The organism is Nocardia seriolae NBRC 15557 (assembly GCF_007990715.1).
Taxonomy (GTDB): Bacteria; Actinomycetota; Actinomycetes; order Mycobacteriales; family Mycobacteriaceae; genus Nocardia; species Nocardia seriolae.
Genome location: NZ_BJWY01000048.1, coordinates 1 through 46,759, shown reverse-complemented (window position 1 = coordinate 46,759; position 46,759 = coordinate 1). Strand labels below are relative to the sequence as shown.

General features: G+C 68.6%; 46 protein-coding genes and 1 pseudogene. 25 read left to right on the top strand and 22 right to left on the bottom strand.

Features of this window, described 5'->3' with window-relative positions:
* Positions 1–99: 99 nt before the first annotated feature.
* The 3 genes from NS2_RS16780 (at position 100) to NS2_RS16770 (ending at position 1,992) form a co-directional block, all read left to right on the top strand.
* On the top strand, positions 100–303 hold the full coding sequence (locus tag NS2_RS16780) for a hypothetical protein (protein ID WP_033088299.1): 204 nt from the start codon (positions 100–102) through the stop codon (positions 301–303).
* Positions 304–658: 355 nt separating this feature from the next.
* A complete protein-coding gene (locus tag NS2_RS36070) occupies positions 659–1,129 on the top strand; it encodes a GNAT family N-acetyltransferase (RefSeq protein ID WP_045437901.1) in 471 nt (156 codons plus the stop codon).
* A gap of 44 nt (positions 1,130–1,173) precedes the next feature.
* Entirely contained in the window at positions 1,174–1,992 is an 819-nt protein-coding gene (locus NS2_RS16770; RefSeq protein WP_033088300.1) for a hypothetical protein, read from the top strand.
* 12 nt (positions 1,993–2,004) lie between these two features.
* On the opposite strand, the gene NS2_RS16765 is transcribed toward NS2_RS16770, so the two are convergent.
* The 4 genes from NS2_RS16765 to NS2_RS16750 are packed head-to-tail and all read right to left on the bottom strand — an operon-like array spanning position 2,005 to position 6,855.
* Entirely contained in the window at positions 2,005–2,988 is a 984-nt protein-coding gene (locus NS2_RS16765; RefSeq protein WP_033088301.1) for an SCO2521 family protein, read from the bottom strand.
* Between the two features lie 11 nt (positions 2,989–2,999).
* The gene (locus NS2_RS16760; protein WP_033088302.1) at positions 3,000–4,049 is read right to left on the bottom strand and encodes an SCO2522 family protein; all 1,050 of its coding nucleotides are present in this window, start codon (positions 4,047–4,049) and stop codon (positions 3,000–3,002) included.
* Positions 4,046–4,978, bottom strand: coding sequence for an SCO2523 family variant P-loop protein (locus NS2_RS16755; protein ID WP_228102560.1), 933 nt, complete (start codon positions 4,976–4,978; stop codon positions 4,046–4,048). Before NS2_RS16755 ends, NS2_RS16760 begins: the two co-directional genes overlap by 4 nt.
* Positions 4,975–6,855 (bottom strand): SCO2524 family protein, encoded by a 1,881-nt coding sequence (locus NS2_RS16750; protein WP_033088303.1) that lies wholly within the window; start codon positions 6,853–6,855, stop codon positions 4,975–4,977. Before NS2_RS16750 ends, NS2_RS16755 begins: the two co-directional genes overlap by 4 nt.
* A gap of 193 nt (positions 6,856–7,048) precedes the next feature.
* Between NS2_RS16750 and NS2_RS16745 the strand changes: the two genes are divergently transcribed.
* The 3 genes from NS2_RS16745 to NS2_RS16735 are packed head-to-tail and all read left to right on the top strand — an operon-like array spanning position 7,049 to position 10,042.
* Positions 7,049–7,939, top strand: coding sequence for a carbohydrate ABC transporter permease (locus NS2_RS16745; RefSeq protein ID WP_052086537.1), 891 nt, complete (start codon positions 7,049–7,051; stop codon positions 7,937–7,939).
* Positions 7,929–8,759 (top strand): carbohydrate ABC transporter permease, encoded by an 831-nt coding sequence (locus NS2_RS16740; protein WP_045437894.1) that lies wholly within the window; start codon positions 7,929–7,931, stop codon positions 8,757–8,759. Before NS2_RS16745 ends, NS2_RS16740 begins: the two co-directional genes overlap by 11 nt.
* 8 nt (positions 8,760–8,767) lie before the next feature.
* On the top strand, positions 8,768–10,042 hold the full coding sequence (locus NS2_RS16735; RefSeq protein ID WP_096490913.1) for an ABC transporter substrate-binding protein: 1,275 nt from the start codon (positions 8,768–8,770) through the stop codon (positions 10,040–10,042).
* Between the two features lie 7 nt (positions 10,043–10,049).
* On the opposite strand, the gene NS2_RS16730 is transcribed toward NS2_RS16735, so the two are convergent.
* Together NS2_RS16730 and NS2_RS16725 are read right to left on the bottom strand one after the other, a co-directional pair.
* Positions 10,050–10,991, bottom strand: a complete 942-nt coding sequence (locus tag NS2_RS16730) for a DNA-3-methyladenine glycosylase family protein (RefSeq protein WP_033088305.1) — start codon at positions 10,989–10,991, stop codon at positions 10,050–10,052.
* Between the two features lie 113 nt (positions 10,992–11,104).
* Positions 11,105–13,879 (bottom strand): FAD-binding and (Fe-S)-binding domain-containing protein, encoded by a 2,775-nt coding sequence (locus NS2_RS16725; RefSeq protein ID WP_033088306.1) that lies wholly within the window; start codon positions 13,877–13,879, stop codon positions 11,105–11,107.
* Positions 13,880–14,125: 246 nt separating this feature from the next.
* On the opposite strand from NS2_RS16725, the gene NS2_RS16720 reads away from it, so the two are divergent.
* Positions 14,126–16,006 carry an ABC transporter ATP-binding protein gene (locus NS2_RS16720; RefSeq protein WP_033088307.1) on the top strand — a complete coding sequence of 627 codons (1,881 nt, stop codon included), beginning with the start codon at positions 14,126–14,128 and terminating at the stop codon, positions 16,004–16,006.
* 27 nt (positions 16,007–16,033) lie between these two features.
* Here the strand turns inward: NS2_RS16720 and NS2_RS16715 are convergent, their stop codons facing one another.
* The gene (locus NS2_RS16715) at positions 16,034–16,864 is read right to left on the bottom strand and encodes a G1 family glutamic endopeptidase (protein ID WP_161789506.1); all 831 of its coding nucleotides are present in this window, start codon (positions 16,862–16,864) and stop codon (positions 16,034–16,036) included.
* A gap of 88 nt (positions 16,865–16,952) precedes the next feature.
* On the opposite strand from NS2_RS16715, the gene NS2_RS16710 reads away from it, so the two are divergent.
* The 5 genes from NS2_RS16710 (at position 16,953) to NS2_RS16690 (ending at position 21,564) form a co-directional block, all read left to right on the top strand.
* Entirely contained in the window at positions 16,953–17,918 is a 966-nt protein-coding gene (locus NS2_RS16710; protein ID WP_096490757.1) for a class I SAM-dependent methyltransferase, read from the top strand.
* Between the two features lie 167 nt (positions 17,919–18,085).
* Positions 18,086–18,562 (top strand): hypothetical protein, encoded by a 477-nt coding sequence (locus NS2_RS16705; RefSeq protein WP_052086538.1) that lies wholly within the window; start codon positions 18,086–18,088, stop codon positions 18,560–18,562.
* Between the two features lie 51 nt (positions 18,563–18,613).
* A complete protein-coding gene (locus NS2_RS16700) occupies positions 18,614–19,684 on the top strand; it encodes a DNA polymerase IV (protein ID WP_186817601.1) in 1,071 nt (356 codons plus the stop codon).
* A gap of 32 nt (positions 19,685–19,716) precedes the next feature.
* The gene (locus NS2_RS16695) at positions 19,717–20,499 is read left to right on the top strand and encodes an enoyl-CoA hydratase/isomerase family protein (RefSeq protein WP_033088310.1); all 783 of its coding nucleotides are present in this window, start codon (positions 19,717–19,719) and stop codon (positions 20,497–20,499) included.
* A gap of 72 nt (positions 20,500–20,571) precedes the next feature.
* Positions 20,572–21,564 carry an oxidoreductase gene (locus NS2_RS16690; protein ID WP_045437906.1) on the top strand — a complete coding sequence of 331 codons (993 nt, stop codon included), beginning with the start codon at positions 20,572–20,574 and terminating at the stop codon, positions 21,562–21,564.
* On the opposite strand, the gene NS2_RS16685 is transcribed toward NS2_RS16690, so the two are convergent.
* From NS2_RS16685 to lon, 4 genes are all read right to left on the bottom strand, one after another.
* Positions 21,561–22,262, bottom strand: a complete 702-nt coding sequence (locus tag NS2_RS16685) for an endonuclease/exonuclease/phosphatase family protein (RefSeq protein WP_033088335.1) — start codon at positions 22,260–22,262, stop codon at positions 21,561–21,563. The two genes, NS2_RS16690 and NS2_RS16685, sit on opposite strands and share 4 nt — an antisense overlap.
* A gap of 100 nt (positions 22,263–22,362) precedes the next feature.
* Complete coding sequence (locus tag NS2_RS16680; protein WP_033088312.1) at positions 22,363–22,734, bottom strand: DUF5073 family protein; 372 nt, start codon at positions 22,732–22,734, stop codon at positions 22,363–22,365.
* Positions 22,731–23,537 (bottom strand): heavy metal-binding domain-containing protein, encoded by an 807-nt coding sequence (locus NS2_RS16675; protein ID WP_033088336.1) that lies wholly within the window; start codon positions 23,535–23,537, stop codon positions 22,731–22,733. Before NS2_RS16675 ends, NS2_RS16680 begins: the two co-directional genes overlap by 4 nt.
* Positions 23,538–23,656: 119 nt before the next feature.
* Positions 23,657–26,041 (bottom strand): endopeptidase La, encoded by a 2,385-nt coding sequence (gene lon, locus NS2_RS16670; protein WP_230463996.1) that lies wholly within the window; start codon positions 26,039–26,041, stop codon positions 23,657–23,659.
* Positions 26,042–26,284: 243 nt separating this feature from the next.
* On the opposite strand from lon, the gene NS2_RS16665 reads away from it, so the two are divergent.
* The 7 genes and pseudogenes from NS2_RS16665 to NS2_RS37540 all read left to right on the top strand — a co-directional run bounded on the left by NS2_RS16665 (position 26,285) and on the right by NS2_RS37540 (position 30,450).
* The gene (locus NS2_RS16665) at positions 26,285–26,680 is read left to right on the top strand and encodes a carboxymuconolactone decarboxylase family protein (protein ID WP_033088313.1); all 396 of its coding nucleotides are present in this window, start codon (positions 26,285–26,287) and stop codon (positions 26,678–26,680) included.
* A 14-nt stretch (positions 26,681–26,694) separates the two neighbouring features.
* Entirely contained in the window at positions 26,695–26,856 is a 162-nt protein-coding gene (locus tag NS2_RS38755) for a DUF8730 family Cys-rich protein (protein WP_096490756.1), read from the top strand.
* A 96-nt stretch (positions 26,857–26,952) separates the two neighbouring features.
* Complete coding sequence (locus NS2_RS16660; RefSeq protein WP_033088314.1) at positions 26,953–27,804, top strand: alpha/beta fold hydrolase; 852 nt, start codon at positions 26,953–26,955, stop codon at positions 27,802–27,804.
* Positions 27,797–28,369, top strand: a complete 573-nt coding sequence (locus tag NS2_RS16655) for a TetR/AcrR family transcriptional regulator (protein WP_036547380.1) — start codon at positions 27,797–27,799, stop codon at positions 28,367–28,369. The genes NS2_RS16660 and NS2_RS16655 overlap by 8 nt, the downstream gene beginning before the upstream one ends.
* A 74-nt stretch (positions 28,370–28,443) precedes the next feature.
* Positions 28,444–28,953 (top strand): annotated as a pseudogene (locus NS2_RS38455) (alpha/beta fold hydrolase); the annotation flags it as partial.
* Positions 28,913–29,284, top strand: a complete 372-nt coding sequence (locus tag NS2_RS37545) for an alpha/beta fold hydrolase (protein WP_052086539.1) — start codon at positions 28,913–28,915, stop codon at positions 29,282–29,284. The pseudogene NS2_RS38455 and the gene NS2_RS37545, both read left to right, overlap by 41 nt.
* Before the next feature lie 137 nt (positions 29,285–29,421).
* Positions 29,422–30,450 (top strand): zinc-binding dehydrogenase, encoded by a 1,029-nt coding sequence (locus NS2_RS37540; protein ID WP_036547384.1) that lies wholly within the window; start codon positions 29,422–29,424, stop codon positions 30,448–30,450.
* A 5-nt stretch (positions 30,451–30,455) separates the two neighbouring features.
* Here the strand turns inward: NS2_RS37540 and NS2_RS16645 are convergent, their stop codons facing one another.
* Both NS2_RS16645 and NS2_RS16640 read right to left on the bottom strand, forming a co-directional pair.
* Positions 30,456–30,782 carry a hypothetical protein gene (locus NS2_RS16645; RefSeq protein WP_033088316.1) on the bottom strand — a complete coding sequence of 109 codons (327 nt, stop codon included), beginning with the start codon at positions 30,780–30,782 and terminating at the stop codon, positions 30,456–30,458.
* Positions 30,779–31,231 (bottom strand): hypothetical protein, encoded by a 453-nt coding sequence (locus NS2_RS16640; protein WP_143161489.1) that lies wholly within the window; start codon positions 31,229–31,231, stop codon positions 30,779–30,781. The genes NS2_RS16645 and NS2_RS16640 overlap by 4 nt, the downstream gene beginning before the upstream one ends.
* A gap of 14 nt (positions 31,232–31,245) precedes the next feature.
* Between NS2_RS16640 and NS2_RS16635 the strand changes: the two genes are divergently transcribed.
* The 6 genes from NS2_RS16635 to NS2_RS16610 all read left to right on the top strand — a co-directional run bounded on the left by NS2_RS16635 (position 31,246) and on the right by NS2_RS16610 (position 36,969).
* Entirely contained in the window at positions 31,246–32,601 is a 1,356-nt protein-coding gene (locus NS2_RS16635; protein ID WP_033088317.1) for a DUF445 domain-containing protein, read from the top strand.
* 87 nt (positions 32,602–32,688) lie between these two features.
* Complete coding sequence (locus NS2_RS16630) at positions 32,689–33,480, top strand: TIGR03084 family metal-binding protein (protein WP_033088318.1); 792 nt, start codon at positions 32,689–32,691, stop codon at positions 33,478–33,480.
* Positions 33,481–33,844: 364 nt separating this feature from the next.
* Entirely contained in the window at positions 33,845–34,537 is a 693-nt protein-coding gene (locus NS2_RS16625) for a hypothetical protein (protein WP_033088319.1), read from the top strand.
* Positions 34,534–35,742 carry an L-2-hydroxyglutarate dehydrogenase gene (lhgD, locus tag NS2_RS16620; protein ID WP_228102559.1) on the top strand — a complete coding sequence of 403 codons (1,209 nt, stop codon included), beginning with the start codon at positions 34,534–34,536 and terminating at the stop codon, positions 35,740–35,742. The genes NS2_RS16625 and lhgD overlap by 4 nt, the downstream gene beginning before the upstream one ends.
* 50 nt (positions 35,743–35,792) lie before the next feature.
* On the top strand, positions 35,793–36,293 hold the full coding sequence (locus NS2_RS16615; protein WP_033088321.1) for an SRPBCC family protein: 501 nt from the start codon (positions 35,793–35,795) through the stop codon (positions 36,291–36,293).
* Between the two features lie 10 nt (positions 36,294–36,303).
* Positions 36,304–36,969, top strand: a complete 666-nt coding sequence (locus NS2_RS16610) for a ribonuclease H family protein (RefSeq protein ID WP_033088322.1) — start codon at positions 36,304–36,306, stop codon at positions 36,967–36,969.
* A gap of 87 nt (positions 36,970–37,056) precedes the next feature.
* Here the strand turns inward: NS2_RS16610 and NS2_RS16605 are convergent, their stop codons facing one another.
* From NS2_RS16605 to NS2_RS16565, 9 genes are all read right to left on the bottom strand, one after another.
* A complete protein-coding gene (locus NS2_RS16605; RefSeq protein ID WP_033088323.1) occupies positions 37,057–37,911 on the bottom strand; it encodes a hypothetical protein in 855 nt (284 codons plus the stop codon).
* 90 nt (positions 37,912–38,001) lie between these two features.
* Entirely contained in the window at positions 38,002–39,174 is a 1,173-nt protein-coding gene (locus NS2_RS16600; protein WP_033088324.1) for an MlaD family protein, read from the bottom strand.
* On the bottom strand, positions 39,171–40,286 hold the full coding sequence (locus NS2_RS16595) for an MCE family protein (protein ID WP_045437887.1): 1,116 nt from the start codon (positions 40,284–40,286) through the stop codon (positions 39,171–39,173). The genes NS2_RS16600 and NS2_RS16595 overlap by 4 nt, the downstream gene beginning before the upstream one ends.
* Complete coding sequence (locus NS2_RS16590) at positions 40,283–41,413, bottom strand: MCE family protein (protein WP_033088325.1); 1,131 nt, start codon at positions 41,411–41,413, stop codon at positions 40,283–40,285. The genes NS2_RS16595 and NS2_RS16590 overlap by 4 nt, the downstream gene beginning before the upstream one ends.
* Positions 41,410–42,405, bottom strand: coding sequence for an MCE family protein (locus NS2_RS16585; RefSeq protein WP_033088341.1), 996 nt, complete (start codon positions 42,403–42,405; stop codon positions 41,410–41,412). Before NS2_RS16585 ends, NS2_RS16590 begins: the two co-directional genes overlap by 4 nt.
* On the bottom strand, positions 42,405–43,448 hold the full coding sequence (locus tag NS2_RS16580; protein WP_036547375.1) for an MCE family protein: 1,044 nt from the start codon (positions 43,446–43,448) through the stop codon (positions 42,405–42,407). Before NS2_RS16580 ends, NS2_RS16585 begins: the two co-directional genes overlap by 1 nt.
* A complete protein-coding gene (locus NS2_RS16575; protein ID WP_228102558.1) occupies positions 43,445–44,905 on the bottom strand; it encodes an MlaD family protein in 1,461 nt (486 codons plus the stop codon). Before NS2_RS16575 ends, NS2_RS16580 begins: the two co-directional genes overlap by 4 nt.
* Before the next feature lie 45 nt (positions 44,906–44,950).
* Positions 44,951–45,814 carry an ABC transporter permease gene (locus NS2_RS16570; RefSeq protein WP_033088328.1) on the bottom strand — a complete coding sequence of 288 codons (864 nt, stop codon included), beginning with the start codon at positions 45,812–45,814 and terminating at the stop codon, positions 44,951–44,953.
* A gap of 3 nt (positions 45,815–45,817) precedes the next feature.
* A complete protein-coding gene (locus NS2_RS16565; protein WP_096490755.1) occupies positions 45,818–46,636 on the bottom strand; it encodes an MlaE family ABC transporter permease in 819 nt (272 codons plus the stop codon).
* Positions 46,637–46,759: the final 123 nt, after the last annotated feature.

The following is a 46,759-nucleotide window of genomic DNA, read 5'->3' as shown; positions in this document are numbered from 1 at the left end:
GGACACTAGATGTGTGCCCGGAGTGGTGTAGCTAGGCCCCTTTCCTTTCCTGAATCTCCGGGCACTTCAGGAACGAGTGGGAACTGGAGTGGTCTGCGCATGCAACTGACGTCCCTCAACATGCACATTGCCGGTCTGTCGCGCTGCCGCCGCGATCCGGGTGTGATGTCCGTCGAACAAGCCCATGCCGCAATGCAATTGCACCTCGATTGCACCGTGCAGACCTGCAAGGTGCGCCGGCGCGCCCGGGCCACCCTGGTGGAGGGCGGACGGGTCGTGCTCGACGAGCGCGCGCTGCCATGACCGGGCACGTGAGGTCGTCCGTGCAGATGAAACCGACCAGTTACGAACGTTTGGTGCACCGCCTGCTCTGGCTGGCACTCGACGCCCACCGTACGAAGGCTTCGCGGCCGGGGGTGTACCGGGGAAGGCCCCCCGCCGCGATAAACGCTGCCGCACAGCGCTTTCGAACGCCCCGCGCCTAACCTCCGGGTTGCGGTGGCGCAGTCCCCATCGCGTGCAGCAGCGCGGTTCGGCCCGTCCGTTCCACAGACGGCGGGCGGGCCGAACCGCACCCAAGTTCCGGTGTGACGCCTACCCTGGAATCCACCCCGCGTTCTTCCGAACGCGAGTGTGCCCGGGGTGGAGGGGAACACCGTTGTTGGCCTTCGAACAGTCGCCGGTTCCGGCGTGCCGGACCGCGACACTGGCGGATCTCGACGCGATCCGCACGCTCGAGGTGGTCGAGTTCGAGCATCTCGCGTATCCGTATTTCGTGCTGCGGCAGCTCTTCGAGTTGCACGGAGCAAACTGGACGGTTATTGAAGAGTCCGGGGAGGTGCGCGGCTACGTGCTCACCGCCATCGGCGACCGGGGCGCGGCCTGGTTCCTCGGGTTTGCCGTGGCCGCCGACTGCCAGGGCCGCGGCATCGGCCGGGCCCTGCTGGAAGCCGCCCTCGACCGCTGCCGCCGGGCCCGCGCCGAACAGGTCTACGTCACCGTGAAACCCGGCAATCGCGCCGCCTACCACCTCTACAAAGAGGTCGGATTCGTGTGGACCGACCACGAGGGCACCTACTTCGGCGCCGACGAGCCCCGAGATGTCCTGGTACGCCGGATTTATCATTGATCATGCTCGAGAAAAGCGCGCCCTCTTCGCCTTGCGTGGCGGACATGAGCATGCGCATCGAACGCCACGCCGACACCTATGCCGACAGCGTCACCGAATTCCTCGAGCAGCCGCACCGGCTGCGCCGGCGCGCGACCGAACAGCCGCTGCTCGACCTGTTCACCCGGCACACCGAAGCCGTGGTCGCCACCTACGATCCGCCCGGAATCCGCAGGGCCGGTGATAGTCTCGTCTTCGGCCACATCTACGCGCCGCTGCTGCGCCATACCGCCACCGCCACCCCCGACACCATGCCGGTCAACAAACTGCTGGCCGCGCTGATCGCCGCCGAGGTGGAGTTCCGGGGTCCATTGCGCCTGAGCCGCACCCAGAACCGGCTGCTGGCCGAGGCCTACGAACGCCTGGGTCCGCCGCTGGTGCAGGCGGGGCTGCCCGCCCACGCGGCGCTGGCCTACCGGCGCGCGGGCAGTCTGTACCGCATCGACGAGGACACCGACGCCGAGGACCGCTGCGGGCTGGCCCAGGCCCGGGCGCGGCGGCTGGCCCAGCCGGTGAGCTGGAAGCGCATCGGCGGCCTGTTCCCGGACCTGATCTGCGGCTACGGGTATCGGCCCTTCCGCATGCTGTGGTTCGTGGTCGTGCAACTGCTGGTGTTCCTGGTGGCGGTGCTGCTGCGGGCGGATCAATCGACCGCCGACACCGTCTTCCAGGTTCTGATGAACTACCTCAATCCCCTGGGGATCGGGGATACCCAGCACGTGAAGGTGGGCGGGCGCGCCATCTTCGTGATCGAGAGCTACCTGGGCGCGGTCACCATGTCGGTGTTCTTCGCCCTGCTGGTGCGCCGCTGGTGCCGGCTCTGAAGCACAACCGGCTCACCATTGAATGGTGCTGATCTTGGAGCTGCGCAAGGCATCCAGGGTCGCCACCGCCAGGCGGTCGCGCAGCTGGCCCACCTGGGCGGTCCACTGCCGGGTGAAGCCCGGGTCGGACTCCAGCCGGGTCCACAGCTCGCGCAGCCGGGGCGGGGTGTGCGCGCCCGGCATCCACAGCTGCACCAGCCGTTCGAGCAGCGGCGCCAGCTGGGTGGACGGACTGCGTTCCGGTGTCGGCCGATCGGCTTCGGCCAGCGCCGAGCCGACGGTGGACAGCAGCCAGTCGTGCACGGCCAGGTCCTCGCAGAACCGTTGCACCCCAGCCAGATCCCGGGCGGTCGGCACCATGATCCGCACCGACCGGGTGGCCTCGTCCTCCAGCCGGAAAGCGAACAGGGTGCGCCCGCGCACGCTGCCGCCCACCGGCGGCGCGACCCGCGCCGCCCAGCGCAGCCGGGTGGCCGCGGAACGCACCGGCGGATCCTGATCGAGTCGCGGGTCGGTGCGCACCCGGGTCAGCAGCCGATCGCTGATGGACCCCAGGTCCAGGGTGGAGGCGCTGGAGCCCTCCAGGAAGCCCTCGGTGAGATCGACTGCCGCCGAGGCGTCGTCGGCAATGCGGTGCCACGCCTCCAGAGTCCCGACCTGGGTCAGATAGTGCGACCAGGGCCGGCGGTTCTTGTCCTCCGCCCGGACCACGGTCGAGCAGGCCGAATTCTGCGCCACCCGACCGCCGACCAGAACCGCGTGCGCGGCCACCGTCCCGATGGCGCGGGTCTCGTTGCGCGACACCGTCGCCAGCGCGCAGTCCACGCCCACCGCGGAACTCGGCGAGATGGCCAGCGCCAGTGGGCGTTCCCGCATCAGCACGCGCTGCCCGGGCAGCAGCGACAGCAGCGCCGACGCCTCGCGCGCCGCCAATCCGCCCGAGTTCGGCAACAGCCCCGTGCGCACCTCCCCCAGCAGCACCAGCGGATCGTTCATGTGCCCGCCATTCAGACGTCCCCGAGGAAGATGTGGTTCAACCGGCGTGTGGCCTGCTGCGGCACTTCCACCGGAATACGTTCGGCCGCACCGCGTTCGGCCAGCTTGGCCTGCACGTCGTCATCGAGCTGGAGGTGGTCGAGGATGACCCGGACCGCGTGTTCGATGCCCAGGTAGCCGTAGGGCAGCACGGACAGCGCCCGGTAGGCCGCGAACGGTTTGGCGTCGGGATTCAGCTGCATGATCGACGGCAGTCGCGACCAGTCGGAGGGCCACTGGTCGGTCCACGGCACCGGCGCGGCGACGATCGCGCCCTCGTCGCGAATCATGCCCAGCCGCAGCAACTGCCAGATGGTGGCCAGGAACGGGCAGGACCAGAGAATCCGCTCCACCCGCTCGCCCGCGACCTCCTCGAGCTGGCGGCTCCACAGCTGCACGTCCAGGAAGATCGAGTGATTGCGCGCGCCGAACTCCTCCGGCGGCCGGTAGCGCGCGATCCGCATGGCCTGTCCCGCATCGAATTCCGAGGAGCGGCGGCCATTGCACAGCCAGCCGGACTCCACGGTCGGCGGGCGGCGGCCGGTGCCGTCGTGCTCGGGTTCGGGCACGATGCGCGCGGCCATCATGGCGGCCAGCCGGACCGGCTCGCCGATCGGCTCACCGTCCAGGAACGACGGGACCTCGGCGCATCCGGCCTCCCGGGCCAGGTAGTCGATGGGCACGCCGCAGTTCTGCGCCGCCTCCAGCAGTTTCGGAATCACTTCGCGCGGCCCCGCGCTGCGCCGCGCGTCCCGGCCCCGGGTTCCGGTCCTGGTCCAGAAGTAGTCGTCGACCAGGAAGCAGGTGCTCACCCGCGCGCCCGGACCGAATTCTTCCGCCGCCGCGGCCTTCTGGGCCTCGACGATGGGCGCCACCTTGCGCAGCTGCGCGTGGATGCGGTCGACGCCGTTGACGAGCTCGTCCATATAGAAGTGCCCGACCTCGATGGACAGATGCGAGAGCGGCTGCCCGGCCACCCGATTGCGCTCGCCGGCCTCGCTGTAGTCGGTCGCGGAGCTCATCTGCGCACCTCCACCTGTTCCCAGACGGCCTGGTTCATGAGCTTCTCGGTGAGCTCGCGGAACGCCGCCACGGTCTCGGCATTGGCCACGTTCGCGGCCACGTCCACATCCAGGATCACCTGTTCCCGGCACTGCAGCATGGGCTCCACCGGAATCTTTCCGAGTATCCCGCTCTCGCCCATGCCGTGCCGGTTCGCCGCGCGGGTCAGGGTGTTGTGCTGTTCCTGCAGCCAGGCGGCCTGGGCCGGGCGCAGTCCGGCGGCGGCGTTGAGTTCGGGGACGGCGGTGCGGATGTAGCGCATGGAGTTCAGCAGCGCGGTCCGATCGTGGCCCCAGGCCATGCCGGTGGCCAGCACCCCGTGCTCGTCGTGCACCAGGCCGCGGGCCGCCGCGATGTGCTGGCGGGTCCAGCGGTGGAAGATCAGCCACCGGCACACCGCCCGGGCCAGCTGCGGATGCTTGGTGGCGCTGAGCGCCAGCGCCAGCGCGATGGACCGGCCCGCGCTCAAATCCACGAAGGTGACGTCGAATTCCTGCTCGCACAGGGCGAACAGGGCGGCGCAGCGGTCGATCATGCGCTCGTCGAGGGTGGTGAACTCGGAGCCGCCGAGGTCGCCGGGGAACAGCACCAGCCGGCCCGAGGGATGCCGGGAGCGGCTCAGTTCCAGGCGGTCGGTCTCCGAGCGCACGCTCAGCCGGGCGGGCGTGCCGTTCTCGTCGAGCAGGTAGGCGTGCAGGCCCGAGCCGTCGCGCACGCCATTGTCGATCCGGCTGATCTCGAAAGTGCCGCCCGCGGTGGGCGATCCGAAGTCGAAGTCCAGATAGGCGACCTTGTAGCCCTTCATGCTCAGCCAGTAGGCCATATTGCAGCTGGTGACCGAGCGTCCGGTGCCGCCCTTGTCCGAGGCCGAGAACACGAGCACGGTCACACACTCCTGGTGGCGTCGAACCGGGAGTAGGCGAGCTCGTCCAGTTCCAGTAGGGCCTGCGAGACGAGACTGACGGCGGTGCCGGGACGCTCGTCGATGAGCGTGCGGGCGCGTTCCAGGCGCTGCTCGGCCAGGGCCAGGGCGGTGCGGCCCGCGGACATGTCGGTCTCGTTGAGCTCCAGCATCTCCCGGTTGAGCAGGTGCTCGGCCTCCATCAGCAGTTCCATGGCCCGGGTCACCGAGGTGGGCGAGCGCAGCGGCGGTTCCCGGTACATGCGCGCGGCGGTCACCATGCACTCGACCACCCGCTCGGTGAGATACCAGGAGGGCAGATGGGTTCCGGGTCCGCCGAAGATGCGGCTGGGATCGTCCCAGAGGCCGGTGGCCGGGCCCTCGCGGAAGGCGCGCAGATCCAGGTGGTCCATGGTGGCCTGGGCCAGCGCCATCAGCTGATCGCGGGTCTCGACGGTGCCCGAGAGCCGGGCCGCCTGCAGGGTGCGCTTCAAAAGCACGGTGGCGTAATCGGATACCGTCCACAGCAGCAGCGGGCCGTCGAGCTCCTCGCTGCCCAGCAGACGCAGACTCACGCCGGGGGTGTGCATGGTGCGGGCGCGATCGTCCTCGGTGAAGCGGCGGGTGATCCGGCCGCGCCGGGCCAGATCCTCGAAAATCGTCGCGGCGCGGTCCAGATCGTCGTCATTGGCCTCGCGGTTGAGCAGATCCTGCATGAGCACCGCGGACACGATGAGACTGAAGTAGTCGGATTCCTCGCCGTCGGAGGTGCGCCACGGAATGTCCTCCAGCGGCCAGCGCCCGGTGCCGAAGCGCGCCACCGCCGCCCAGTAGCGCTGGGCCAGATCCCAGCGCAACTGCAGCGCCTCGGCCAGGCGGCGCTGCTGGGCATTGAGCAGGTCGAGTTCGCGGGTGCGCACCGAGGTGAGGTCGTTGATGCCGTCCAGGGCCACCACGGTGAAGTGCAGGTAGGGGCGGGCGATGGCGTGACCGGTCTGGTCGGCGATGGCCATGTCCACGAAGTCGATGGCCGCGGCCTTGCGCACGATGGCCCAGCTCCAACCGAATTCGAACAGCATGTCCTCGCTGTCCAGATCGACGCCCTCGACCTGGCTCAGGGTGGCGTCGTTGCGTAGTCGGATGCGGACCCGGTCCAGGCGCTGCTGCACCGCGTGCACCACTGTCTCGGTGGAACCGCCGGTCTGGTTGAGCATGGACAGCATGGCCCGCCCGGCCTCGGAGCCGGGGGCCACCGTGTTCACCACGAAGCTGCGGATCAGGCCCACCATGGCGGCGGTGAGGCGGACATTCACGCGGGCGTCCAGCGCGTCGATGCGCGGGCCCAGCTCCAGGGCCACCCGGGTGCGCCGGCGCACCGCCAGTTCGGCGACCGGACCGCTGAGGCCGCGCAGGAATTTCAGCGCGGCCAGGCACAGGGTCAGCGACATGGAGTAGGAGTCGACGACGTCCAGCGCGCGCTGCGCGGCGGTCGGCTCGGTGCCGTCGGAGGCGGCCAGATAGCTGCCCGCCGCGAAGATCGGCAGCTCGGACGAGGTTCCCGGATCGCCCTCGGTGTAGCGGTCGATGTACTGCTCGAGCAGCCACACCACGCGCTCGCCGATGCGCAGGCCGCTGTCGGCCAGGGGTGAGAGCACCGCGCGGATGTCGTCGGCGATCTCGTCGGGGCGCTCCAGGCCGAAGCCCTCGATCTCGGTGGCCGGGTACAGCAGGCACAGCAGCTGTTCGGCATCGCTGATGGAGTTGGAGCCGTTGCGGCCGCCCCACACCCAGGCTTCGTCGTGGTAGCACGCGGTCAGCAGCGACCGCCAGACTCCGAGGATCTGTTCCCGTGGCTTGCTTCTCATCGACGCCGTCCCCTGCCCTGTCGTGGCCAGCCTCGCCGTACAGCTATGAACGAGCGCGGCTGAAACTATCATGCGCCAGGGCCGCGTACCCGGTGGCGGGCAGTCTCGAAATCGCGTCGGGCACAGGAGAATATCGGGCAGATCGGGCGTGGGAGAGCGGCGGTCGGCGACCGCGCCGGTAGCGTCGCCGAGCATGGACCGGACGGCTCGCCACCGGACGACGCCGGGGCGCGGGCCGGCCGCCGTCGGCCTCGCGCTGCTACTGCCCAGCCTGATCGGGGTGGGCGGGTTCCTGCTGCTGCCCATCGCGGTGGTGCTGTGGCTGAGCGTGCACAGCTGGAATCTGTTGGGGCCCATCGAGTTCACCGGATCGCGCAACTGGCGCTCGGTGCTGACCGACCGGCAGTTCGGGCATTCGATACTGGTGACGCTGGCGCTGACCGGGATCGTGGTCCCGGTGCAGACGGCGCTCGGGTTCGCGGTGGCGGCCATGCTGACGCGGCGCGGGCGGGGCGGGAGCGTGCTGCGGGTGATGTACGCGCTGCCGTGGATGTGCGCGCCGGTGGCGGTGGGCGTGGTGTGGCAGTGGATCTTCGCGCCGACCGGCGGGGCATTGAACGCGGTGCTGGGGCGGCGGGTGGAGTGGCTGAGCTCGCCGGTGCTGGCGCTGCCCGCGGTGGCCTCGGTGATCGTGTGGATGAACGTCGGTTATGTGGCTCTGTTCTTCATTGCCGGGATCCGGGCCGTACCGGGGGAGATGCTGGACGCTGGAGCGCTGGACGGGGCCACCGGGTGGCGGCGGATCCGGTGGCTGATCCTGCCGCTGCTGCGGCCGACCATGTTCTTCGTGCTGGTGACCGGGGTGCTGAGCGTGTTCCAGACCTTCGACGCGGTGTACGCGCTCACCCGGGGCGGGCCCGACCATCACACGGATGTGGTTGCCATGCGGCTGTATTCGGAGGCGTTCGAGGCCGCGCATCCGGGGCGGGCGGCGGTCATGGCGGTGGTGGTGTTCGCGGTGCTGTTCGTGATCACGGTGGTCCAGCATCGGTATTTCCGGGATCGGACCGACTATGAGTACTGAGCGGTCGAAGGCGATACGGGCGGGTGCGGCGTACACGGTGCTGATCCTCGGGGCGCTGGTGACGGTCGCACCGCTGGTGCTCAGCGCGCTCACCGCGGTCAAGACGCCGAGGCAGTTCGCGAGTGAATCACCTTTGGCGGCACCACATCCCGCGACGCTCGACAATTTCGCGACAGTACTCGCGCAGGGACTGGGGCGCGCGGTGGCGGTCACCGCCCTGATGACGGTGTGCATCACCGGCGGGCAGCTGCTCGCCTCGATCATGGCCGCCCATGTCTTCGCGCGCATCGAATTCCCCGGACGCGACGCGCTGTTCTGGACCTACCTCGGGACCATGATGGTGCCCAGCGCGGTCACGCTGGTGCCGCTGTATCTGATGTTCGCGAAACTCGGCTGGCTCAATACCTTCTGGGCGCTGGTGCTGCCGTATCTGTTCGGCTCGCCGTACGCGATCTTCCTGCTGCGCCAGTACTTCCGGGCCATACCGGGCGAGATCATCGACGCGGCCCGGGTGGACGGGGCGGGCACCCTGGACATCCTGGTGAGCGTGGTGGTGCCGATGAGCCGCCCGATCCTGGCCACCCTCACGGTGATCACCGTGGTCTCGCAGTGGAACAACTTCATGTGGCCGCTGGTGGCGGCCTCCGGGCCGAAATGGCAGGTGCTGACCGTGGCCACCGCGAACATGCAGACGCAGTACGACGCGCGCTGGACGCTGATCATGGCGGCCACCACCCTCGCCATCGCGCCGCTGGTGGTGCTGTTCGTGGTGTTCCAACGGCAGGTGCTGCGGTCGGTCGCGGTGACGGGGCTGAAATGACCTGGCGGATGAAAGATTCCACGCGGGCCGTGCTCGGCATCGTGCTCGCCGCCGCGCTGCTGGTGGCCGCGGCGCTGTGGCTGGGGCGCGACGGCGAGAGCGGTGGGCGCACGGTGGTGCGGCTGCGGATCTGGGATCAGAGCTTCGTGGCCGCCTACCGGGCCTCCCTGGACGAGTTCCAGCGGTCGAATCCGGATGTCGAGGTGCGAATCACGCTGGTGCCGTGGGCTTCCTACGCACAGAAGCTGCGGCTGGACATGGCGGGCGGGATCGCCGACGACCTGTTCTGGACCAACCTGCACGAGGACTACGCCGACAGCGGGCACCTGATGGATATCGGTGCCGCGCTGGGACCCGACGCGGCGCGGGCCTGGGATCCCATGGCGGTCGCGCAATACACCCGCGCCGGAACACTCTGGGCAGTACCGCAATTCGTCGACGGCGGCAGTGCGATGTACATCAATCTGGATCTGCTGGCACGGGCCGGAGTCGAGCCCGGCGAGCTCGCCGCCGCGCGGTGGAGTCCCGATGCGGGCCAGGACACGTTCCGGCCGCTGTTGCGACGGCTGGCTCCGGTCTCGGCCTGGCCGTACAACGCCGCCAACGACTTTCAATCCATCACGTTGCCCTACCTCGGGTCGGCGGGCGGGCAGTTGCAACGGGACGGCCGGTTCGCCTTCGACTCACCGCAGGGGCGGGACGCCTTCGGATACCTCGTCGGACTGATCGCGGACGGGTTGTCGCCCTCGGCCGCCGACACCAACACCAGTGGCGACTTCGCCGAGAACGCTTTCGTCCAGGGACGCATGGCGCTGTTCCAGTCGGGCACCTTCAATCTGGCCACCATTGCGGGCAGTGCCGGATTCCGTTGGGGCACAGCCATGCTCCCGGCCGGACCCGCCGGGCGGGTGAGCGCCGACAATGCGATCGGCGTCGCGGGCAATGCGGCCACCGCGCACCCGGAGGCGGTGCGGCGGGTGCTGGCCTGGCTGGGCAGCGCCGCGGGCAATCGCTACCTCGGATCCGACGGGGCGACCATTCCCGCGGTCGTGTCCGAACAGCAGGTGTACCGCGACTACTGGACGCGGCGCGGGGTGGACGTATCGCCGTTCTTCGAAGTGCTGCGCGGCACCAGAATCACCGGCGGCAGTGGTCCCGGCTTCCCGGCGGCCGTGCGGGCGATCACACCGATATTCGATGAGATGTACCTCGGCCGGATCCCGGTGCCCGAGGCCCTGACCCGGGCCCAGCGGGCGGGCGACGCCGCGGCCTCGCCACAGTGAACGCCGCTCAGATCCGGCTGTGATCGGTGTAGGGCGTGCGCGGACCGAACTTCGGCTTGCGCGCGAATCCGGCCAGGCCGAGCAGCCGGACGGCGCGATATCGGTGCGGGCGCAACGGTTCCAGGTATTCGACCATTTCATCGTCGTCGATCGGGCGGTCCAGCAGGGTCCAGCCGACCGTGGCCGCGAGGTGGAAGTCGCCCACCGACAAGGCATCCGGGTCGCCGAACGCGCGCTGGGCGATCTCCGCGGCCGTCCACACCCCGATGCCGGGCACGGTGCGCAGCCGCTTTCCGGCCTCGGCGTGGCTGAGCGTGGCCGCCTCCTCCAGCTTGGGCGCGACGCGCGACGCCAGCACGATGGTCTTGGAACGCTGCGGCCCCACATTGGCGCGGTGGTACACCCACGACGGAATGTGCCGCCAGGTCTCGGCGTCCGGCATTACGCGCAAACCCTCCGGTGCCGGACCGGGAGCCGGAGTTCCGTAGCGCCACACCAGTTTCCGCCAGGAATCGTGCGCGGTCTTGGTGTGCACCTTCTGCTCCAGCACCGCCGGGACCAGCGCCTCCCACACCAGGCCGGTGCGCAGCATGCGCAGCCCCGGGTTGCGGCGGTGCGCCTCGGCGACCTTGGGGTGCTCGGGGTCGAAGTCGCCCAGGTCCTCGTCCAGGCACAGCATGGCGGGCAGTTGCTCCAGGAACTCCTCCGCGCCGGGACCCCACGCGCGCGCGTCGACCGTGTGCCCGTCGAGCTGCCGCAGCCGGTAGGTGACCTCGCCCGATGGCAGGCGGGAGGCGTGCCAGTGCGAACCGTCCGGGGTCTGCCGGTGACAGGGATCGCCGAAGCCGTGACGCAGCGGGGAGATGGTGGCGGCGAGGTCCAGCAATCGATCGGATCGGAGGCTGCGGGTGCGCTCGCGGGCGGTCGGTGCGGGCGGCGCTGAAGTCACCGCGACATTCTATTTGCTAACGTGAGGATCGAAGTCGGCGATGGTCAGTCCGATGGTCGGATGAGGGAAGGGCAGCCGTCGCGTCCATGGTTCACGGATGCGGCGGGTGCCCTTCATTTTTGCTGTTCATGGGGTTCCGACAGGAATTGGGCGAGGTGCCGGGACGGGCGGTCGGCCAGCTGTGACGCCTGGGTCCGGCAGGAGAATCCATCGGCGATCAAGATCGAATTTTGGGATGCGGAGCGCACCGCCGAGAGCAGCCCGCGCTCGGCGACCGCGACCGAGATGTCGTAGTGGCCGCGCTGCATTCCGAAGTTTCCGGCAAGTCCACAGCATCCGGTGATTTCGATCACCGCGGCACCGGTGCGGCGCAGAATTCGGCGGTCGGCCTCGAAACCGAGCACCGCGTGCTGATGACAGTGCGGCTGGACCAGGACGGTGGTCCCGGCACGGTCCGGGGGCCGCCAGCCCGGGTGGGTCTCGAGGAATTCGGACAGGGTGCGGACCGCGCCCGCCACGGCCGCGGCGCGTGGATCCTCGGGCAGGAGACGCGGGAGATCCTCCCGCAGGGCGGCCGTGCACGACGGTTCCAGGCCCACCACCACGCCGCCCGATCGGACGTGCGCGTCGAGGGCGTCGACGGTGGCGCGCAGCCGTTTTCGCGCGCCGTCCAGCTGGCCGGTGCTGATCCAGGTGAGACCGCAGCAGACGCGGCGGCCGGGGACGGTCACGCGATGACCGAGCGACTCGATCAATGCGAGGGCGGCGGTGGCGATCTCGGGATCGAAGGCATCGGTGAAGGTGTCGATCCACAGCATGACCTCCGCTGCGCCGTCCGTGTTCGGGCGTGCCGAGCGGCGAAAACTCCGGTCCGCCAGGACCGGGATCTCGCGTCGCGGGTCCATTCCGGCCAGCCGCAGCCCGAGGCGGCGCAGCGGACGCACGGCACCGGTCGCATTGATCAGGCGTGGCAGCCGGGTGGCCGCGCCCAGCCACAGCGGCAGTCGTCCCAGGGTGTAGTGGTCGATCGGGCGGGGCCTGCGCCGATAGCGGCGGTACAGGGTCTCGGACTTGTAGGTGGCCATCTCGACCCCGGCGGGGCAGTCGGAGTGACAGGCCCGGCAGGACAGGCAGAGATCCAGCGATTCGGCGACCGCCTCGGAACGCCAATCCAGTGCTCCCCGAACGACTTCCTGGAGTATCCGGGCGCGACCCCGGGTGCTGTCCTTCTCGTCCGCGGTGGCCAGATACGACGGGCACATGAAGCCGCCGGACGCGTGGGTGTCGGCGCGGCATTTGCCGACGCCCACGCAGCGGTGCACGGCCGTGGCCAGATCGCCATCGGCGGGGAAGGTAAAACCGCCGGTGGTGGGCAGCGGGCGCACCCCGGCCAGCCGGAGATCGGCGTCGAGGGGGCGCGGATGCACCAGCACGCCGGGATTCAGCACGTCGCCGGGATCGAAAAGAGTCTTGAAACCGGCGAAGGCATCCAGGGCGGCCCGGGAGTACATGTGCCGCAACAGTTCCGAACGGGCCCGGCCGTCGCCGTGCTCGCCCGAGAGCGAGCCGCCGAACTTCACCACCTGCCGGGCGGCGTCCTCGAGGAAGGCCCGGAAGCGTTGCGGCGCATCGGCGATCGGCAGATCCAGTCGCACGTGGATGCAGCCGTCACCGCAATGGCCGTACAGCAGGCCGTCGAGGCCGTGCTCACGGGTGAGGAGCTCGAAGTCGCGCAGGTAGTCGCCCAGGCGGTCCGGCGGCACCGCCGCGTCCTCCCAGCCCGGCCAGGCCGGATGGCCGTCCGGGGTGCGACCGGCCAGGCCCGCGCCGTCGGCGCGAATGGCCCACAGCGCCTTGGCCACCGCCGGATCCATGACCAGCCTGGAGTCCAGCGCGTGCGCGGTCGCGCGCAGCGTTTCGGCCTGCGCACGCGCAGCTTCGGCGGTGTCACCGGCGATTTCGACCAGCAGCCAGCCGCCGCCGCGTGGCAGTTCGGGCACCGTGCCGCGATGCGCCCGCACCACATCCACCAGCCGCGCGTCCATGCCCTCGACCGCGAGCGGGCGCGCCGCCATGACGGCGGCGATATCGTCTGCCGCCGTGGGCATGTCGGGGTAGCCGAGCACCACCAGCACGGTGGCGGCAGGTATCGGGACCAGGTCGACCGTCGCGTCCAACAGCAGCCCGCACGTGCCCTCGGTGCCGACGAAGGCCTTGGCGATCGACGAACCGTGTTCCGGCAGTAGATGTTCCAGCGCGTAGCCGGAAGCCTGCCGTTCGAATCGGCCCAGCTCGGTGCGAATCAGAGCCAGGTGCGCACGGGTGAAATCGGCCAGGCCCGCGACGGCGGAGAGCTCGTTGGCCAGGGTCCGTTCGACGCCCAGACCGTCGAGAATCCGCAACTCCCGCACCGTATCCGAGGTGCGGCCCCAGGCCACCGCGCGCGGCCCGCAGGCGTTGTTGCCGATCATACCGCCCAGCGTGCAGCGGTTCTGCGTGGACGGATCCGGGCCGAATCGCAGCCCGTGCGCCCCGGCCCGCCGCTGCAACCCGGCCAGCACCAGGCCCGGCTGCACCCGCGCGATCCGCCGCTCGGGATCGAGTTCGAGCACCGCGTTCATGTGGCGACTGAAGTCCAGCACCAGCCCCGGCCCGATGGCATTGCCCGCCACCGAGGTTCCCGCCCCGCGCGCGGTCACCGCCAGCCCCTCCGTCCGGGCGATGTCCAGGGCCGCGCTCACATCGGCCGCATCGCGCGGGAAGACCACCCCGCGCGGCAGCACCCGATAGTTCGAGGCGTCCGAGGAATACTCGGCCCGTCGCCGGTCATCGGTATCGACCTCGCCGGTGATCGCCCCGCGCAACGCTCGCTCCCACGCCTCGCTCACGCCCCCAACCCTAGGCCCGCGGCGACGGTGTTCCGTGGATCCGGCCCCCGGCGGCACCTCGGCTCCGCGCCGGGGGACAGTCCTCGGCACACCGCTGTGCTCGGGCGGGTCGGCGTGCGGTCGCCGACGGCGGATTTCGCTCAGCGCGAACCCCTGGGCTGGACGGAAGGGCTTGAACTCAACCTTTGTTCAGGTCTTAGTGTCGGTGGTGCAGGGTTCGATGGGACCCGGACGTGAGGAGCGGGGATGAGTATCGAATCCGTGGCGTGGAACCAGCTGTATCGGCAGATGAACGCGCCCACCGAGCAGCGGCCGCTGCGGCTGGCGACGGCCCGCCGGATTCTGGCGTTCGCGCGCCCGCATCATCGGCGGCTGGTGGCGTTCCTGGTGTTCAGCATTGTGTCGGCGCTGCTGGCGGTGGCCACCCCGGTACTGGCCGGGCGGGTGGTCGACGCGATCGTCGGGCACGGCGCACCGCGCACGGTGATCGTGCTGGCGGCCGTCATCGCGGCGGTGGCGGTGCTGGATGCCGGTCTGGGACTGGTCATCCGGTGGCTGTCGGCGCGGATCGGGGAGGGGCTCATCTTCGATCTGCGGACCGCGGTGTTCGATCACGTCCAGAAGATGCCGATCGCCTTCTTCACGCGCACCCGGACCGGCGCACTGGTGAGCCGGTTGAACAATGACGTCATCGGGGCGCAGCGGGCCTTCAGCACCACCCTGTCCGGCGTGGTCACCAATGTCGTGACCCTCGCGCTCACCCTCGCCGTCATGCTGCGGCTGTCCTGGCAGATCACCCTGCTGGCCCTGGTGCTGCTGCCGGTGTTCGTGGTGCCCGCGCGGCGCATGGGCGAGCGGCTGGCCGGGATCCAGCGCGAGTCCGCCGGGCTCAACGCTTCCATGAGCGCCCAGATGACCGAGCGGTTCTCCGCGCCGGGCGCCACCCTGGTGAAGCTGTTCGGGCGGCCGCGGCAGGAGTCGTCGGAATTCGGCCTGCGCGCGGGCCGGGTGCGCGATATCGGCGTCCGCACCGCCATGCTGCAGACGGTGTTCGTCACCGCACTGACCCTGGTGTCCGCGCTGGCGCTGGCCCTGGTCTACGGGCTCGGCGGCTACCTGGCGCTGAAGGGTGAGCTGGAACCCGGTGCGGTGGTGGCGCTCTCGCTGCTGCTGACCCGGCTGTACTCGCCGCTCACCGCGCTGGCCAGCGCCCGGGTGGACGTGATGTCGGCGCTGGTGAGCTTCGAGCGGGTCTTCGAGATCCTGGATCTGAAACCGCTCATCCAGGATTCGCCGCTGGCGGTGCCGGTGCCCGAGGGCCCGGTGGCCGTGGAGCTGGACGAGGTCAGCTTCGGTTACCCGGCGGCGGACAAGGTGTCGCTGGCCTCGCTCGAGGATGTGGCCACCCTGGACACCCGCGGCGGTGAGGAAGTGCTGCACGGGGTTTCGCTGCGCGCCGAGCCCGGGCAGCTGGTGGCGCTGGTCGGCTCCTCCGGGGCCGGGAAATCCACCATCGCGCAATTGGTTTCGCGGCTCTACGACGTGGACTCGGGCGCGGTGCTGCTGGGCGGCCGGGATGTGCGCGAGCTGACCGGGCAGTCCATTCAGGACACCGTCGGCCTGGTCACCCAGGACGGGCATCTGTTCCACGACAGCATTCGCGCCAACCTGCTGCTGGCCCGGCCCGAGGCGACCGAAGCCGAACTCTGGGACGCCCTGGAGCGCGCCCGGTTACGCGAGCTGCTCGAGTCCCTGCCCGACGGCCTGGACACCGTGGTCGGCGAGCGCGGCTACCGGCTCTCCGGCGGCGAGCGCCAGCGGCTCACCATCGCCCGGCTGCTGCTCCAGCAGCCCCGCGTGGTGATCCTGGACGAGGCCACCGCCTCGCTGGACTCCACCTCCGAGGCCGCCGTGCAGGAGGCCCTGGCCGAGGCACTCGACGGGCGCACCGCGCTGGTCATCGCACACCGGCTGTCCACCATCCGCAATGCCGACCAGATCCTGGTGCTCGAGCACGGCCGCATCGTGGAGCGCGGCACGCACGCCGAACTGCTCGCCACCGAGGGGCGCTACACCGAGCTGTACCGCACCCAGTTCGCCGACGCGAGCGCGCCCGCCGCGGCCTGACACCGCCGCGGGTCACGAAAACCGTTGTCAGGGTGCTGGAACGGTGAATGATCCGCCGGTCAGCGCCGTGGGTGTGGTCGAGGTGGCGGTGATGGTGAGCGGGCGCGGGGCGTAGCTGTCGAGGGGTTTGCCATCGGCGGTCACGCCGGTGAAGGTGACCGGTGTGAAGCCGGGCACGTTGTAGGGGATGGATTCGACGACGGCCAGCGCCCCGGTCGGCACCACCGGGTTCCGCGAGGTCGCCCCGAAGCGCCAGCCCCGGGTGGTGTCCGCCACGACCAGGCGGTAGGTCTCGTGCCCGTCCCAGGTGATGGTGGCCTCGAGCTCGTCGCCCGGCATGGTCGCCGGGGTGTCCCAGTTGTTGCCCGGGGCATTGGCATCCGGTTCCGGCATACCGGCCTGGTCACCGAACGAGGGCGTCTCGAAGAAGGCCTGGTGATAGGCCACCCCACCGTCGCAGATCACCGCGGTGCCGGTCTGGATCAGGTGGCGGTCGGTCGCGCCGTTCATGCCGACCAGGCCGATCCAGGTGGCGACATGCGGGACGAACAGCACGCCCTCGACCCCGCCCGGCACCGCCGCCAGCCCCGGAATCCGCTGGATCGAGGAGCCGGTCATGACCGTGTTCACCAGGCCGCCGGGTATCCCCGAGGGCGGGCAACTCACCTCGGGCTCGCGCCAGTGCGCGGTCAGCACCGTGAACTCGGGTGCGACCGCGCCGTATCCGCTGTACACGTCGGCATTCGGCGTCAGCAGCGGCGCGGGCGCGGCCGGATCGGCCCAACCGGACCCCGGGTGGGCGGCGGGGCCGAAAACGGCCGCCATGACGGTAAGAGCCAGAGCCGCAGACCTTTTCACCACAGCGAGCCTAGCCGCGGGTCCGACACGTTGCCGGATCGGCAAAAGAATTCGAATTCGTGTCGGCCGCGCCGATAACGTCGGGCGCATGGGTTCTCATACACACGGGCAGGCGGACGGGCACGAACATCGGCATTCCCACGGACATGGACACGGCCACGGCCACGGGCACACGCACGACGGCATCGACTGGGCGACCATGATCCCCGATCTCCAGCGCGACGACGCCATCGCGACCGCGGCCAATGCCGAGATCGCCCGGCGGCTGATCGCGCTGCTGCCCGCCGGAACCGAACCGACCGTGCTCGACATCGGGGCCGGAGCCGGTGGTCAGAGCGTGGCGTTCGCGCGCGAGCTGATCGCGCGCGGCGGCGGGCGGCTGATCATCGTCGACGCCGTCCCCGAATTGCTCGACGTGGCCCGGCAGTCCGTCAAGGACGCCCTCGGCGGCGACGATCGCGTGCGCGTGGAGACCGTCCAGGCCGACGCCGCCGCCGACGGATTCGGCGACCGGCTGCCGCCCGCCGATCTGGTGTGGGCCTCGCGCTCGGTGCATCACCTGCCCGATCAGCAGGCGGGCACCGCGCGCCTGGCCGGACTGCTGCGGCCCGGCGGCTGGCTGGCCCTGGCCGAGGGCGGGCTCCCGATGCGTTGCCTGCCTTGGGAACTCGGCGTCGGCGCGCCCGGTCTCCAGGATCGGCTGCTGGCGCTGCGCGAGGCGGGCTTCGCCCAGATGCGCGCCGACATCACCGGTTCGGTTCCCATGCCCTACGGCTGGAATGTGGCGTTGAGCCGGGCCGGGCTGACCGAGGTGGGCTCCTTCAGCGTGCTCACCGACCATCCCGCGCCGCCGTCGCCGCCGGTGCGCGACAGCGTCATCGCGTGGCTGCGGGGTTTGACCGACCGGGTCGGCGACCGCATCGGCGAGGACGATCGCGCCACCCTGGCATTGCTGCTCGATCCGGCCCTCGACACGTATATCGGTGCGCGCGATGACATCTACCTGCTCGGCGCGACCACCGTTTTCCTGGGCCTTTCGGAAGGCGGCCGATAGCCCGCACGCATGACGGGCACGGTCGTGATCCGACCGTGCCCGAACCGACACCGTGTTGTGGCCGCAGAAACCGCCCTGACGTCCCGAAATGTCCTGCCATGCGGCATAATTCGAGCTCCCATGGCATAACCCACATGATCGTTTCACATGCCGGGGGAGGAGTTTCGGTGACCCGTACCAAGGAACAGCGGCAGACGTCCGCAGTTCGTGTCGATGATGTCGAGCGCATGTTCGGTGCGCGGCGCAATCAGCCCGCCGCCGAAGCGCCGCCCCTGGAGCTACGGGTGAACGGCGGCACCAAGCGCACCGACGACGACTGGACGGTCCCGAAAAAGCTGGTGGCCGACTGTGTTTCGGGCAAGCTGGTGGTGGATTTCACCCGGGCCCGCTGCTCGCGGCGCGAGATCGACATCCAGGTCACGGCCGGCGGCGGGACGATCGTGCTGATCGTGCCGCGCGGCTGGCGGGTCGACATGGACGCGGTGACGCCCGGCGGCGGCACGGTGTCCAACCGGGTCAAGCTGCCCCGGTTCCCGGGCGCTCCGCTGATCCGGGTGGTGGGCCAGGTGGACACCGGCACGGTGAAGGCGCGCTACGCCTATCGCTCGCCGCTGCGCCGGCTGCGCCGGCTGCGCCGCTCCTGACCGTTTCCGCAGATCCCGGCATTTCGGGAGACCATGCGGTATGACGGAAGGGTGACGCGCTGGCTGCTGCACGTCGACCTCGACCAATTCCAGGCCGCGGTCGAATTCCGGCGGCATCCCGAGCTGACCGGAGAGCCGGTCATCGTGGGCGGCAACGGGGATCCCACCGAGCCCCGCAAGGTGGTGTCCTGCGCCTCCTATCCCGCCCGAGCATTCGGGGTGCGCGCGGGCATGCCGCTGCGCACTGCCGCGCGGATCTGCCCGGACGGCGTGTTCCTACCCCAGGACCTGGCGTTCTACGCCGAGGCTTCCGAGGAGATCATGGCGCTGCTGCGCACCTTCCCGGGCCGGGTCGAGGTGCTCGGATTCGACGAGGCGTTCCTGGCGGTGGATACCGACGACCCGGAGGAATTCGCGCGCGAGATCCGCGCCGCCATTGCCGAATTGGGGCTGACCTGCGCGGTCGGCATCGGGGACAACAAGACTCGCGCCAAGCTGGCGACCGGCTTCGCCAAGGCGGTCGGCAAAGCGGGGAAGCCGGACGAAGCCGCGGACACCGAGACCGGGACCGGGATCTTCCGGCTCACCGCCGACAACTGGGTCGAGCTCATGGCGCACCGGCCCACCAGCGCACCGTGGGGGATCGGCGCGCGCATCGCGAAGCGGTTGAGCGGCTTGGGTATAGAGACCGTCGCGGAGCTGGCGGCGGCCGATCGTGACAAGCTCGCGGCCGAGTTCGGCCCCAATACCGGACCATATTTCTGGGTACTGGGGCCCGGAGCGGGCGACACCGATATCTCGGAGCCGCGGGAGCCGGTGGGCCACAGCCGATCCGAGACCTTTCCACAGGACCTCACCGAACCCGGCGAGATCGATGCCGCCGTGATCCGGCTGGCCACCCAGGTGGCCGAGGAGACCGCGGCCGAAGGACGGGCGGTGGGACGGGTCAGCGTCACCGTTCGAACCAAGACCTTCTTCACCCGCAGCAAACAGCGGAAACTGCCCACCCCCACCCCCGATGTGGACGAGATCGTGCGGACCGCGGTACAGGTGCTGCATTCCTTCGAGCTGGACCGGCCCATCCGGTTGCTCGGAGTCCGCGTCGAGTACGCCATGCTTTGATCAGGTTGCACCCTACGGAAGGCACTCTCGCGATGAGCGACTACGAGAACATCCTGTTCGAGCATGACGGCCCGATCGCCCGCATCACGTTGAACCGGCCGAACGCCGCCAATGGCATCGATCAGGCGCTCGCCGACGAGTTGGTGCGCGCGGCCCAGTACTGCTCCGACGATCCGGCGGTCAAGGTCGTGGTGCTGACCGGCGCGGGCCGGTTCTTTTCGGCGGGTGGCGATGTGCGGGCCATGGCGGCCAGTGCGGACACCGGGGAGTTCATCGAGCGGCTGGCCGACACGCTGCACCGCGCGGTGTCGGCGCTGGCGCGGATGGACGCGCTGCTGATCGTCGGTGTGAACGGCACCGCGGCGGGTGCGGGCATGAGCCTGGCGGTGGCGGGCGATCTGGTGGTCGCGGCCGAATCCGCCTCGTTCACCATGGCTTACACCAAGGTCGGCCTGAGCCCGGACGGCGGCGCGTCCTACTACCTGCCCCGCCTGATCGGCGTGCGCAAGACGCAGGAGCTCATGCTCACCAACCGCACGCTGTCCGCGGCCGAGGCCCTCGACTGGGGTCTGCTGCACCGGGTGGTGCGCGATGTGGAACTCGCCGACGCGGTGGAGACCCTGGCGCAAGAGTTCGCGACCGGACCCAAGGCGTCCAATGCCAATGTGAAGAAGCTGCTGCTGGTGTCGTCCCAGCACAACCTGGAAGAGCAGCTGAACCTGGAGGCGTCGTTCATCACCCGCTGCTCGTCCTCGCCCGACGGGCAGGAGGGCATTGCCGCATTCGTCGGCAAGCGCGCCCCGAAATTCGCCTGAGCCCTCGAAAATAGCCTGGGCTCGGCCGCTTTCACCGACCTGACCAGCACCGCGAGCCCTATGCTCGGGACCATGGAGTTCCAGGCGATGGTGGCACACGAATCGGACAGTGGGATCGCCCTCGTGCGCGAGGAAGTCAGCGACGGCTTCCTCATGCCGGGTGAGGTGACGATCAAGGTGCACTACTCGAGCGCCAACTACAAGGACGGGCTGGCCATCACACCGCGCGGCGGCGTGGTGCGCCAGTATCCGCTCATTCCCGGAATCGACCTCACCGGTGAGGTATTCGCTTCCACCGATCCGGAATTCGCGCCCGGTGACCTGGTGGTGGCGCACGGCTACGAGATCGGCGTCTCGCACCACGGCGGATACGCCGAATACGCCCGGGTGCCCGCCGGGTGGGTGGTGAAGCTGGACGGGCTCACCCCGCGCGAGGCGGCGGCCATCGGCACCGCGGGCTACACGGCGGCCATGAGCGTGCAGGCGCTGCTGGATCGGGGCCTCACTCCGGACGCCGGACCGGTCCTGGTCACCGGCGCGACCGGCGGCGTCGGGAGCGTGGCGGTCGATATTCTGGGCGGACTCGGCTTCGAGGTGATCGCCTCCACCGGCAAACTCGGTGCGAGCGAACTGCTTTCGACCCTCGGAGCGAGCAGCGTCATCGGCCGACTGCCCGGCGAGGGCGAGAAGCTGCGGGCCCTCGGCAAGGCGCAGTGGGCCGCGGCGGTGGACAGCGTCGGCGGCACCTCGCTGGCGCATGTGCTCAGCACCGTCAAATACGGTGGCGCGGTCGCGGTTTCGGGCCTCACCGGCGGCTCCGATCTGCCCACCACGGTGATGCCGTTCATGCTGCGCGGGGTGTCCCTGCTCGGCATCGACTCCGCGCATTTCCCGATCGCGCAGCGCCGCGACCTGTGGGCGCGCCTGGCCAAGGACCTGAAGCCCCAGCACCTCTCACTGCTGGAGAACTACGCGCCGATCACCGAGGCGGAATCGGTGCTGCATTCGATCCTGGACGGAACCCACTCCGGTCGAACGGTTCTCGGCGTCGCGGGCGAGTTCTAGCCGATCACGGCGCGCACGAGGTTGTGGTCGGAGGCCCCGGCCACATCCTCGACGACCAGGTCGCGCACCGGAACTCCGCGCGTGGCCACATGATCGATGAACTGGGACTTCGACCCTGAATCCCGCGGGCGGGTCGGGACCGAATCCCATGGGAACACGGCGACGGTGTACTCCGCTCCCAGGCTCTCGGCCAGGGCGGCCCGGTCGATATTGAAGTCGCCGAGCAGCACCGCCGGACCGGATACGGTCAATTCGCGCAGGCGCGCGAGCTGATCGCCGCGACGGCGGTCACCGGAAACGTGGGTGGCGACGATCCGCAACCCGTCCAGTTCGATCGCCAGCGCGCCCTTGCCCGGGTCCAGGGTGAAGGGCTCGGCGGCGAGCTGCCGCGCGGTGCCGTCGACCATGATCACCAAATGTTCGGACCGATCGTCCAGGACATTCGGCAGGCGGCGCGGACTCGGCACCCGCGGGTAGTCCAGGACGTGGAACTTCCTGGCGGGCAGCGCTTTCCGCAAACTGGCGAGCTGATCGCCGCTGACCTCCATGAGCGCGACGACGGTCTCGGTGCGGGCCGCGACGGTGGCGGTCACGGCCGCGATGCGCTTGGTCTCCTCCGGCCACCGCGCCGCGATATCACTGGCCCAGTTGTCGGCGTGAATGCGGTGCAGGACATTCCAGCTGGCGACGGTGATCACCACAGCACCCTATGAGATGCGAACGGACCGCGCGCCTTTCGTTCGCCGCTGAACGCGAGGTTTCATGTGAAACAACAACATTCGCTATCCGGTTGCCAATTCAGCCCGCGCTACCCAGTATCTCCAGCGCGGCCGAGAGCTGCGGCAGGGCGGGCGGACCGTAGGAGGTGGCGATCTCGGCCAGTGCGCGAGCCAGGTGCGGTGCGATCGATCCGGCCGGAAGCAGCTCCTCGGCCAGGACTATTCCGCCCACGATGTGGGCGGCCCGAATGCGCTGATCGCGGGTGACCTCGTAACGCCAGGAACCTATTCGGACCTGCTCCGGCTCCGAGCGGAACAGCGATTTGCGGGCCGGGGTCCGGGTAACTCCGGGGACGCCGGCGAAGACATTGAAGACCAGGCCCAGACCACCCGGGCCGCCGAGCGCCGAATCGATGGCGCGGGTGGCGGTGTCGATATCGAACTCGGTCACGCGTTCATTCCCAGGGTGAACTGGGGAGTGATCGGGTCCCCGTCGCCGATGCGGCGAATGGCGGTGCCGGAGGCATAGAACTCCACCGTGTGATAACCCCAGGCGTAGTTGGCGATTTCGACGCTGACGCCGGTGACGCCGGTCGCGCCGTCGCGTTCCGCCTCGGCCTGCATGCGCGACATGGCCAGCTCGCGAGCCTGGTAATTGCCCTGGGTCCACTGCGGCATTTCCATATTGCGGCCCATCTGGCTGAGCATCTGCCGGAAGCCCTGCACGGCCACGTGGAAGACGCAGTTGCCCATGACGAAGGCGACGGGTGCGTAACCGGTGCGCATGAGGGTCACCATGTCCTGACCGGAGAGGTGACTGGTGAAGGCCTGGCCGTTGGGACGGCGGTAACTGCCGGGGGATTTCACGAACCGGACGGCCGTGCCGACGGCGATGAACTCCAGGTGTTCCAGGGATTCGCCGTGCTGGCGCCACTCCAGGCGGACGCCCACCACGCCGTCCGCCTTCAGCGCGTCGGCCTCGGCCTGCATGCGGGACATGGCATTCCAGCGCGCCCGATAGGTGGCCTCGGTCAGCACCGGAAGTTCCTGCTGCTGGCGGATGCCGGTGAACTGGAAACCGACGTGATAGACGGAGACACCCATCACCAGGTCGATCGGTTCGAACCCCGCGCCGTGCAGCAGCGCGAACTCGTTGACCGAGAGATCGGAGGTGAAGATGCGATTCGCGTGCGACAGGCGCTCGCCCGCGACCTGATCGAGCTGACCGGGTTGTGCCGGTTGATTCGGCTGCATGTGTCCGCCCTCCATCGGAAGTCACTCCGACTTTACGACCTGAACATGCCGAGAGCCGTGCGTCTCTGTCGAAGACGCACGGCTCTCGATCATTTCGCCGCCGGGCGGCCACTGTGCCGTCAGGCGGTGGCGCTCAGCGTCCGCCCGTCGTAGGCCGGTTCGGCGACCGGCTCGATGGCGTAGGCCAGGATCTCGGCCACGTCGGCGACGGGGCGGACATCCAGGGCGGCCAGCACCTCGGCCGGGACCTCGTCCAGATCCGGCTCGTTGCGGGCCGGGATGAACACGGTCTTCAGACCGGCGCGCTGGGCGGCCAGCAGCTTCTGCTTCACGCCGCCGATCGGCAGCACCCGGCCGTTCAGCGTGACCTCGCCGGTCATGCCGACATCCGCGCGGACCTGGCGGCCCAGGGCCAGCGACACCAGGGCGGTGACCATGGTGACGCCCGCGGACGGTCCGTCCTTCGGCACCGCGCCCGCCGGGAAGTGGATGTGGATATTGCGATCCAGCACCTTCGGCTCGATGCCGATCTCCTCCAGGTGGGAGCGGACGTAGGTCAGTGCGATCTGCGCGGACTCCTTCATGACGTCGCCCAGCTGGCCGGTCAGGGTCAGCGAGCGGTCGCCCTCGGCGGCATTGGCCTCGATGTAGAGGACATCGCCGCCCGCGCCGGTCACGGCCAGACCCGTCGCGACACCGGGGACCGCGGTGCGTTCCACCCCGTCGGGGGTGAAGCGCGGACGACCCAGGTACTCCTTCAGGTCACCCAGTCCGATCACCAGCTTGCCGGTTTCCGAACGGGTTTCGGTGTCGTAGCCCAGGTTCTTGTCGTAGCCCAGTCCCTCCGGCAGGAATTCGCCCTTGACGATGACGCTTTCGGTATCGGAGATGTCCGCCGACTCCGACAGCTTAGTCGCCGCCTTGCGCAGTGCCTTGGCGATCAAGCGCTCCATCTGCCGCACACCGGCTTCCCGGGTGTAGTTCGCCGCGACTTCGCGCAGCGCCTCGTCCGTGATCGAGACCTCCTCGGCGGTAAGAGCATTGCGCTCCAGCTGCCGCGGGATCAGGAAGTCGCGGGCGATGGCCACCTTGTCGGCCTCGGTGTAGCCGTCCACGCTGATCAGTTCCATGCGGTCCAGCAGCGGGCCGGGGATCGTCTCCAGGACGTTCGCGGTCGCGATGAACAGCACGTCGGACAGGTCCAGATCCAGGTCCAGGTAGTGGTCGCGGAACGTGTGGTTCTGCGCCGGGTCCAGCACCTCCAGCAGGGCCGCCGCGGGATCACCGCGGAAGTCCGAGCCGACCTTGTCGATCTCGTCCAGCAGGACGACGGGATTCATCGAGCCCGCCTCCTTCATGGCGCGCACGATGCGGCCGGGCAGCGCGCCCACGTAGGTGCGCCGGTGACCGCGGATCTCGGCCTCGTCGCGCACGCCGCCCAGGGCGACGCGGACGAACTTGCGGCCCAGGGCCCGAGCCACCGATTCACCCAGCGAGGTCTTGCCGACACCGGGCGGACCGACCAGTACCAGCACCGCGCCGGAACCGCGTCCGCCGACGACCTCCAGGCCGCGGGCGGCCCGGCGCGAGCGCACGGCCAGGTACTCGACCATGCGGTCCTTGACCTCGTCCAGACCGTGGTGGTCGGCGTCGAGCACCGCACGAGCGGCCGAAACATCGGTGGAGTCGGTGGTTTTCACGTTCCACGGCAGTTCCAGGACGGTGTCCAGCCAGGTCCTGATCCAGCCCGTCTCCGGGCTCTGATCGCTGGAACGCTCCAGGCGACCGACCTCGCGGAGGGCGGCTTCCTTCACGTCCGCGGGCAGGTCGGCGTTCTCGACGCGGGTGCGGTAGTCCTCCGCGCCGTCCGGCTCGTCCTCGCCCAGCTCCTTGCGAATCGCGTTGAGCTGCTGGCGCAGCAGGAACTCGCGCTGGGTCTTCTCCATCCCCTCGCGCACGTCCTCGCTGATCTTCTCGCTGATCTCGGTCTCGGCGATGTGCTGGGTGGTCCACTCGATCAGCTTGGTCAGCCGCGCGAAAGTGTCCGGGGTGTCGAGGATTTCGCGCTTCTGCTCGTTGCTCAGGTAGGACGCCCAGCCCGCCGCGTCGGCCAGCGTGGACGGATCGTTCATCTGATTGACCGCGTCGATGACCTGCCACGCCTCGCGGCGCTGTAGGACCGACACGACCAGCTTCTTGTATTCGGCCGCAAGCTCTTTGGCGCGTCCGTCGGCCGCCGGAATCTCGACCGGCTCGGCCTCGACCCAGAGCGCCGCGCCCGGCCCGGTCACGCCGTGGCCGATCTTGGCCCGGCTCTCGGCCTTCAGCACCGCCGCGGGCGCGCCGCCGCGCATCCGGCCGACCTGTTCGATGGTGGCCACCACGCCGTACGCGGCGTACCCCTCGTCGAGCCGAGGCGCGACCAGCACCTGGTTGACCTTGCCCGCGCGGGCGGCATCGATGGCGGCCTGCGACGACTCGTCCAGCTCGATCGGCACGACCATGCCGGGCAGCACGATCGGATCGGTCAGGAACAGGACCGGCAGGTTCGTTGGTGTAGTCACGTCTTCGACCCCTTCCAAGGTTGAGCGTTACCTACTCAACCCAGGGGGTATACCGATTGTTCCACTCCCGTGTTCGCCGGCGGTGAACGCCGTCGCAGGTCACAACCCAGGGATACCCCACGGGGTATATAGTGAGATTGGAATACCCCCTGGGGTATATGCGGATCGAGGAAGGAAACCGGTATGACCACCATCGACAACCATCTCCACGGCTCCAGGCACGGCGGTGAGGTGCTGCGCGAGCTGGGCCCGCAGCATCGCGAGCTGCGGCGGGCGATCCCCGAGGTCTACAAGGGATTCGGCGAGCTGAGCCGGGCCGCGTTCGAACCCGGTGCGCTGGACCGCAAGACGAAGGAGTTGATCGCGCTGGCCATCGGCGTCGTCGAGGGCTGCGACGGCTGCATCGCCTCGCACGGCCAGGCCGCCGCCCGCGCCGGCGCCACCCGGCAGGAGGCCGCGGAGGCCATCGGCGTCACCTTCCTGATGCACGGCGGTCCGGCCACCATCCACGGTGCCCGCGCCTACGAGGCATTCTGCGAATTCGCCGATGCCGTCGACGCCGGCCGCGGCCCCGCCTGACGAGAGGATCACCCATGTGTCGCGCAGTGCGTTGCCGAACCTGCGGAAAGACCACCTGGTCCGGGTGCGGTCAGCATGTCGCCCAGGTCAGGGCCCTCGTTCCGGCCGACCGATGGTGCCCCGGCCACGAGAAGACGGAGTCGAACGGCTGGCTGCAGCGGCTGCTCGGCCGCTGAACCGAGCGCGGAACCCACTCCCGGGGTTGACGGCTTAGGCTAAAGCGATTAGCTTTATAGCTATCGCAGTTAGCTTTACTCGCTAGGGAGAACGACATGACCGAGTACGTGGACATCGAGGGTGGCCGGATCGCGTACGACGAGACCGGCATGGGACCGCTGGTCGTGCTGTCGCATGGCATGGGCATCGACCGGAATGTCAACAAGCATCTGGTTCCGCTGCTCGCTGCGGCCGGATACCGCGTGGTCAACACCGATATGCGCGGCCATGGCGAGTCGAGCATGGGCTGGGCCTCCGAGACCGGGAAGGAGGCCATCAGCCGGACCGATGTGGCCAACGATCTGCTGGCCGTCATCGAGAAGCTGGGTGGCGGGCCCGCGATCGTGGTGGGGCACTCGCTGTCCGGCGGGTCGGCCACCATCGCGGCGGCGCTGCGGCCGGATCTGGTGCGGGCCATCGTGGAGATCAATCCGTTCACCCTCACCCAGAAGGCCGATATCGGAGCGCTGCTCACCAATGCGCGCCACCGCGGCGGGATGATCCCGCTGATGGGCACCATGATGTTCAAGAGCGTCGGGCAGTGGCTGAAGTACCTGAAGGTGGCCATGCCGTCCAACCCGGCCGACCGCGACGAGTATCTGGCCGAGGTGGCCGCCAAGCTGGCCGAGCCGGGCCGGATGGCCGAGTTCATGAAGACCGGCAAGTCGACCCCCGCCGACGCGGCAGCCCAGGTGCCCGACGTGACTCGGCCGGCGCTCATCATCATGGGCAGCGCCGACCCGGACTTCCCGAGCCCGCAGGCCGAGGGCGAGCGCATTGTCGCGGCGCTGCCCGCCGGACTGGGCAGCCTGGGCATGGTCGAGGGCGCCGGCCACTACCCGCAGTTCGAGAAGCCCGAGCAGGTGGCCGAGCTGGTGCTGCCGTTCCTGAAGGAACACCATGCCTAGGGTTGGGCTGAACCGGACCGACGTCGTCGCCGCGGGGGCCGCCCTCGCCGACGAGGTCGGGTTCGGCGATCTGGCCCTCGGCACGCTCGCGCAGCGGCTCGGGGTGCGAACCCCCTCGCTGTACAAGCACATCGAGAGCCTGGCCGACCTGCAGCACGGCATCGCCGCGCTCGCCATGGCCGAACTCGACCGGCAGGTGCGCGACGCCATGCACGGCAAGTCCGGCAGCGCCGCACTGGCCGCCTTCGCGAACACCTTCCGCGACTACGTGGTCGCACACCCGGGCCGCTACAGCGCCACCGTCGGCGCGAGGTTCGCCGGGCCGGACGATCCGCTGCTGCAATCCGGTGCGCGCGTGCTGGATTCGATGGCGGCCGTACTGGACGGCTACGGCATCGACCGGGACGAGATGGTGCACGCCCAGCGCACCCTGCGCTGCCTGTTCCACGGCTTCGCCACCCTGCAGGCCGCCGACGGCTTCCAGTGGAGCGACGACGCCGAGGACAGCTTCGCCTGGATGATCCGCTTCCTCGACCGCGGGCTGGCCGAAATCGGCTCGCGCTGAATCGGTTTGCGGGACCATGAAGTCGGCCCCGGCAACGCGAGTGCCGCAGTGTCCAACGAGGGTGTTGGAGCATCATGGAGAAGTTCCTCTTCGACGGAACCCATCTCGCCTACGTGCGCAGGGGCGAGACCGGGCCGCCCGTGGTGCTGCTGCACAGCGCCGGATCCTCCCATCTCATCTGGACGCCGCAACTGGCGGCGCTGTCGCGTGACTACCGTTGCTACGCCGTCGATCTGCCCGGATACGGGGAGTCGGATCGGCCCGCCGACGGGTACACCCTCGAGCGCTACACCGAGCTCATCTGCGCGTTCCTCATGCAACACGGACTCACCGACGCCGCGCTGATCGGCAACTGCGTCGGCTCGGCCATCAGCCTCACCCTGGCCCGCCGCTATCCCGAATTGTTCCGGGCGGTGATCGCGATCAATCCGTTGACCGAATCCACTGCCATGCACGGAAACTGGCGGCAGGGGGCCAGGCTCGCCCGCGCGCTCCCGGAGCCGGGCGCTCGCGCGCTGAGCGCCTGGCACACCCCCGCGCTGGGTGGCCCGCCGGACCGCCCGCTCGTGGTTCACCACCCGCCGCGCCTACCGCGAATGCCCCTATGTCGCACCGCTTTCCGCCGGCTTCCCGGCCCGCGCCCTCATCTATCTGGTCCGCGACCTGGGGTCCTTCGCCGCCCTGGACGACTGGCCCGACCGCGCCGAGCTGCCGCCCACCTGCGTGATCTGGGGCAACCAGAACCGCGTCCTGTCCGCTGCCACCGGCCGCACCGTCAATGCCGCCCTGCGCCCCGACCGCGCCGAATACCTCGACGGTTGCGGCCACGTCCCCATGCTCGAGCGCGGCCCCGAAGTAACGGCCATCATCACCGAATTCCTCGCCACCCACCTGCCCGCCGACAGCGTGCGCTGACGAATTTCCCTGCGCGAAGCGGAAATCGACGGCCAAGGGGTGCCCACCCTGGGCCGATCGGGCAAATCGCCCGAGTCGGTGCCGCGACCGCCTACCATGGCGGCCGGGGCGGGTGGTCCGAACGGAACGAGGAGCATATGAGCACCATGCTGGCCGCACGACTACATCTGGGACCGCGTTCGGAGTCGCCGCGCTCGCGACGGCTGGAGTTGGACGAGGTGCCGATTCCGGAGCCGGGGCCGGATCATGTGCTGATCAAGGTGGAGGCGGCCGGTGTGTGCCTGTCGGATGTGCACCTCATCGACGGGACGCTGACCCCGCTGTTCCTGCCGGGAGATGTGGTCACCCTCGGGCACGAGGTGGCGGGGACCGTGCACGCCCTCGGGCCGGGCGTGACGAGCGCGAAGGTCGGCGATCGCGTGGTGTTGCAGGCCGGGGAGCTGCGCGGCGCGGCCACCTACACCCGCGGCGTCGACTACGACGGCGGCTGGGCCGAATACACGCTGGCGCGAGTGGACACCCTGGTCCCGATCCCCGACGAACTGCCCTTCGAGCAGGCGTGCTTCATCCCCGACGCGGTGTCCACCCCGTGGGCCGCCATCACCGCCACCGCCGAGGTGAAACCCGGTGAGGCCGTGGGCGTCTGGGGTGTGGGCGGCCTCGGCGCGCACGGCATCCAGCTGCTGCGCCTGGTCGGAGCCGCGCCCATCATCGCGGTGGACCCGCTCCCCGCGGCGCGCGAACGCGCCCTGGACTTCGGCGCCGACCTGGCCCTCGACCCCGCCGACCCCGACCTGCGCCGCAAGGTCTTCGAGACCACCGGCACCGGCCTCAACGCCGCCTTCGACTTCGCGGGCGTCGCCCCCGTACGCGAACAGGCCGTCGTCTGCCTCGCCCCGCAGGGCCGCCTGGTCCTGGTCGGACTCACCGACACGCCCATCACCATCACCGGCGGCACCGCCTTCAGCTTCTTCCAGCAGCAGGTCCGCGGCCACTACGGCTCCCAGCCCGAAGACGTCTCCAAACTGGTGAAACTCCAAGGCCTCCAGCGCGTCGACTTCTCCCGCTCGGTCAGCGCGGTACTCCCACTCGCCGACGCCGCCAAGGCCGTCCACACCCTGGAGGCCAAAGAGGGCAACCCCATCCGGATCATCCTGAAACCCTGATCCAGTCAGGCGGTTTCGCGCAGGCTGGACAAGACACGGATAGCGTCGGAGAGCGGGATCATACGTCCGGGCTGTTCGGCGGCCAAGCCCATTTCGATGTACTGGCGGATCAGCATGCTCGCCGTGATGCAGTGCTCGGCAGCGGTCTCCCGGACGCGGTCCCGCAGCGCGGCGGGGAGTTTCAGGGAGGTGGTGACCATGCCGGTCTCGATCTCGTCGGCGGTCGGCGGCAACGGCGGCACAGCGGCCGTGTCGTCGAGAGTCAGGCCTTCCAGGAATGCGGCGGCTTCCTCGGGGGTGCTCGGGTAGCCGGGTTCTGTCGGGTCGCTCATTGGTTGGCCTCCCATGCGTTGTACTCGGTGAGCTGGTGCGGTCCCATCGGCACGGCCATCAGGATTTCCCAGCGTGCGGAGGGCGAGGGCAGCATAACCACCAATGGGCGGCCTTCATCGCTGCGTCCCCACACGGTCAGCACCGATAGATCTTGATCGGTACGGGCCGGGCGTGGCCATCGGTGAGACGAGTACAGGACTTCCATCACCTCCCAGGTACGGACCTGAAAGCGCTGGAGGAACTGTTTGGCTGTCGGCGACCACACGTACTCCACAACACCACGATAATACGCTGGTATTACTCGATGGTGGAGTTCGCCGATCAAGGACTGGCGCAAGGCCTTGCGACAGCCGCGACACGGCATGTTGATCCAGGCCACGAGCTTTTGACAGCACCTCATGCCGGTGAGAGTGTTGGGAGTCCGTTTTCTCAACATCAGCTCGGCCACAGGGGGACGCTGCTATGACGACATTGGCCTCGGGAGTGTTCCTCGATTGGGAACAGTTGACGGGGCAGCCGAAGCTTGTCGTCGATTTGATCAGCTTTCCGATCTTCAGCGCGATTGCCGGGTGGCTCACCAACTGGACCGGTGTGCTGATGTTGTTCTGGCCGGTCTACTTCAAGGGATTCCGGGTGCCGGGGCTCGAGTACCTCTATCCGTACTTCCCGCGGCGGGTGCAGGTGCTGCCTACCTTTTCCGGGGACGGGAAGCGACTGGGGTTTCAGGGGTTCATTCCGGCTCGGTCGGAGAAGATGGCCAGTATCTGCGTGGACAAGGCGCTGATGCGGATCGGGAGCCCTCGGGATTTCATTCATGAGCTGGATCTCGAGGGGATCGCGGACTACATCGCGGAGGTGGGGCGCAAGCAGGTGCCGGCCATGGTCGACGAGATCATGAATCAGGAGAATCCGGATCTGTGGGGCGCGGTGCCCAAGGCCGCGCGCAATGTGCTGTATCAGCGCATCGAACGCCAGTTGCCGACCTTGGCCCGCAATGCCTTCGAGCAGCTCGGCGACAATGTCGATCAGCTCATCGACATCAAGGACTTCGTCATCCGGTATCTGCGGGAGAACCCGGAGATCCTCAAGGACCTGACCACCACCATCGCCGCGCCGGAGCTGCGGTTCATGGTGCGCATCGGCCTGCTGGGCGCGCCCTTCGGCCTGCTGCTGGCGCTGTATATGCAGGTGCACCACCGCATTCCGGTGGTGGGCTGGCTGCCGGGCTGGTTCGTCATCCTCTCGGCGGCGGCGGCCATCGGCGTGCTGGTGAACGTCATCGCGGTCAAGGTGGTGTTCGAGCCGGGTGATCCGCAGCCGCGCTACAAGGACCTGTGGAAGCAGGCGCTGCTGGCCAAGCGGCAGCCCGAGGCCGCGGCCGATCTCGCGAACATCCTGGCCTACCAGGTGCTCACCCTGCCGAACCTGGCCCGCGAACTGCTGGACGGGCCCAACGGCGACAAGACGCGGCAGCTGCTGGAACGACTCATCTCGCAGGAGATCCACCGCCAGCTCGGGCCCACGCACTCGGTGGTGCGCACCGTTTTCGGCAGGCGCCAGTTCGACAATCTGAAGGTCGGCGCCACCTCGGCCGCGGTCGGGCTGGCTCCGAGCCTGGCCGACGATCCGGAGTTCGCGGCCGCCCAGGCCAAGAAGATCGACGAGTTCGCCGCTCGCAAGCTGCAACAGCTCACCCCGGGCGAGTTCATGGAGATGTTCTACGCCTCGATCGAGCAGGACGCGTGGCTGCTGTATCTGCACGGTGCGGCGCTGGGCCTGGTGGTCGGGGCCGTGCACCTGATCCTTTTCGGCTGGTAGACAACCTTTTCCGGGGCCGAACCGGCCCCGGTAGAAAATCAAGCACGCGTGCTTGCATTTTTCCGGCGGTGCTGCGATGCTGGCCCGGTGGCCGATCTCGAGGCATTGCTCGCCGACTTCACCGCCGAATGCGCCGACCTGGACGCGCTGATCGCCGATCTCGATCCGGCCGATTGGCAGCACGACACCCCGGCCGCCGGGTGGACCATCGCCCACCAGATCGCCCACCTGAACTGGACCGACGGGGTCGCCGCGATCGCCGCCACCGATCCGGTGGAATTCGACCGGCTGGTGCAGGAGGCGCTGCCCAAGGTCCTCACCTTCGTGGACGAGGCCGCCGAACAGGGCGCGAAAACCCCTGCGCCGCAACTGCTCGCCGATTGGCGACGGGATCGCGCGGCCCTGGTCGAGGCGCTGCGCACGGTCCCGGCGGGCACCAAGCTGCCGTGGTTCGGGCCGCCCATGAGCGCGGCGTCCATGATCACCGCCCGGCTCATGGAGACCTGGGCGCACGGACAGGACGTGGCCGACGCGCTGGGCATCACCCGCGAACCCACCGCGCGCCTGCGGCATATCGCGCACATCGGCGTGCGCACCCGCAATTTCGCGTTCGCGACGCACGGCAAGGCCGCGCCCGCCGAGGAGTTCCGGGTCGAACTGACCGCACCCGACGGCCCGGTGTGGACGTGGGGTCCCGAGGACGCCGCGCAGCGAATCACCGGCCCCGCCTTGGATTTCTGCCTGCTGGTGACCCAGCGCCGGCACTTCGACGACCTCGCGCTGCAGGTGGTGGGCGACGACGCCCGCGAATGGCTGGGCCTGGCACAGGCTTTCGCCGGTCCCCCCGGAAACGGCCGAACGGCGGGTCAGTTCGTCTGACCCGCCGCTGATCCCGGCCTCCGACCAGAATCCCCAATTCCCACAGGGCTCTTCTTTCGGGAGCGAGCGAGCGCCAGCCTGGGTGCGCCGTGCCTGGTGCCGACCGGACGCCGTTGGCCGGAGGTCTCTTCGATGGCAGTCGAGTTGGCGCTCGCCGCTACAGAGTTTTTACCCAGCCTTTCGCCGGGGAAAACCTGTTGATGTCCAACCTTTCCATGCTGTGATCCTGCTCTCAATGGAGAGTCGGTTTACCGGAGGTTACCTTCGCCCCGTAACCTGGACGGGCGTACGACTTTCAATGGTGCGGGTCGCTGCGTCGTTCAGACGCAGGGGGACCAGGGGAGAGGGAAAGGACGCACCAGTCATGTCGCATGAACTCGCGGCCCAGGCCGCCCGGTCGACCCGGCGCACGGCCCAGGCGTTCCGCTACAGCGCCATTGTCACCGCGAGCATGGCCAGCATCGGGCTGACCGTCGCCGCGGGCTCCTATATCGCCAATGAGATGGCACACGAGCCGGGCAAGCTCGCCACCGCCGGGCCCGGCAACCGCCCGGCCATCATCGAACCCGGTGCCGACCGACCCGACCCGTCCGGTGCCGAGAAGGTGGGCCTGACTTCGTTTTTCACCAATCACCCGGTGGAATCGACCGGGCTGCAGCCGATTCCGGCCCGCACCCCGGGAACGGGGGCCGCCACGGCCAACGAGGTGCCGCGGCCGCTCGCCGCGCAGGTCCGGCTCGGCGCCACCTATCTGGGCGCGCAGGTGGCCGCGGCCCAGCACGACACGGTGACCCTGACCGTCGATACCAATGTCTTCGCCGCGCTGACCGATACGCTGCTGCGCACGCCGCTGGGTGAACGGCTGGGCATCACCGCCGATCCGACGGGCAATACCCAGCTGCGGACCGACGTGGACAGCCACGGCGACATCACGCTGACCCTCTCGGATCCGGGCCTGGGCCGCTACGGGCTGCAGATCGCACGGCATCCGGTCCCGGCTGCCGCGAGTCCGGAGGTTCCGGCGCACGGGGAAGACTCGAGCACCGTCGCTGTGTGAGACTTCCCGGTGTGTACGACTACTGCGTGATCGGCGGCGGCATCGTCGGGGTGGCCACCGCGCACCGCATTCTCGAACGCCATCCGGCGGCGAGCCTGCTGCTGGTCGAGAAGGCCGAGGCCCTGGGCCGGCATCAGACCGGGCACAACAGCGGGGTCATCCACTCGGGCATCTACTACGAGCCCGGCAGCCTGAAGGCGCGGCTGTGCGTGCGCGGCGCGGAGCTGACCAAGAAATTCGCCGCGGCACACGACATTCCATTCCGGGAATGCGGAAAACTGCTGGTGGCCACCGATGCCGCCGAGCAGGCGCGGATGCTGGCGCTGTACGAGCGGTCGGTCACCAACGGGGTCGAGGTGGAACGGCTGGACGCCGCCGAGCTGGTGCGGCGGGAGCCGCGGATCACCGGGGTCGGGGCGCTGTTCGTGGCGAGCACCGGCATCATCGACTACGGCTCGGTCACCCGGGCGCTGGCCGCGGATGTCCGCACGGCCGGGGGCGAGATCGCGCTGAACACGGAGATCACCGCCCTGACCGAAACAGACTCAGCGGTAACGATTTCCGGCCCGGCCGGGAGCTGGCAGGCCCGGCGGCTGGTGGTGTGCGCGGGCCTGCAGGCCGACCGGATGGCCCGGCTGGCGGGCCTGGACCTCGAGCTGCGCATCGTGCCGTTCCGCGGCGAGTACTACCGCTTGCCGCCGGAGCGCGCGAATCTGGTGCGGACCCTGATCTACCCGATCCCCGATCCCGAATTGCCGTTCCTGGGCGTGCATCTGAGCCCCACCATCGACGGCGAGCTGACCGTCGGGCCCAATGCCGTGCTGGGCCTGGCCCGGGAGGGCTATCGCAAGGGCAGCGTGAACCTGCGCGACGCCCGGGAGATCCTGGGCTTCCGCGGTTTTCATCGGGTGGCCGCCGCCAATGTCCGCACCGGCTGGCGGGAGCTGCGCAACTCGCTGTTCAAGCGCGGCTATCTGGCCGAGTGCCGCCGCTACTGCCCGGAACTGACGGTCGCCGACCTGTTGCCGCGCGAGGCCGGCATCCGGGCCCAGGCCGTGCTGCGCGACGGCACGCTGGCCCACGATTTCCTGCTCGAGCGCACGCCGCGCTCCGTACACGTGCTCAATGCCCCGTCCCCGGCGGCCACCTCGGCCCTGCCCATCGCCGAGTACATAGCGGACCGATTGGACGACTTCGTTCAATAAATAGGATTGCTGTAGTACTTTTAAGGCAGCCGTGGGACAGGGAGCAGCCTATGGGCCATTTCAAGTACGCGAGTGATGTCGGCGCACCGGTGGAAGTCGCGTTCACATACACGGACAACCATCAGTTCGTGCCGGACTGGGCTTTCGGCGTGGTCGGGTTCGAACCGATCGGGGACTCCGATCATGGTGCCGGAGCCGTCTTCGCCGCCACCCTCCGGGTCGGCCTGTGGCATCCCACCATCGAGTGTGAGATCACCGACTACCGCCGCAACGCGGTCATCGAGTACACACTGCGCCGACGCCGGACGGGGAAGCCGGCGTCGGCGTGCTCCAACTTCTGTGTCATCACCCTGCGCTTCGACCCGCTCGGCTACGGCCGCGCGGTGCTGACCTCGGAGACGGAGTACTGGGTCCCGCGGGGCCTCACCGGCAAGTTGCTGTCCAAGCTGGACGCCGCATTGGTGCAGGCCACGGTCCGCCGAACGGAGTCGCAATTGCGCAGGGAGATAGAGGAATTCCACGGCACCGATCTTGTCGGCCGGATCGCGTAGGGTAGGCCGCATGATCATCGTGAGCACCGACGGATCATGCCTGCGCAATCCGGGCGGCGCGATCGGCTGGGCCTGGGTCAATCACGCGGGCGGCTCGGCCAGTGGCGGGGGGCCCTCGGGCACCAATCAGATCGCGGAGTTGCGCGCGCTGCTCGAGGCGGTGCGGGCGCATCCGGGTCCCGAACCCCTACTCATCGAGAGCGATTCGCTCTACGCCATCAAGTGCGCCTCCGAGTGGATCAACGGCTGGCGCAACACTGGCTGGAAGACCTCCACGGGCGCCGCGGTCAAGAACGTCGAGTTGATCCAGCAGATCGACCGCGCCATCGCCACCCGCCCCGGCCCGGTCCGGTTCCGCTGGGTGCGCGGCCACGTCGGCAACTACTTCAACGAGCAGGCCGACGGGCTGGCCGGGCAGGCCGCCCGCCAGGCCGCCGCCTCCGGGCTCACCACCGAGCCGGAGGCTGTTGACACACAGCCGGAGGCTCCGGCTCCCTCGGACCCGGTGACCGAGCCGCTGCCGATCACCGAGCCCAAGACCGAACCGCTCCCGATCACCAAGCCGGCCGAGCACGCCGAGATGGTCGCCGCCGCCACGCATTCCGCGCCCCAAACCCCGCGCCGCAAGGCGGTGGCCGCGAAAACGACTGCGCCCGAGGCGCTCACGCTGTTCTGACGCCTTCGTCGGCGACAGCGGCGAACAGCGGAAAAGACCCGCCCCCGGATCACACCGGGGGCGGGTCTTTTCGTGGATCGGCCGAGATCAGTTGGTCGGCTTGGGAGCCGCCGGGGTCGTCGGTGCGGGCTGACCGGACGGAGCCGGTTGGCCCGACGGGGTCGGCTGGCCGGAGGACTGGATACCCTGCTGGGCGTCGCCACCGGGGTTCCCGGCACCCGGGACCATGGAGCTGTCATCGCCGTAGACCGCGCGGAAGTCGGACACCAGCCACTTCCCGTCCTTCTTCTCGAGTTCGACGAAGGCCGGGATCGGCAGCACCAGCGGCTGACTGTGCAGATCGTTACTGGCGGTCTGGAGCGCGTTCACCAGGACGGTCGCCTTGTCGGCATCGCCGGTCTCGTAGGCGCAGTGCAGGAAGTTCAGCGTGGCCTTGGCGTGCTGCTTGATCAGCAGTTCCTGCAAGCCGGTGGCCGCGGGCTCGAAGCTCTTCTTGAACTTGCCGTCGGTGATCCGCGCCTTCACCTGTTCGGCGAAGTCGGGCATGGACTTCTCGTCGTAGGCCGCGAAGACCCGCATGAACCCGCAGGCCGCCTCGGTGGGGGCGGTGCGCTCGTCGAGTTCGTTCGCGCGGGTGTGGGACTGCCAGAAGAACCCGGCCGCCGCGGCGACGGCCGCGACCAGCAGCACGCCCAGCGCGATGAGCGCGACCATCGGCACCGCGACCCCGGCCATCAGGGCCGACTTCCCGGTGGCTGCCGATTCGGTTGCCGGTGCGGGCTTCTCGGCTTCCTCGGCCGGCTTCTCCGCCTTCGCGGTGTCGATCTTCACCGTCTCATGCTCGACGGCATCGATCTTCTCGGTCTCGGCGCTGCCCTGGGCATCGGCCTCGGCGATGGAATCGTCTTCGGTTTTCTTGTCCTGGGCAGCGTCGTCCGTCATGTATCGATCACTTTCCCGGTGCGCTGCGGACGCACCGTCTAGGTTTCGTCAGCGAGTATGCCCGGTGGGCACCGGAGCCGTGCCGGGCACTCACTTGATCGGCGGCAGGGTCCGTTCGTTCGGATCCGAGCCGGCGGGCGGGAGCGCGCCATTGTTCGGCACGTCCGGTCGCGGGGCATTGCCCGAGCCGCGGATCTGCTGATCCTGCGGCGGATTCTGGCAGTAGCCCGCCCATTTCGGGAAGGTGGCATCGGTGGCGACATCGGGCCGGACCTTCTTGGTGACGTAGTCGCAGAACGACCGCGGCCAGATGTCGACGACGGTGTAGAACTCGCCGTCGTGCGCGGGCACACCGATCGCGGAGCTACCCACCACCAGCGCCGGGAACAGTGCCCGCAACGCCGGGGCGCGCAACTGCGCGGCCTTGGTGATGGCCGCGAAATTGGCGGCCAGACTGGTCATCGGGTCCGCGGTGCGGTCGAGCACCGCGCCGAGGTCCCGCATCTGGCCGGGCGCCTGCTCCAGGATCTTCTGGAGCTCGGCATTCGCATTGTGGAACTGATTGAACAACAGGTCCAAATTACGCGTCAGCGTACCCAGATCCGGCTGCGCCAGCGAGGTGGTGCCGGCGATGGTCTGCAGATTCTTCAGCAGATTGGTGGTCTGGGGCAGCAGATTGTCCAGGCCGGTGGTGGCCAGGCTGATGGCGTCGATCATGGAGCGCAGCTGATCCGGGCCGCCGGACAGCGCGGTGTCCAGCTCGGTCAGGATGGTGCCGAACTTGTCCGGATCGACCTGCGAGATCAGGACGCTGGCATTGTCGAGCACCTGCCACACCGGGGTCGGCGTCTTGACCTTGGCCTGGTCGTACTGCACCACGGAACCGCCGTGCAGGTACGGGCCCTGCTCGGAGTTCGGGCGGAAGTCGATGTACTGCTCGCCCGCGCCGGACAGCGCGCCCACCGCCACCAGGGTGTCGGCGGGAATGGAGTACTTCTTGTCGATCTCGGCGGTGGCCGCGATGGCCGCGCCATTGTCGATCAGCCTGATGTCGGTGACCTTGCCGACGCGGTAGCCGCGCAGGGTCACGTCATTGCCCTCCTGCAGCCCGCCGGAACGATCCAGATTGACCGTGACCCGGTAGGTTTCGCGCAGCGGGTTCACCCGCATGACGCTGATCGCCAGGTACGACGCGCCGATCAGCAGGATGGCCACCAGCGCGACATTGGAGACCAGATTCTTGTGGCTCTTCACCCAGTTCATCGGTGCCCCCCGTTGACCCGGCCGTAGATGATCTGCAGCACCTGGATCAGGCTGCCCCCGAAGTCGTTGAGGTCCTTGAGATCCGGGAACTTGCTGTTGGCCGGGTCGGTGAGCAGGCCGATATCGAGCAGGGTGAGGGTGCCCGCGACGGCCAGGGTGTCGCCCTTGAAGGAGGCGTCGGCCTTGGGCCGGATCTCGTGCAGGGCATCGAGTGCGGGCCCGAGCGACTGATCGGTGCGCGCGAGCGCGTTCATCAGCTTCGCCACATTGTCGAGCAGGCTGGCCAGCGCGTCGGAGGTGGTGTTGGCGTAATCGCCCAGGGCCGCACTGGTCGTCGAGACCTTGGTGAGCAGATCGCCGAGGGCCTGGTTGTTCTCGGCGATGGCGCCGATCATGCCGGGCAGGTTGTCGGCCACCTGGCCCAGCTGCTGGTGGTTGGCCTCGATGGTGTCGGCCAGCGCGCTGAATCCGGCCAGTGTGCCGTCGATGCGCGTGCTGTTCTTGTTGAGACTGCCCATCACGCTGGTCAGCTGGGTCAGGACGTGGCCGAGCTGTTCACCGCGACCGCCGACGATGGAGTCCATCTCGGCGGTCAGCTTGGACAGGTTGGCGATGCCGCCGCCGTTGAACAGCAACGAGATCGACATGAGCAGCTCTTCGACGGTGGCGCCGGCCGAGGTCTTGTCGAGTCGCCCGCCGTCCTTGATCAGCTCCCCGCCGGGCACGGCCTTGGGGATGGACACCGCCACGAAGACGTCGCCCAGCGGGGTGGCCTGGCGCAGTTCGGCCGTACTGCCCTGGGGCAGTTCGATGTCCTTGCGGATGGCCAGGTCCACATTGGCCTTGAAGTCCTTGGTGGTGATCTTGGTGACCACGCCGACGTCGGAACCACCGATCTTGACCTTGGCCTGATCGGGCAGGTTCAGCGCATTGTCGAAAGCCGCGTGCACCGTGTAGGTCTCGCCGCCCGCGCCGGGCTTGGGCAGCGGCAGGCTCTCCACCGTGGCACCGCAGCCGGAGGCGACGACGGCGGTCGCGGAGACCGCGAGGGCGACGATCGCGCGCCGGGCCGTGCGGCCCGAACGCAGTTCCCGCAGTAGGCGATTACTCATTTCGTCATCCCCAGCACCGCCGCCATCAGCCCGAAGGCGGGTCCGAAATCTTCCATCTTGCCGGTGCGGCAGCCGTCCGACTTCATCTGGATGCGCTCGCAGAACAGGCTGACGATCTCACCCGACAGCGAGGTGCCGATCAGCCCGTGCAGGCGGATGAAGTTGTTCTGCCGGTTCACCGACTTGTCCAGGTTCTGCATGAGCAGCGGCGCCACGTCGACGATCTCGGTCACCCCGGCCGCATTGTCGCGCAGCTGCTGGGTGACCGCGGTGAGCCCGGTCAGGGTGCCGTTGAGCTGATCGGAGTACTGCGAGAACGCTCCACTGGTGTTGGCCAGGAAGGCATTCAGCTGATCCAGCGTGGCCTGCAGGCCCGGGGCCTGGTCGGACAGCAGCGTGGTCATCTGGGTGATCTTGTTGCTGAAGCCGCGCACCGAATCGTCATTGTCGGCGAGCATGCTGGTCAGCTCGTTGAGCTTGATGATGATGGTGGAGATGGCGTCCTTGTTGTCGACGCCGGTCTTCAGCGCGCCGGACAGCGAGTTGAGCACATCGCGCATCTTCTCGCCGTTGCCGTTCATCATCGGGTACAGCACGCGACCCGACAGCGGACCGATGCCCTTGCCGTCCGGGTTCACCGCATCGGGCTTCAGGGCGGCCGCGACGCTGTCGATGGTCTTGATCATCGTGTCCAGCTCGACCGGTGTCTTGGTCTGCTGGGTGGTCAGGTGCGCGCCGTCGGCCAGGGTGTCACCGCCGGTGTAGCGCGGGGTGAGCTCGATGTGCCGGTCGGTCACGATGGACGGTGAAACCAGCGCGGCCTGAACGTTCTTCGGGATCTGCACGCCCTTGTCCACGGTCATGTGGACCTCGACGTACTGGCCCTTGGGCACGATCTTGTCGACCTTGCCCACCTCGAGCCCGAGCACGGTGATCGGGTTGCCCTCGAACATGCCGGCGATATTGAGGAAGTCCGCGGTGAAGTGCTGGGTCTGCCCGGCCGCGTCCTTCACCCCCAGCGGCACGATGGAGCAGGAGCCGACGGCGAGGCCCACGGCGCCGATCATGGCGGCCTTGGCGATTCGGCCGAGCAGGCGCTTCTTCTCTACTGCGACATTCAATGTCATTGGTGGCACCCCTCGTTCACCTGCGCGAAGCACAACCAGTTGTCCGGGAACAGCCAGGGCAGCGCGACCTCACCGTAATTGCCGTTGCCGAAGGCATTGTTGAACTGCCGGATCGACGGCGGCATGATCGACAGCAGCCGATCCAGGTTTTCCTTGTTCTTCTGCAGGCCGTCGGCCATGGTGTTGAGCTGCTGCAGAGTCGGCCCGAACTTGTTGTCGTTGGCCGCGCCGATCTGCTGCAGCTGACCGCTGAGCGTGGCGATATTGTCCAGCAGGCTCTTGAGCAGGCCCTGGCGCTCCATCACCCGGTTGGCGATGGCCTGGCCCTGGGTGATCACCAGCAGCAGGCTGTTGCGGTTGTCACCGAGGATCCTGGTGACCCGGTCCAGATCCTTGAGCAGCTGGTCGACCTGGTCCTTGCGGTTGTTCATGGTCTTGGCCAGCGCGCCGATGGAATCGAGCGCCTGCACCGTCATCTGCGGGGTGTCGCCCATCTGCTGGTTGATCAGGTCGAGCGATTCCGCCAGCTTCTTGGTGTCGAGCTCCTCGAACTTGGGCGTGCCCTCCTGCACCACGTCGGCCAGGTTGTAGGGAACCACCGTGTTGGACTTGGGGATTCGATTGCCCTTCAGCCCGGATCCGTCACCGGGCGTCAGGTCGACGTAGCGCGCGCCCAGCAGGGTCGCCATCTTGATCGACGCCTTGGCGTCCGGGCCGAGCTTCACGTCCTTCTTGACGTTCAGGGTGATCAGCACGTGGTCACCCTCGAGCTCCGCGGCCGAGACCGTGCCGACATTGACGCCGGCGACGTCCACCTTGTCACCGGTCTTGATGCCGGCCGTCTGCACGAATTCGGCCTTGATGCTCTGCTGCCCGATGCCGATCTGCTTGTAGGCGGTCGAGCCGAGCAGCAGCGCGGCGATCAGCGCCACGCCGAGCACGCCGAGCCAGAAGTTGCGATTGGCGTGGAAACGGGACTTGAGTTTCGACATCATGGCCGGCACACCGCCGAGTGGGAGTTGCCGCCGATCTGCGAGAACAGACCGCGCGGGAAGAGGACACCGTAGAGCGATACGTCGAGGCTGCACATGTAGGCGTTGGCGTAGGCGCCGTTCTGGGTGAACTTGCCGACATTGGCCAGAATCGCGGGCAGGTCCACCGCCGCCTGGTCCAGCTTGGCGCCATTGGCCAGCAGCAGCGCCAGCGCCAACTGGGTGGAGTCCTGCGCGGCCACCAGCTTGGGCTGGATCTGACCGAACATGCCGACCAGAGCCGTTGTGGCATCGGCGATCTGGACCGTGGACGCCTGCAACGACTGACCCTGCGCGTACAGGCCGCCGATCAGGGAGCGGGTCTGGGTCACCAGCGTCTCCAACTCGTCACCGCGCTTGGCCAGGCCCGACATCACACCCGACAGGTTGGAGATGACGTCGGAGAGGATGCCGTCGCGGCGTTCGAAGTCCGAGGCCACCGCGGCGGCCTGGGTGATGAACGCGCTCAACGACACTCCGTCACCCTGCAGGGCCTGGATGAGGGTATTGGACAGGTTGTTCACCTGCTCGGGCTGCAGCACCTGGAACAGCGGCTGGAAACCGTTGAGCAGACCCGAGACGTCGAACGACGGTTCGGTGCGCTCCAGCGGAATCGAGCCGTTGTTCTTCAGCGCCACGTGCTCGCCGGTGTGCGGCTTGTCCTTGGACGGCTCGGCCAGCGCGAGGTAGCGCTGCCCGATCAGGTTCTGGTAGCGGACCAGCGCCTTGGTGTCGCCGTAGATCGTCTGGTCGCGCTGCACGATGAAGGTCACCGCGGCCTGGTTCTTCTTGTCCAGGTCGATCTTCTCGACCTTGCCGACGCGCACCCCGGCCATGCGGACGTCATCGCCCTCGCGCAGGCCGAGCACATCGGTGAAGGTGGCGGAGTAGGTGTTGGTATCGCCCTTCACGGTGCGCGCCAGCGTGTTCCAGATGACCGCGGTCACCAGGATCGACACGATGGCGAAGATGCCGAAGCCGATCAGCGGTTTGCGAATGCTCATCGGCCGCCCCCGCTCTGACTCAATTGCACGGTCGCACCCTTCAGAATCGGACTCAGCAGCAGGTATTCGGCCGCGGTCGGACGCCGGCCCAGCAGGGCGGTGATGGCGTCGTCACCGGTGAAGGCGATGTCCTTGCCGGTCGGTGCCGAGTCCTTGCCGGCCGGAGCCGAATTCGGCTGGCTCGCCGGGGCGGCCGGGAGTTGCAGATTCGGGAACATGCCCTGCAGCGGCGTACCCGCGAGCGGGTCGGTGCCCGGCTGCTGGGTGTCGGCCTTCGGCGCGCCCTCGGGCGTACCGATGACGGTCACGCCGGGGATGAGCGGGAAGCCCGGCGGCGGGGTCCCCATCAACGGCAGATCCTTGGCCGCGTCGATGGCCCTGGGCCGCATGGACTCCGGCAGCGTGCCCGGATCCGAGGTGAGCGGCGCGGTGCCGCAGCTGGGCGCGGCCAGCTCGCCGTAGCGCGGGCAGTCGTCGCGGGTGTAGGGCTTGTACGGGGTGAACGTGATGCCCACGTTCCACTTCATCTGCTGCTGCGGACCCCAGCCGAAGGCGCCGCTGAGCTTGCGGACCGAATCGTTGAGGTTGGCGATGGACAGCGGAATGGCGTCCGGGTTGTCCGACAGCGCGCCGAACAGGGTGCTGGTGCCGGTGGTGACGTCCTTTCCGACATTGGGGTTGCGGGCGAAGAGCCCGTTCACCTTGTCGATGGTGCTCGAGGTGCCGGCCAGCAGCGCGGTCAACTCGGCACGGCGGTCGGAGATGGTCTTGGCCGTCTCGACCGAATCCTTCAGCACACCCATGAGTTCGGGCGCGGACTGATTGAGCGCGTGCATCGAGGACGACAGGTCGTCGAGGAAACCACCGACATCCGGCACCGAGCCGCGCACCTGCTCGAGCCAGCGGTCGATGCGCTCGATGCTGGAACCGGGCATCCGGCCGCTGCCGTCCAGGGCGTAGGACAGCGTGCCCAGCACCCGCCCGAACGGCACCGGATCGATCTTGCCGAGAATGTCGCGGACCTTGGTGAGGGTGTCCTGCAGGGCGATGGTGCCCTTCGAGGTGTCCTCGGCGATCTGCGAACCCTCCTTCAGATGCGTGGAATCGGCGCCGTTCTCCGGATAGACGAGTTCGACGGAGGTGACGGCGAACAGGTTGGAGGGCACCACGCGCGCGGTGACATTGGCCGGGATGCCGTCGGTGTACTCGGGTTTCATCTCGATGTGCACCTCCTGCTTGGTTCCCTTGGCCGCCACGGACACATCCTTGACCGCGCCGACCAGCACGCCGCGGAACTTCACGTCCGCGTTGGCGGGCAGGCCGTCACCGGTGGTGGTGAGATTCGCGGTGACATTGACCTTTTCGACGAAGTAGCCGCGGTAGCGGGCGAACAGGAAGCCCAGCACGACGGCGATGACGGTGAGGCCGCAGACCCCGGCGATGAGCAATTGCCGCATCGTCGGTCCGCGCCCACTCGGATCGATAAGCATCGTGTACGCCCCCTATCCCGAGATCCGGATGCCGGGGTGGACGCCCCAGATCGCCAAGGTCATGAACAGGTCGGCGAAGACGACCGCGATGATGCAGAGCTTGATCGCGCGACCGGCCGCCACACCCACGCCCTCCGGGCCGCCGGACGCGAAAAACCCGTAGTAGCACTGGATGAACGTGGTGATCGCGACGAAGAGGATCGCCTTCAGCAGTGAGTACAGCACATCGTGGGGAATCAGGAACTGATAGAAGTAGTGCTGGAAGGTGCCCGTCGCGGTGCCGCCCACCAATGCCACGGTCAGCGAGCAGGAGATGTACGCCAGCGGCAGCGCCAGGCAGTACAGCGGCACGATGGCGATCATGGCCGCGATCATGCGGGTGCTGACCAGATACGGAAGCGGCCGGATGGCAACCGATTCCAGCGCGTCGACCTCCTCGGAGATGCGCATGGCGCCCAGCTGCGCGGTGAAACGGCAGCCGGCCTGTGCGGCGAAGGCGACGGTCGCGAGCAGCGGGCCGAGCTCACGGGTGGTCGCGAACGCGGAGATCGCACCCGTCAACGGGCTCAGGCCGAGCAGGTTCAGCGAGGTGTAGCCCTGGATGGCGACGGTCATGCCGCCGAACGCCGACAGGATCAGCACCACGCCGATGGTGCCGCCACCGACCACGAGATTGCCGTTGCCCCAGGTGACGTCGGACAGCAGCCGCCAGACTTCCTTGGGGTACTGCTTCAATGCCAGCGGCATGGAGCCGAGCGAACGCAGGAAGAAGAAGACCTGGTGGCCGATGCGGGCCAGCCAGTCGCGCGGCGCACCCGCCGCACCCTTGATCCGTCGAAGCGGCCGCAGCAGCGGCGGTACATAAGTTGCTGACACGGCTCAGACCACCTGGGGCGGGAACAGGGAGTTGTACAGCTGCGTGATGATCAGATTGACGCCGAAGAGCATGACGGCCGACATCACCACGGCGGTGTTCACCGCGTTGGCCACACCACCCGGGCCGCCCTTGGCATTGAGCCCGGCATCGCAGGCGATGATCGCCGCGAGCAGGCCGTAGATCAGCGACTTGAGCAGCGCCACAACCAGATCGGTGGTGATCGCGAAGGACGCGAAGGTTCCGATGTAGGAGCCCGGAGCGCCGTTCTGGACGAAGATATTGAAGATGTAGCCGGTCAGGAAGCCGACGAAAACCACGAAGCCGCACAGCAGTACGGACACCAGCATGGCTGCGCCCAGACGCGGGGCCACCAGGCGGCGCATGGGATCCACGCCCATCACCTTCATGGCGTCGATCTCCTCGCGAATGGTGCGGGAGCCGAGATCGGCGCAGATGGCGGAACCGACCGCGCCCGCGATCATCAGCGCGGTGACCAGGGGCGCGCCCTGCTGAATGATGCCGAGGCCATTGGCCGCGCCGATGAACGAGGTGGCGCCGACCTGACCGGCGACCGAGCCGACCTGGATGGAGACGATCACGCCGATCGGAATCGCGACCAGCAGCGTGGGCGCGGCGGCGACATTGGCCATGAAGGCGCACTGCCTGATGAACTCACCGAAAGGGAAGCGGCGGCGAAAGATCGCGATGAAAAGCTCGGCGACCGCGGACACACCCATGGTCATCATCCGGCCGCCGGTTTCCAGCGACCGTTTCGGATGATCTTGCCAGTACCCCTTGGCCCAATCCACGGCCGCATTCATCCGTGACGCCGACGGTGGACTCCCCTGGTCCCCCGGGCTCGTGGTCAACTGCACTGACTACCCCTCTCGACGCCGAAGTTACCCGCCTCCGGCGACTGTTTGCTTGCCGCACCTTACTACTCG

Bases quoted from the DNA above. Each gene is read 5' to 3' on its own strand.
- NS2_RS16720 (WP_033088307.1), top strand. From the start codon at position 14,126: ATGAGTATCGAATCCGTGGCGTGGAACCAGCTGTATCGGCAGATGAAC.
- lon (WP_230463996.1), bottom strand. From the start codon at position 26,041: ATGGTCGTGCCGATCGAGCTGGACGAGTCGTCGCAGGCCGCCATCGAT.
- NS2_RS16585 (WP_033088341.1), bottom strand. From the start codon at position 42,405: ATGTCGAAACTCAAGTCCCGTTTCCACGCCAATCGCAACTTCTGGCTC.
- NS2_RS16695 (WP_033088310.1), top strand. From the start codon at position 19,717: ATGAGCGACTACGAGAACATCCTGTTCGAGCATGACGGCCCGATCGCC.
- NS2_RS16595 (WP_045437887.1), bottom strand. From the start codon at position 40,286: ATGAGTAATCGCCTACTGCGGGAACTGCGTTCGGGCCGCACGGCCCGG.
- NS2_RS16750 (WP_033088303.1), bottom strand. From the start codon at position 6,855: ATGAGAAGCAAGCCACGGGAACAGATCCTCGGAGTCTGGCGGTCGCTG.
- NS2_RS16635 (WP_033088317.1), top strand. From the start codon at position 31,246: ATGACGACATTGGCCTCGGGAGTGTTCCTCGATTGGGAACAGTTGACG.
- NS2_RS16590 (WP_033088325.1), bottom strand. From the start codon at position 41,413: ATGACATTGAATGTCGCAGTAGAGAAGAAGCGCCTGCTCGGCCGAATC.
- NS2_RS16625 (WP_033088319.1), top strand. From the start codon at position 33,845: ATGTCGCATGAACTCGCGGCCCAGGCCGCCCGGTCGACCCGGCGCACG.
- NS2_RS16765 (WP_033088301.1), bottom strand. From the start codon at position 2,988: ATGAACGATCCGCTGGTGCTGCTGGGGGAGGTGCGCACGGGGCTGTTG.
- NS2_RS16710 (WP_096490757.1), top strand. From the start codon at position 16,953: ATGGGTTCTCATACACACGGGCAGGCGGACGGGCACGAACATCGGCAT.
- NS2_RS16660 (WP_033088314.1), top strand. From the start codon at position 26,953: ATGACCGAGTACGTGGACATCGAGGGTGGCCGGATCGCGTACGACGAG.
- NS2_RS16665 (WP_033088313.1), top strand. From the start codon at position 26,285: ATGACCACCATCGACAACCATCTCCACGGCTCCAGGCACGGCGGTGAG.
- NS2_RS16675 (WP_033088336.1), bottom strand. From the start codon at position 23,537: ATGCAGCCGAATCAACCGGCACAACCCGGTCAGCTCGATCAGGTCGCG.
- NS2_RS16645 (WP_033088316.1), bottom strand. From the start codon at position 30,782: ATGAGCGACCCGACAGAACCCGGCTACCCGAGCACCCCCGAGGAAGCC.
- NS2_RS16655 (WP_036547380.1), top strand. From the start codon at position 27,797: ATGCCTAGGGTTGGGCTGAACCGGACCGACGTCGTCGCCGCGGGGGCC.
- NS2_RS16575 (WP_228102558.1), bottom strand. From the start codon at position 44,905: ATGCGGCAATTGCTCATCGCCGGGGTCTGCGGCCTCACCGTCATCGCC.
- NS2_RS16565 (WP_096490755.1), bottom strand. From the start codon at position 46,636: ATGAATGCGGCCGTGGATTGGGCCAAGGGGTACTGGCAAGATCATCCG.
- NS2_RS16745 (WP_052086537.1), top strand. From the start codon at position 7,049: ATGGACCGGACGGCTCGCCACCGGACGACGCCGGGGCGCGGGCCGGCC.
- NS2_RS16770 (WP_033088300.1), top strand. From the start codon at position 1,174: ATGAGCATGCGCATCGAACGCCACGCCGACACCTATGCCGACAGCGTC.
- NS2_RS16615 (WP_033088321.1), top strand. From the start codon at position 35,793: ATGGGCCATTTCAAGTACGCGAGTGATGTCGGCGCACCGGTGGAAGTC.
- NS2_RS16610 (WP_033088322.1), top strand. From the start codon at position 36,304: ATGATCATCGTGAGCACCGACGGATCATGCCTGCGCAATCCGGGCGGC.
- NS2_RS16605 (WP_033088323.1), bottom strand. From the start codon at position 37,911: ATGACGGACGACGCTGCCCAGGACAAGAAAACCGAAGACGATTCCATC.
- NS2_RS16760 (WP_033088302.1), bottom strand. From the start codon at position 4,049: ATGAGCTCCGCGACCGACTACAGCGAGGCCGGCGAGCGCAATCGGGTG.
- NS2_RS37540 (WP_036547384.1), top strand. From the start codon at position 29,422: ATGAGCACCATGCTGGCCGCACGACTACATCTGGGACCGCGTTCGGAG.
- NS2_RS16735 (WP_096490913.1), top strand. From the start codon at position 8,768: ATGAAAGATTCCACGCGGGCCGTGCTCGGCATCGTGCTCGCCGCCGCG.
- NS2_RS16580 (WP_036547375.1), bottom strand. From the start codon at position 43,448: ATGAGCATTCGCAAACCGCTGATCGGCTTCGGCATCTTCGCCATCGTG.
- NS2_RS38755 (WP_096490756.1), top strand. From the start codon at position 26,695: ATGTGTCGCGCAGTGCGTTGCCGAACCTGCGGAAAGACCACCTGGTCC.
- NS2_RS16690 (WP_045437906.1), top strand. From the start codon at position 20,572: ATGGAGTTCCAGGCGATGGTGGCACACGAATCGGACAGTGGGATCGCC.
- NS2_RS16740 (WP_045437894.1), top strand. From the start codon at position 7,929: ATGAGTACTGAGCGGTCGAAGGCGATACGGGCGGGTGCGGCGTACACG.
- NS2_RS16600 (WP_033088324.1), bottom strand. From the start codon at position 39,174: ATGAACTGGGTGAAGAGCCACAAGAATCTGGTCTCCAATGTCGCGCTG.
- NS2_RS16780 (WP_033088299.1), top strand. From the start codon at position 100: ATGCAACTGACGTCCCTCAACATGCACATTGCCGGTCTGTCGCGCTGC.